We start from the raw sequence: 56,549 nt of genomic DNA on the forward strand, positions 1-56,549 counted from the left end.
GCTGATCTTCAGGCCTTGGGCGGAGGGCACGGAGAACGTGCCCAAGGAAGGCGCGGTCATCCTCGCGAGCAACCACCTGTCCTACTCCGACTGGTTGTTCATGCCGCTCGTGATCCCGCGCCGCGTCACGTTCGTGGCCAAGGCCGAGTACTTCGAGGGTTCCGGCATCAAGGGCTGGCTGCAGAAGACCTTCTTCTCCGGCGCCGGCCAGGTGCCCATCGACCGTACGAGCGGCTCGGCCGCTGCCGGTGCGATCAAGACGCAGCTGCGACTCCTCAAGGACGGCGAGGTGTGCGGCATCTATCCAGAGGGCACCCGCTCGCACGACGGCAAGCTCTACCGCGGGCGTACCGGTGTCGCCCGGCTGGCCCTGGAGGCCGGGGTGCCGGTCATTCCACTCGCCGTCATCGGGACCGACGTCGTCGCACCTCCGGGCAAGATCTTCGGCAAGTTCGCCCGTCCCGGCGTCCGCTTCGGCAAGCCGCTGGACTTCAGCCGCTACGAGGGCATGCAGGACGACCGCTACATCCTCCGAGCCATCACCGACGAGATCATGTACGAGATCATGCGGCTGTCGGGCCAGGAGTACGTCGACCTCTATGCGCAGGACTCCAAGAAGCGTGACCGCGATGCGGAGCGCGAGGCCGCCAAGGTCGTCGCCCGTGCCGAGGCCGACGAGGTCTGGGACGAGATCAAGCCTGAGTAACGCTCACCACCAACGAAGGGAAGCTCGATGCGCGTCGGCATGCTCACTGGGGGAGGCGACTGCCCCGGACTCAACGCGGTCATCCGCGGCGCAGTGCGCAAGGGAGTCTCCACGTACGGCCATGAGTTCGTCGGGTTCCGCGACGGCTGGCGTGGGCCGCTGGACAACGACACCATCACGCTGGACATCAACGCCGTGCGGGGCATCCTGCCTCGTGGTGGCACGATCCTGGGCTCGTCGCGGACCAACCCGTTCGCGATCGAGAACGGCGTCGAGCGCATCAAGGACAACCTCGCGGCCAACGGGTGCGACGCGTTGATCGCGATCGGCGGCGAGGACACCCTCGGTGTCGCCACCAAGCTCGCCGACCTCGGCGTCAACGTCGTGGGCGTCCCCAAGACGATCGACAATGACCTCTCCGGCACGGACTTCACGTTCGGCTTCGACACCGCGGTCAACATCGCCATGGAGGCGATCGACCGGCTCCACACGACGGCCGAGTCGCACCACCGGGTGCTGGTCGTCGAGGTCATGGGCCGGCACGCCGGGTGGATCGCGCTGCACGCCGGGCTCGCCGGTGGCGCCAACATCATCCTGATCCCCGAGCGCCCGTTCGACATCGACAAGGTGTGCGCGCAGGTCGAGAGCCGCTTCGCGACGCACTACTCGCCGATCATCGTGGTCTCCGAAGGCGCCGTTCCCGCCGACGGCGGATCGATGTCGCTCGTGAGCGGCCAGAAGGACGCGTTCGGCCACGTGCGCCTCGGCGGCATCGGCGACCGGCTGGCATCGGAGATCGAGGAGCGTACGGGCCAGGAGGCGCGGGCGGTCGTCCTCGGCCACATCCAGCGCGGCGGCACGCCCACGGCGTTCGACCGTTGGCTCGCCACCCGCTTCGGCCTGCACGCGATCCAGGCGGTGCACGAGGGTGACTTCGGCACGATGGTCGCCCTGCGCGGCACCGACATCGAGCGGGTCCCGCTGTCCGAGGGCACCAAGGAGCTCAAGGTCGTACGCCCCGAGCTCTACGAAGAAGCCGAGGTCCTCTTCGGGTGATCCGTCCACCGCTGGACTGGGTGGACGGAGCACGCGGCGGACCCGAGTAGAATCCTCGGGTGAGCATTCCCAGCCTTGACGACCTCCATGCGATGGGTGCTGCCCAGCAGCCCACGTATGTCGATCCGTCCGCCCGCGACGCCGCGGTGCAGACGCTGCGGAAGATGCCGCCCCTGGTCTTTGCGGGTGAGTGCGACGCGCTGCGCGACCGGCTCGCCGAGGTCGCGCGCGGTGAGGCGTTCCTGCTGCAGGGCGGCGACTGCGCCGAGACGTTCGAGGGCGTGACCGCCGAGAACGTCCGCAACAAGCTCCGTGTGCTGCTCTCGATGGCGGTCGTGCTGACGTACGCCGCGAGCGTGCCGGTCGTCAAGGTCGGCCGGCTCGCCGGGCAGTACGCCAAGCCGCGCTCCAGCGACACCGAGACCCGCGACGGCGTGACCCTGCCGGCCTACCGCGGCGATGCGGTCAACGGCTTCGACTTCAACCCCGAGTCCCGCGCGCACGACCCGCAGCGGCTCGTGGACGTCTACCACGCGTCGGCGTCGACACTGAACCTCGCGCGTGCCTTCACGACCGGTGGTTACGCCGACCTGCGCCAGATGCACGCGTGGAACACCGACTTCGTGAAGCACAGCCCCGTCGGCGAGCGCTACGAGCGCATCGGCGCCGAGATCGACCGCGCGCTCGCATTCATGGACGCGATCGGCGTCGATCCCGACGAGTTCCACACCGTCGACTTCTTCTCGTCGCACGAGGCACTGATCCTCGAGTACGAACACTCGCTGACACGCATCGACTCGCGCACCGAGCGCCCGTACGACGTCTCGAGCCACTTCGTGTGGATCGGCGAGCGCACGCGCCAGCTCGACGGCGCGCACGTCGAGCTGATGAGCAAGATCGCCAACCCGATCGGCGTCAAGCTCGGCCCCACCAGCACCGCCGACGACGCGATCGCGCTCTACGAGAAGCTCAACCCCGAGCGCACGCCCGGCAAGATCACGTTCATCACCCGCTTCGGCGCCGGCAAGATCCGCGACGGATTGCCCAACCTGGTCGAGAAGGTCACCGCTGCGGGCATCGAGGTCGCGTGGGTGTGCGACCCGATGCACGGCAACACGTTCGAGACCTCCAACGGCTACAAGACACGTGAGTTCGACGACGTCATTGACGAGGTCCGCGGCTTCTTCGAGGTGCACCGCTCGCTCGGCACGTGGCCCGGTGGTGTGCACGTCGAGCTCACGGGTGACGACGTCACCGAGTGTGTCGGTGGCGGCGCCAAGCTCTCGGCGGAGGACCTGTCGCACCGCTACGAGACGTTGTGCGACCCGCGCCTCAACCGGGCGCAGAGCCTCGAGCTGGCTTTCCTGGTCGCCGAAATGCTGTCTGGTCGTTCTTGAGTCACTCTCGCTTCGCGATGGGGTTGATCTCACGGGCGCTCGGGCGATCGTTCCGAGGTACTTGTCGACGTGGGTCGCGCCCTGGTCCAGGCGTCGCGTCGTGACGGAGCCTTCGAGTGGCCGGGTGAGGGGTGGTCGGGTCCATGAGTGAGCTCACGTATGCCGAGGTCGGGGCGACGGCTTCTGAGCCGTTGCCCGCGGGCTATCACCACGTACGTGCCACGCGTTCGCTCGGCGTGGTGGACCTCGACGAGGTCGCCGAGATCTTGTTCGGCTGGAAGGTGCAGGAGCGAGCCGGCGTGCGCCGGGTCGCCGGCCCGGACCGGGTCGCGCTGGGGGTCGACGTGACGTTCCGCTCGTTGCTCCAGACGATCCCTTGCCGCGTGGTCGAGGTCGTTGACGAGCCGGATCGCCGCGGGTTCGCGTACGGCACGCTGCCCGGCCATCCCGAGACGGGTGAGGAGCGGTTCATGGCTCAACGCGACCCGGGGACCGGCGAGGTGACGGCGACGATCACCGCGTTCTCGAACCCAGCGACCTGGGTGACCCGCCTCGGTGGCCCTGTCGCGCGGCTCGTGCAGCGACTGATGACGCGCCGCTACCTCGACGCGATGACTCCTTAGTCCTCCGGCTGCACCTTCAGGGTCAGCAGCACCGTGGCCAGCGAGTCGTACTGGCCGCACAGCAGCAGGAACTCGATGAGCTCGGGCTCGCTGAGGTGCCGGCTGAGTGCGGTCCAGGTGGCGTCGTCGATGTACTTGTCGTCGACGAACTGGTCGACCGCCGCGAAGAACGCGCGCTCCCGCTCGGTCCAGCCACTCCACGTCTCGTCGGCGAGGTGGTCGATCTGTGCGGGCGTGACCCCGGCCCTGCGTCCGATGCGTACGTGGTGACGGCGCTCGTACTCGCACTCGCGGATCGTCGCGATGCGCAGGATCACGAGCTCGCTCTCGCGGCGCGGCAGGCGGCCGCCCGGCATGAGCTTGCCGCTGTAGTAGAGCCAGCCGCGGAAGAGCTTGCGCTGCCGACCCAGCGTCGTGAAGATGTTGGGCTTGGTGCCGCCGATGACGCGGCCGGCGACGGCGCTGACACCGTAGTTGACGAGTCCGAGCTCCTTGAGCCCACCGGGCGCGATGCGGGGTTGGTCCATCGGGTCAGTCTAGGGGAACCTGTACGTGCGTCTCACTACGTCCGGAGGTCTCCGCGAGGACCATCGCGGCGAGCACGAGAGCCCCGCCGATCAGCAGGCGCCAGCCCAGTCCCTCGTCGCCGAACGTGATGGCGAACGTCGCCGCGAACACCGGCTCCATCGTCATGAGCAGCGCCGCCCGGGAGGCATCGAGCTGGCTCTGCGCCCACGTCTGCGCGAGCATCGCCAGCGCGCCGGCGGCGAGGGCCATGTAGATCGTCGCGACCCAGTCGCCGGACCGCTCCGGCAGCGTCAGCCCTCCCGGCGCGGCGGCGACGAAGCACAGGGCGGCGATGACGCCCATCTGGATCGTGGCCATCGCGTACGCGTCCTCGGCCGACGACCACCGCGACAGCACCACGATGTGTACCGCGTAGAGGATCGCGCAGACGAACGTGATCGACTCGCCGAACCCCACGCTGAAGCCGCGCAGCGACAGGATCGCGAGGCCGAGCGTCGACAGTGCGACGGCGACCCACACCGTGCGGGAGACCCGCTGGCGGAAGGCCAGGGACGCGAGCACGGGTGTCGCCACGACATAGAGGCCGGTGATGAACCCTGACACGCTCGCATCGGTGTGGCCGAGGCCCACGGTCTGCATGATCTGCGCGACGCCGTAGATGCCTCCGGCGTACGCACTGCGGCGGCGCATCTCGGGGGAGAGGCGGCCGATCGCGCGGGGTGCGAGCACGAGGAGCGTCGTGAACGCGATCGCGAAGCGTACGGCGAGGAAGTCCGGCGCCGGCACCCGGTCGAGCAGGTCCTTGATCAGGAAGAACGTGGAGCCCCAGACCGCCGTGACGCTGAGCAGCGCCGCGGCGGCGAGCCTGGTGCGCACGGGCTCAGAAGCCGACGATGGTGACGGTGGAGCCCTTGGGACGCTGCGAGCCGGCCCTGGGGGTCTGCGCCTTGACGGTGAAGTTGCCCGCACCGAACGCCATCATCTTGAGTCCGGCCTCATCGAGCACCTTGGCGGCGTACTTGCGCGAGTGGCCGACGAGGTCGGGGATCGTGACGAGCTCGGGTCCCTTGGACACCGTGAGCACGATGTTGTCGTCCTTGAACCTCTTGCCCTCGAACGGATCCTGCGTCACGACGATGCCCTTGGCGACGTCGTCGCTGAACACCTCGGTGGCCTTGACGTCGAATCCGAGCTTCTCCAGCGCCGCCTTGGCCTCGGTGAAGGGCTTCCCGCGGTAGTCGACGACCGAGATCGGCCTGGGACCCTTGCTGATCGCGAGGTCGACGGTCTGGCCGCGCTTGAGCTGGTCCTTGTAGGTGTGGTTGGTCGGCTTGACGACCCGGCCCTCGCGCACCTTCTCGTCATAGACCTGCGTCGTCTCGCCGACCTCGAGGTGGAGGTCGTCGAGAGCGGCCGTGGCCGCGGCGAGCGTCATGCCCTTGATGCTCGTCGGGATCTGGAAGCGTTCCTTGCCCAGGGAGACGACCGCCTCGATCGTCTTGCCCGGCAGGATCTTCGCGTTGGGCTCGGGGTTGGTGTCGATCACCGTGCCCGCCGGCGCCGTCTCGGAGAACGACTGCTTGACGACCTTGAACTTGAAGCCGTCGTTCTCGGCGGTCTCCTTGGCCTGCGCCGCCGCGCTGCCCTCGAGGACGGGGGTCTTGTCGTAGCGGCCGACGCTGAACCAGTAGCTGACGGCGAAGACCAGGAGCGCCGCCAGGACGGCCAGCACCAGGAGGTTGCGGCCCCGGTGGGAGCTCTGCTCGCTGCCGCGCGCCTTCTTGTAGTCCTCCGGTGACATCGGCGGATGGAGGCCGGCAGGTCGATCGGCGGCCGCGGGCAGCTCGGGTGGGGTGTCGAGGCCGGCGCGGGTGATGGGATCGACGGGCAACGGGGCCAGACCGGCGGACCACTGCACGGTGGCCTCGTTGACGTCGACCGACTCGGTCGCTTCGGAGTCCGAGGCCAGCGAACGGCGCGGCAGCGAGGTCGACAGGGGCACCGCGACGGTGGGTGCCTCGTCCGGATCGACGTGGCGTACGCCCGGCAGGAGGTCCGCGACGAGGTCGGGGTCGTCGGCAAGTCCGGCATCGAGTGCGCGCTGCACCGACCTGACCTGCTGCAGCATGACTCGCGCATCGGTGGACCGCTGGTCGCGGTCACGCACCGTCGCGCGCGCCACGAGCGCATCGACGTAGGGCGGGATGTCGGGCTGGATCGCCGACGGTGCGGCGATGTCCTCGTGCACGTGCTTGTAGGCCACCTGGATGGGCGACTCGCCGGCGTGCGGCTTGATCCCGGTGAGCATCTCGTAGAGCATCGCGCCGCACGCGTAGACGTCGGAGCGGGCGTCGGCGCCGTCGTTCGTGACGATCTCGGGGGCGAGGTAGGAGACCGTGCCGATCAGGGTGCCGCCGGTCGCCGTCGTCGCGGCACTGACGGCCCGCGCGAGGCCGAAGTCCGCGACCTTGACGTCGCCGTCGGGGGTGATGAGGACGTTCTCGGGCTTGACGTCGCGATGGATGATCTTGGCGGCGTGGGCGGCCGACAGGGCGACGAGCACCTGCTCGAGCAGCTCGAGGGCGCGGAACGGCGGCATCGGCGCCTCGTCACGCATGAGATCGCGCAACGTGCGGCCCGGGACGTACTCCATGACGAGGTAGGTGACGTCGCCGTCCCGCCCCTGGTCGAACACCGAGACGACGTTGCGGTGGTTGAGCTGGGCAGCGGACTTGGCCTCGCGGACGAAGCGGTCGGTGAACTGCTGGTCGTCGCCCAGGCCGTGGTGCATGACCTTGATCGCGACCTCGCGGTCGAGCCGGCGGTCGACAGCCCGGAACACGCTCGCCATCCCGCCGCGCGCAATGCGGTTGCCGATCAGGTAGCGGTCGTTGAGGACGCGCCCGACCAGGGCTTCGTCGCCCGTCACTGTCACGCCACCCTCCCTCGACATCGCTGGATCCCCCCGAACCCGTCCACTGATTCTAGAGACTCTTCCACACCAAGAACGTGACGGTGGGCGTGTCACGGTCTTGTCGTGACGTTCACCACGTCCCTGATGAGGGACGATGGGTGCCATGCGCCGATCCACGTGGGGCCTCTTGGTCCTCGCCGTCGTGGGGCTGGTCATCATCGGCTTCCTCCAACAGCCCCACGGTGGGGACGATCCAGGCGTACCCACGCCTTCGGCAGCGGCGTTCCCGCCCGAGGTCTTCGAGACGATCGCCCTGATCGAGGCGGATGGTCCGTTCCCCTACAGCCGCGACGGCGTCGTGTTCATGAACCGGGAAGGCCTGCTGCCCAAGCATGAGCGCGGCTACTGGCACGAATACACGGTGCCGACCCCGGGCGAGTCGGACCGTGGGGCCCGCCGGATCATCGCCGGACGGGGCGGCGAGCTCTACTACACGGCCGACCACTACCGATCATTCGTACGCGTGAAGGAGCCACGATGACCGCGACGTTCGCCTCGGTGCTGGCCGGCCTGGTGTCGCCCGGCGTCTACACGTGGCGTGGCAGTCGCGACCGAGACCTGGCGACCGAGGCGACCGCGGCGGGGTGGCGGGCCCTGACCCTGGACACTCGGGGTGCCGTGTCGTTCGAGGACTTCTACGACGAGGTGGCGGCCTCGTGGGCGCTTCCGGACTGGTTCGGCCGCAACCTGGACGCGCTGTTCGACGTGCTGGCCGAGCTCACCGAGCAGCGGACGCTGATCGTGTGGGACGGGCTGCGTGAGCTGGCCGACGTCGATCCGGTGCAGACCAGTGCCGTCGTCGAGGTGCTGCGCGACGCCACCGGTCAGGCCTCGACGCTCGTCGTCGTGGTGCGCGACGAGCTCGACGTCAGCGAGTTCGACGGGTTGCTGTGAGGGCGAGCGGCCCGAGCACCTGACGCGCCTCTGACCCGAGACGGTCGATGGCTTCGTCGGTTGCCGTCTCGAGCCTCGCGATGTCGTCCTCGACGGCCGCGAGCGCGCCCGAGGCGAGGATCAGGTCGCGCACGGCGTCGACGCCTTCGGGCGTGCCCAGCGACGTACGCAGCAGGGCGCGCCCAGCATCGTCGGTCAGCTCGGCAGCCCGGGCCACCAGCACGGTGCGCTTGCCCTCGCGGAGGTCGTCTCCGGCCGGCTTGCCGGTCAGCTCGGGATCGCCGAAGACGCCGAGGACGTCGTCGCGAAGCTGGAACGCCTCGCCCAGGGGGAGGGCAACCTCCGACAGGGCGGTGATCAGGTCAGGGTCGGCGCCGGCGAGGGCGGCGCCGATGTGGAGCGGCCGCTCCACGGTGTACTTGGCCGACTTGTAGCGGACGACCGTCATGGCCTCGGCGACCGAGAGCGACTCGCGCGTCTGCCCGGCGACGTCGAGGAACTGGCCGGCGACCACCTCGGTCTTGCAGAGGTCGAGGAAGCGGAACGCCTCGTCGGCCTGCGGCAGCCCGTTGGCGCGGAACATCTCGTCGCACCAGGACAGCAGGAGATCGCCGAGGAGGACTGCGGCCGACGTGCCGAAGCCCACCGCGTCACCGTGCCGTGCCTCGGTGCGATGGCGTGCCTCGAAGGCGCGATGCACGCTGGGCCGGCCACGGCGGGTGTCGGAGCCGTCCATCAGGTCGTCGTGGACCAGTGCGCTGGCCTGCAACCACTCCAGAGCTGCCGCTGCCGTGACGATTCCCCGCTCGTCGGGGGTGCCGCCTGCGACGAGCCAGCCGGCGTAGCAGAACTGCGGCCGCAGTCGCTTGCCGCCGGCGACGAACTCGATCGCGGCGTCGGCGAGGTCCTCGACGTCGGGACCCAGCTCAGCGAGGATCGCCCGCTGCCCCTCGACGAAGGATTCAAGAGTGTGATCAATACGCGACCGGAATTCGGGGTCATCGGCACGTGCGTTCACAGCCCGGACGATACCGTTGGACCATGCCTTCCCCAGACCAGTCCCTCGTCGACGCCCTCCGCGGGCCGTCGCCGAGCTACTCGTTCGAGTTCTTCCCGCCCAAGGACGACGAGGGCGAAGCCGTCCTGTGGCAGACCATCGCCGACCTCGAGGAGTTCGACCCGACGTTCGTCTCCGTGACCTACGGCGCGGGCGGCACGAGCCAGGAGCGCACCGTCCGCATCACGGCCCGCATCGCCGAGCAGACCCGGATGCGTCCCGTCGGCCACCTCACGCTGGTCGCCCAGACCAAGGGCGAGATCGAGTCGGTGCTGAAGCAGTACGCCGCAGCAGGGGTCGACAACGTTCTCGCGCTCCGCGGTGACCCCAAGGGTGGACCGCGGGCGCCGTGGGAGCCGCACCCCGACGGCATGGACCACGCGATCGACCTCGTCGGGCTCGCCAAGGATCTCGGCGGGTTCTGCATCGGGGTCGCGGCGTTCCCCGAAGGTCACCCCGACGCGGCGAGCATCGACCACGACGCCCAGGTGCTGGTCGACAAGGCCGAGGCGGGCGCGGAGTACGCCATCACGCAGCTGTTCTTCCGCGCGTCCGACTACTTCGCCCTCGTGGAGCGCGTCCGTGCCAAGGGCTGCGACATCCCGATCGTGCCGGGCATCATGCCGATCCTCAACTTCGCCCAGGTCGCCCGGATGGCCGAGTTGTCCGGCGCCGAGCTGCCGCGCGAGGTCCTCGACCAGGTCGAGCCGATCCAGGACGACAAGGCGGCCGTGCGGTCCAAAGGCATCGAGCTCGCGACCCAGCTGTGCCGCGACCTGCTCGCCGGCGGAGCGCCGGGGCTGCACTTCATCACGCTCAACCGTTCCAAGGCGACCCGGGAGATCTTCGAGGCCCTGCGCGCCGACGGTCTCGTCTAGCGCGGCGCCGCACCCACGGCCTCGGCGATCGAGGCGGTTGCCATGCCGATCGCCTCGAGGGTCGCGCCGGGATGCGCGTGCGCTCCGGCGAAGAACAGCAGGCCGCTCGGCGCCACCCCGGGGACGTCGAAGACGCTGCTCCAGCCACGCAGGGCCCATCCCCAGTGGCCGATCCCCACGAGGTCGGACGGGGTGAGGTCGATCTGCTCCTCGACGTACGGTCGCACGTCGATCCCGAAGCGTACGAGGGCGCGCAGCGGGTCCTCGCCGCTGCGGTGCTCGATCGTCCACAGGCCGTCGCCACCCGACCACATCCGGATCGGGGGATTGGCGTGCACGAAGACCTCGTCGGGCATCGCCGGCGCGTCGGCGGACAGCGCGATGAGGCTGCGTGACGCGGGGATGACCGGCATCAGGTCGACGGGTGGCAGGGGAGCGGGTCGGTGGGGCGCGCACCACACGACGATGTCGGCGGGGACGGTACGCAACGAGGTGACCACCCCACGGACCTGGCCCTCCTCGAGGATCAGCTCGTGGGCCGACTCGCTGAGTTCGACCGTGACACCGCGCTCGCCGAGCCTCGTCTGCAAGGCGGTCGCAAGTGCCGGCAGCCCGCCGGCGAAGCGCCACCGCCCGAAGGAGCGCTCGACGTAGTGCGCCACCGCGACGAACCCCGGTGTCACGGTCCGGTCCTGGCCGGCGAGTCGTGGGGGATTGAGCACGAGCTTGCGGAGCCTGTCGTCGTCGAGGTCCTTGTCGGCGAGCGTCGCGAGGCTGCGACGCGGACGCAGGACCTTGCGGACCGTACGGTCGACCGCGGGCTTGCCCGGGAACACCTGGTCGAGCGCCATGCGCCGGATGACGTCCCACTGCTCGGCGTACGTGTCGACCCACGGCGACCACTCGTCCTCGCCGAACGCCGTGATGAGCGCCTCGTGCTGGTCGCCGCGGTTGCCGAGCGGGAGGTCGAGGACCGACTTGTCCTTGAAGACGTGGCGACGTCCCTCGGTCTTCGTCAGGTCGAGCACCTGCTCGAGCGGACGACCGGACTTGCGGAACAGGTCGCGGAACACCCCCGGCAGCGTCACCGTGTCGAGCTGGAGCTGCCACGTGCGGCCGCCCACGGTCATCCCGTTGAGCCGTCCGCCGAGCACCTGCGTGCTCTCGAGGAGTGTCACGTGGTGACGCAGCTTGGCGAGACGCGCCGCAGCAGACATCCCCGCGAAGCCGCCACCCACGACCACGACGTTCGCCATGCGCGCAGACTAGCGGTGGGCCGACTGCGCGACGCCGCCGGACGCTGCCGAGATCCCTGGACGGCGCTGTGGCACAGTGTCCGTCATGGGTCCGGTCCGCACCGAGTTGATGTGGCAGTCCGTGGTGGACGCGGTCGACGTCGCGGGAGCCGGCGGCACGCTCGACGTGCTCGACCTCGGGGGCGGCACCGGCAGTGACGCCGTACGCCTCGCGGCACTGGGGCACCGCGTCACGGTCGTCGACCCGAGCCCCGACGCGCTCGCCTCGTTGCACCGCCGCGGGGTCGAGGCCGGCCTCACCGAAGGTGTCCACGCCGTCCAGGGCGACGCAGCCGACCTGCTCGACCACGTCGCCCCGTCGTCGTTCGACCTCGTCATCTGCCACGACGTCATCGAGCACGTGGACGATCCGGGCCAGGCGCTCGCGACGATCGCCACGGTGCTCCGCCCCGGCGGACACGTCAGCGTCGTCGTCGCTGGTCGCAACGCGGCCGTCGCGGCACGAGCCCTCGCCGGTGACTTCGTCACGGCTCAGTCGCTCGTCGGCCGTTCCGCGGGCTCCTGGGACGTCCGCTCGATGGGCCCTCGGCGGTTCGTCGTCGACGAGGTCGAAGACCTGCTGACGTCCCGCGGATTCGTCCCGGTCGCGACCACCGGCGTACGCGTCTTCGCCGATCTCGTGCCCAGCGCGATCGTCGACACCGAGCCGGGAGCGCGAGATGCTTTGTACGCCCTGGAGCGGCTGTTGAGCACTTCCGAGGACTTCACAGCGCTTTCGGCTGGTCTGCACACGATCGCGCGCCTAGACTTGTCAGTAGCAACACCCGATCCAGGAGGCAAAAGTGCCGCTCTCTGATGAAGAGGCCCGGCTGCTCCACCAGCTCGAGCAGTCATTGGCCGCCGAAGACCCTGACTTCGCGTCCACCCTCCGTGGCTCGAAGTTCATGGCCCACAACCGACGCGTGGCGATCCTTGCTGTCCTGGGATTCATCGGTGGGTTGGTCCTGCTGTTCGCCGGCGCGGTGTCGGCGATGACGTGGCTCGGGGTCCTCGGATTCGTCGCGATGCTCGGCACGGCCTATCTGTTCATGAACGCCTGGAAGCGTGGCATCGGCCGCAGCGACGAGGAGCCGGCCCGGACGTCGGGCAAGCCGTCGAAGCCCACCGGCACGTTCGTCGACCGCATGGAGGAGCGCTGGCAGCGCCGCCGGGACGGCGACGAACGCTAAAAGCTCCCCACTTCACTCCACCTTCACCACAGCCGCCCCCTCGGGGGCGGTTTTTCTTTGCCCTGACGGCGTTTTGAGGAGATTCCACGCCGAGGAGCACTCGCCCAGAAATCCGGTCAAACCTGCCTGAAATGGGTGCCGGGTGGGGGAACGTGGGGTATGGTGGAGCGAAATGGAGGAACTGGTCGGCGGCGAGGAGGAGAGAGGTGAACCCGGATGTCGCAAACTTCTTCGGCACCTACACCCCTCGTCTCGACGACAAGGGCCGGCTCTTCCTCCCGGCCAAGTTCCGCCCTCGCCTCGAGCACGGCATCGTGCTCACCCGCGGGCAGGAGAACTGCATCTACGGATGGACGACCGAGGCGTTCAACGCCTTCACCGACCGGGTCCGCGACACGCCCTTCACCAACCAGGCGGCCCGCAACTTCACCCGCATGTTCTTCTCCGGCGCCTCGTCGGAGGTTCCGGACAAGCAGGGCCGGATCTCGGTGCCGACCGTTCTCCGCGAGTGGGCGCACCTGGACCGCGACTGCACGGTCGTCGGGGCGATGGACCGCATCGAGATCTGGGACTCGGGCCGATGGACCGAGTTCTCGAACGCGCAAGAGGGTCCGTTCGCGGACATGTCAGAGGAAGTGATGCCCGGCATCTTCTGACGGTCGCGCGGCGAGATCTGCGCCCGCGTGGTTCTGACATCACTTCCCCGGTGTCAGACCCAGCGGACGCAGATCTGGCCACACGACATCAGCCGGGCACGACAACGAGCGGAGAGGACGAGGTGGCATGAGGATCGACACGGGCACGAGGCGCGTACGGCACGAGGTGGCCGACGGCGTACGGCTCATGGCCTTTTCTCTCGGCTCGTCCATCGCGCTCGCCGCCATCATCGCTCTCGTTCTGGGGTCGCTATGACCGAGGCGAGCCACGTTCCGGTCCTCCTCGAACGCGTTCTCGACCTGTTGGCTCCTTCAGTCGCCGTCGATCGTCCTGTCGTCATCGACGCGACGCTCGGTCTCGGCGGTCACACCGAGGCGATGCTCAACCGCTTCCCCGACCTGCACGTCATCGGCATCGATCGCGATCCTGAGGCGCTCGCCCGGGCCAAGACGCGGCTCGAGTCCTTCGGCGACCGGGTGACGTTCGCGCACGCGGTCTACGACGAGATCGCCGACGTCGTCGCCGAGGCCGGCTTCCGCACCGTGTCGGGCGTCCTGTTCGACCTCGGTGTCTCCTCGATGCAGCTCGACCTCGCCGAGCGCGGCTTCGCGTACGCACAGGACGCGCCGCTCGACATGCGGATGAACCCCGAGGACGAGCTCACGGCTGCCGACATCCTCAACACGTACACGTCGCGCGATCTCGCCAAGGTCCTGCGGGAGTACGGCGAGGAGAAGTTCGCCAAGCGCATCGCGGACGCCGTCGTCGCCGAACGTGCGCGTGAGCCGTTCACCGACAGCGCCCGCCTGGTCGACCTCATCCGGACGTCGATCCCGGCGGCGGCGAGGCGCACCGGTGGCAACCCCGCGAAGCGCACGTTCCAGGCCCTTCGCATCGAGGTCAACGACGAGCTCGGCGTCTATCGTCGGGCGTTGCCGGCGTCGCTCGAGGTGCTGGCTCCCGGCGGTCGCGTCGTCGTGCTGGCCTACCACTCGCTCGAGGACCGCATCACCAAGCGCGCATTCACCGAGGTCACCACGACCGACGTGCCGCGCGACCTGCCGTTCGTCCCTGAGGGACACGAGGCGCGATTCCGCCTGGTCACGCGTGGCGCCGAGATGGCGACCGACGCGGAGATCGAGGAGAACTCGCGTGCCCGGTCCGTACGCCTTCGGGTCGTCGAGCGGATCGCAGCATGAGCGAGCGTCAGCGAGTGAACCACGACGCGCTCATGCCGTCGCGTCCGTATTTTCTGCTCTCCTCGACGGAGGTGACGGCATGAGCCCCCAGCTTGCCCGCGCGGTCAACATGGGTGGGGCGGCGGCTCCGAGGTTCTCGCCCGAGGCGGCCAAGGCGGCCGGCCTGCGCCTCGTCCGTCCCGTACGCAGCAGGGCCCGCAAGGCGCCGTTCGTCGTCGTGGTGATGACGGTGCTGTCCATCGGCCTGGTCGGTCTCATCGTCATGAGCACGGTCCTGCAAGCCCAGTCGTTCGAGGCCCAGAAGCTCAACAGCCAGGCGGCCGAGCTCGAGACGCAGCAACAGCTGCTGACCCGTGAGGTCGACAAGCTGCAGAGCCCCGCCAACGTCGCTCGCCGCGCGATCGCCTACGGCATGGTGCCCAACACCAACCCGGCGTTCCTGCGACTGTCCGACGCCAAGGTCCTGGGCAAGCCGGAGGCGGCCAAGCCCGGCAACACCAACATCCGGAGCGTGACGCCATGAGCGCCAGCAAGACCGTGTCCCGTCGTCGTCTCCGCGTGTGCCTCGCGATGATCGTCGGCGTGTTCAGTGTCTTCGGCGTGCGGCTGTTCCAGATCCAGGGCCTCGACGCGAGCGCGTACGCCGCCCAGGCGATCGCGGACGGCACCAACAAGAGCACCGTCCCCGCGCCTCGCGGCGACATCCTCGACCGCAACGGCGCGGAGCTGGCCACGAGCGTCGACGGCATGACGCTGACCGCGGATCCCAAGATGACCTCGGCGGACGCGCCGCAGATCGCCCGCATCCTCCGTCAGGAGCTGGGCAGCCGCATCGACTACTTCGACACGATCGACAAGCTCCGCACTCCGGACTCCCGATTCGTGTACCTGATCCGCGACGTGCCCGCGTGGACCGGCAAGAAGGCGCTCACGGCGATCGCCAAGGCCAACCTGACCGGGGTCTTCAGCGAGAAGGAGACCCTGCGGACGTACCCCGGCGGCAAGCTCGCCGCGAACCTGCTCGGCTACGTCAACGGCACCGGCAAGGGCGTCGCCGGAATCGAGCAGGAGTACAACAAGACGCTGACCGGCACCGACGGCGCCAGCACGTACGAGGTCGACCCCAACACCGGCGTGCGCATCCCGATGGCCGACAGCACCGTGACCGCGATGGTGCCGGGCCGCGACGTGACGACCACGATCGATCGCGACCTGCAGTGGTACGCCGACCAGCGTCTCGCCGACGCCGTGCGCGAGTCGAGCTCGGACTGGGGCCTCGCGATCACGATGGACACCAAGACGTGCCAGATCGTCCAGATGTCCCAGGCGCCGACGTTCAACGCCGACGACGGCACCGGCATGGCCGACTCCAACACGGTGTCGCGGGCGGTGCAGAACGTCTACGAGCCCGGCAGCGTCATGAAGACCGTCACGATGGCGGCCCTCGCCGACCAGGGCAAGATCGCATCGGACACGCCCATCGTCGTCCCGTCAGGCATGGACATCGACGGGTTCCACATCGGTGACTACTGGGAACACGGCACGATCCACCTGACAGCCGCCGGCGTGATCGCCAAGTCGTCCAACCTCGGCACGATCGTCGCGTCCCAGCAGATGAGCAACACGACGATGTACAACTACTTCCGCAGGTTCGGCTTCGGCCAGATGTCCGGTGTCAACCTGCCGGGCGAGTCCGACGGCATCCTCAAGAACGGCAAGGACTGGACCAAGGCCAATCACGCCACGATCGCCTTCGGCCAGGGTGTCTCGGTGACCGCGCTGCAGATGGTGCGGGCGGTCGGTGCGATCGCCAACGCCGGCAAGATGTGCGAGCCGTCCGTCGTGAGCTCGACGACCGGCGCGGACGGCAAGCAGGTCAAGATCCCGGCCGCTCCCAGCAAGCGCGTCGTGTCGAAGGACGCCGCAGCCACGGTCACCCGCATGATGGAGGCCGTCACGGCTCCCGACGGCACCGCCCCCGCAGCGGCCATCAAGGGCTACCGGGTCGCCGGCAAGACCGGCACGGCCTGGCGAGTCGACCCCGCGACGGGCCGCTACATCCGCGGGCAGAACACGGTGTCGTTCATGGGCTTCGCGCCGGCCGACAACCCGCGCTTTTTGACCTACATCGTGCTCGACAAGCCGTACAGCAACGCTGGAGGTGGCTCGACCGCCGGGCCGGTGTTCCACGACATCATGTCGATGGCGCTGGAGCGCTTCGGGGTCGCGCCGACCGGCTCGAAGAGCCCGAAGGTGGCACAGACCTGGTAAGTCGGAGGGCTCCTGCGTCGCCCTTCTGAGCGGCTTCGCCGCTGCCGCCTTGTCCGGCTTCGCCGGACCTTCATCTCGCGTGATCGATGGACTGGTTCGGACATGTGGGCGGGACGTGGCCAGCGCGAGCCAGTGACCTCCAGTAGATAGGTTGGGACAGTGACTGAGGAGATGCGCGTACGGCCGCGGGAGACGCCGCGATGGACCCTCACCGAGCTGGCGGCCGAGCTCGACGCCGTGGCCACGGCGGAGGCGATCATCACCGGCATCTCGCTCAACACCAAGGACCTCGAGCCCGGCGACCTCTACGCGGCGCTGCAGGGCGCCAACTCGCACGGTGCGGCCTACGCCGGCGTCGCGCGCGACCTCGGCGCCACAGCCGTGCTCACCGACCCGGAGGGCGCCGCGATCGTCACGGGCCTGCCGATGATCGTGGTCGACGACCCGCGAAGGGTGCTGGCCAAGCTCAGCAGCACGTTCTACGAGAGTCCCAGCGAAGCGTTCACGACGATCGGCATCACCGGCACGCAGGGCAAGACCACGACGACCTACCTCGCCGAAGCGGCGCTGGGGGAGCGCCGATCGGCTGTGGTCGGCACGATCGGCACCCGGATCGGCCGGGTTCCCGCCGCCTCGACGCTGACGACGCCCGAGGCGCCGCAGCTCCAGGCGCTGTTCGCGGTGATGCGTGAAGAGAACGTCGAGCTGTGCGCGATGGAGGTCTCGAGCCACGCGCTGGTCAAGGGCCGGGTCGACGGGTTCACGTTCGACGTCGGGGTGTTCCTCAACCTCGGTCGCGACCACCTCGACTTCCACAAGGACCTCGAGGACTACTTCCTCGCCAAGGCGGCCCTGTTCACTCCGGAGCACGCCCGTCACGCAGTCATCAACATCGACGACCCGCACGGCCGCAGGCTGCGCGAGCTGACGCCCTTGCCCGTCACGACGTTCTCGACCGACGGCAACCCGGCCGACTGGCGGGCCGTCAACATCCGGCCGCACCGGCTGGGCACGGACCTCGAGGTGCTGGGACCCGACGAGCTCGCGATCGACCTGTCAGTGCCGTTGCCCGGCGTCTTCAACGTCTCCAACGCCCTCTCGGTCATCGCTGCGTTGGCGCAGGCGGGCTACGACCCCAAGGAGCTCGCCGCAGGAATCGCGGCGAGCACAGGCGTCCCGGGCCGGATGGAGCGCGTCGACGCGGGGCAGGCGTTCACGGCGATCGTCGACTACGCACACAAGCCGGACGCCGTCACCGCCGTGCTGACCGCACTCCGACCGGTCACGGCCGGACGGCTGATCATGGTGATCGGCGCGGGCGGCGACCGCGACCACGGCAAGCGCCCGCTGATGGGGGAGGCCGCAGCACGTCACGCCGACGTCGTCATCGTCACCGACGACAACCCGCGCACGGAGCGCGCGGCGTCGATCCGTGCCGCCCTGATGGAGGGTGCGGGTGGCGGGCCGGGCCTCGCGATCGAGGTCCCGGGACGGCGTGAGGCCATCGCGCACGCCGTCCACATGGCGCACCTGGGCGACACGGTCGTGATCGCCGGCAAGGGCCACGAACGCGGTCAGGAGATCCAGGGCGTGGTCCACCCGTTCGACGACCGGGAGGTCCTGCTGGAGCTGATCGGAGAGTCTGCGTGATCCCGCTGACGCTGCGCCAGATCGCGGAGATCACGGGTGGCACGGTCCACGGCAACGACGGCATCGTGGTCGATGCGCCGGCGACCCTCGACTCACGTGCCGCCGAGCCCGGGGGCCTGTTCGTCGCAATCGCGGGGGAACGCGCGGACGGTCACGAGTTCGCGGCCCGGGCCGTGGCGGCCGGCGCGGCAGCCGTGCTGGGCTCCCGCGAGGTCGATGCCCCTGCGGTGATCGTGGACGACGTGGTGACGGCTCTCGGGCGGCTCGCCCGCCACGTGATCGACGAGCTCGAGGATGTCACGGTCGTGGCGATCACCGGCTCGAGCGGCAAGACCAGCGCCAAGGACCTCATCGCCCAGCTGCTCGAGCCCGACGGTTCCACGATCGCGACGGCAGGCAACTTCAACAACGAGCTCGGCGTGCCGCTGACGGTGCTGCGCGCAGACGAGCTGACTCGCTTCCTCGTCGTCGAGATGGGCGCCCGAGCTCTCGGCAACATCGCCGACCTGTGCCGGATCGTCCCGCCGGATGTCGGCGTCGTGCTCAACGTCGGACACGCTCACATCGGCGAGTTCGGCTCCGCCGAGGTGATCGCCCAGACCAAGGGCGAGCTCGCCGAGGCGGTCGAGGGTGACGGCGTGGTCGTGCTCAACGCCGACGACCCGCTCGTGTCGGCCATGGCAGCGCGCACGGATGCCGCGATCGTGACGTTCGGGCAGGCGGGCGACGTGCGCGTCAGCGACCTCGAGATCGACGAGCAGGGGAGCCCGAGGTTCACCTTGACCAGCTCGGGCCGGAGCGTGCCGGCGTACGTCCCGCTGATCGGTGAGTACCACGCGTGGAACGCCGCGGCCGCGGCCGCGACGGCGATCGTGCTCGGCGTCGACCTCGCGACGGCGGCCGAACGGCTCGCGCGCGTCGAACCGCGGTCCGCGATGCGGATGGAGCGCCACGTACGTCCTGACGGCGTCGTCGTGGTCAACGACGCCTACAACGCCAACCCCGAGTCGATGGCGGCGGCGCTGCGCGCCATTGCGGCTGTCGGGGGCGACCGCGCTGTCGCGGTGCTCGGCGAGATGCTCGAGCTGGGCGACGAGAGCCACGAGGCACATGTCGAGGTCGGTCGCCTCGCCGCGGAGCTCGGCTACTCCCGCGTGATCGTGGTGGGCGACGGCGCCCGCGGGATCGCTGAAGGAGCCGGTGGGATCGCCGTCAGTGTCGACGACGTCGATGTGGCCGTTCGCACACTGTCCGCGAGCCTGTCAGGGCGCGAGGTGGTTCTTGTGAAAGCATCGAGGGGCGGCCGCCTCGAAAGGGTCGTGGACGCCCTCCTGCAGAGCTGACGGCATACTCGACCGAGCATGCCCAACCGTCCGGTGAAAGGACCAGCCACCCGATGAAGGCCATCCTGATCGCAGGAGCACTGTCCCTCTTGGGGACCCTCATCGGCACTCGCTTCGCGATCTCGGTCCTCGTCAAGAAGGGCTACGGCCAGCTGATCCGCGACGACGGTCCCACGTCGCACCACACCAAGCGCGGCACGCCGACGATGGGTGGCCTCGTCATCATCGCCTCGGTCCTGATCGCCTACTTCGCTGCCAAGCTGGCGACCCAGACCGAGCCCAGCGCATCGGCGCTGCTCCTGTTGTTCCTGTTCACGGGTCTGGGGGCGATCGGATTCCTCGACGACTTCATCAAGGTCTTCAAGCAGCGCAACCTCGGTCTGCGCAGCAAGGCGAAGTTCATCGGCCAGGTCGTCATCGGCCTCGTCTTCGCGTGGGCCGCGATCGGCTGGGAGGACGACACGGGGGAGACGCCGATCACCCATGCCATCTCGTTCACCCGCGACTTCAACGGTCCTCAGCTGCCGACGATCCTGCTCGTGATCTGGGTGCTGCTGATGATCGCCGGCACCAGCAACGGGGTGAACCTCACCGACGGGCTAGACGGTCTCGCCACAGGCGCCTCGGTGATGGTGTTCGGCGCGTTCGTCATCATCAACATCTGGCAGTTCAACCAGAGCTGCTCGGCGCTCAACGCCGGGACGAAGTGCTACGAGGTACGCGACCCGCTCGACCTCGCGGTCGTGGCGTCCGCCCTCACGGGAGCGTGTTTCGGCTTCCTCTGGTGGAACGCGTCGCCGGCCAAGATCTTCATGGGTGACACGGGCTCGTTGTCGCTCGGCGGCGCCATGGCCGGATTCGCCCTCATGACCCGCACCGAGCTGCTGCTCGTGGTCATCGGCGGCCTGTTCGTCGCCATCACGGCGTCGGTGATCCTGCAGGTCGGGTTCTTCAAGCTCAGCGGCGGCAGACGCATCTTCCGCATGGCGCCGCTCCAGCACCACTTCGAGCTGCTGGGCTGGGCCGAGATCACGATCGTGGTCAGGTTCTGGATCATCAGCGGCCTGTGCGTCGCCGCCGGCCTCGGCATCTTCTACGCCGAGTGGGTCACTGGCGCATGACGAGTGTCGACGTCCTCGGTCGCGAGTCGTCGTGGGAAGGCGTACGAGCGGTCATCGGAGGGCTGGGCGTCAGCGGGTTCGCCGCGGCCGACACCTTGCAGCACCTCGGCGCGAGCGTCGTGGCGCTCGACGACGGTGACGACGACACCCTGCGCGAGAAGGCGACGCTCCTGGAGATCCTCGGCGTCGACGTACGCCTCGGCGCCGGGTCGACCGCGCGGCTGCCCGAAGGCGACATCGACCTGATCGTCACCTCGCCGGGCTGGCGTCCCACCACGGCGATCCTGCTGGAGGCGGCGGGCCGCGGCATCCCGGTGTGGGGCGAGGTCGAGCTTGCCTGGCGCCTGCGCGGCGAAGACGCGGCGCCCTGGCTGGCGGTGACCGGCACCAACGGCAAGACCACCACCGTCCAGATGCTCGAGGCGATCCTGCGCGCAGAGGGTCTCAACGCCCTCGCAGTCGGCAACGTCGGCACGCCGGTGCTCGAGGCGGTCATGAACCCCGAGCCGTTCGACGTCCTGGCCGTCGAGCTCTCCAGCTATCAGCTGCACTGGAGCTCGTCGATCTCCGCCGAGGCGAGCGCCGTGCTCAACCTCGCGCCGGACCACCTCGACTGGCACGGCGGCCTCGACGCCTACGCCGCCGACAAGGGCCGCATCTACGACCGTACGCAGCTGGCGTGCGTCTACAACGTGCAGGACACGGAGACCGAGCGGCTCGTCGAGGAGGCCGACGTCGTCGAGGGTTGCCGGGCGATCGGCTTCACCCTCGGCATCCCCGCGCCGGGCATGATCGGCCTCGTCGACGACGCGATCGCCGATCGGGCCTACATCACCGGCCGGCTGTCGAGCGCGGCCGAGCTGGGCAGCGTCCACGACCTGGCACCCGCCGACGGCGAGCTGCCGGCACCTCACAACGTCGCCAACGCGCTGGCGGCCGCGGCGCTCGCGCGCGCCCACGGCGTCGCGCCGCGAGCCGTGCGCGACGGGCTCCGCTCGTTCAAGCCCGACGCCCATCGCATCGCCGAGGTCGCCCGCTTCGGCGGCGTCCGCTGGGTCGACGACTCCAAGGCCACCAACACGCATGCCGCTCAAGCGTCCCTGCAGAGCTTCGAGCACGTCGTGTGGGTCGCCGGAGGACTGGCCAAGGGCGCGAGCTTCGACGAGCTCGTGATCGCGACCCGTGACCGCCTCCGAGCCGCGATCCTGGTCGGCCGCGACCGCGCACTGGTCGCCGAGGCGCTCGCGCGACACGCGCCTGATGTGCCCGTCGTCGAGGTCGACACCGGGGAGACTGATCCCATGGATCGCGTCGTCGAGGTCGCGGCATCACTCGCCCGTGAGGGCGACACCGTGCTGCTGGCCCCTGGCGCCGCCTCCATGGACCAGTTCCGCAACTACTCCGCCCGAGGCGACAGCTTCGCCGCGGCGGTGCACCGGTTGCGTGACAGGCCCTGACCTTCCTTCCCCGAGGCAGAGGAACCACGACATGAGCGAGCGCCAGCGAGCGAATTGTGAGACAGGGCTCATGTCGTGGTTTCNNNCGCGGAGCCGTGGCCGATGACCACGACCGCTGAGCGCCGGTCACCGGCGATCGTCGAGGCCGCCCGTCGTACGCTCGAGCGTCCGCTCGCGTCCTACCAGCTCGTCCTCGGCTCGACGGCCCTGCTGCTCGGGCTCGGCCTGATCATGGTGCTCAGCGCGAGCTCGGTGTATGCCCTGCGCAACTACGGCAACTCGTTCGCGATCGTCGAGCGCCAGCTGATCTTCGCGGTCCTGGGTCTCGTCGGAGCCGTCATCGCCGCCCGCATCCCGTTGCGACTGATGCGCAAGCTGATCCTGCCGTTCCTGCTCGTCTCGGTCGTGCTGATCCTCGCGACGTTCGTCCCCGGTGTGGGTGTCGAGGTGCACGGCAACCGCAACTGGCTGCCCCTGGCCGGTGGCTTCCAGCTGCAGCCGTCGGAGTTCGCCAAGCTCGCGCTCGTCCTGTGGATCGCCGACCTCTACGCGCGCCGGCAGAAGTACCTCAGCACGCCGCGCTACGTGCTGACGCCCATGGTGCCGATCGCCGGCTTCGTGTCCCTGCTGGTCGTCGGGCAGCACGACCTCGGCACGGCCCTGGTCCTGTTCGCCCTGATCGTCGGCATGCTGTGGGTCGCCGGCCTCCCGGCCCGCCACATGGGCGGCATCCTCGCAGGACTGTTCGTGCTGCTCGTCATCGCCGTCGCGACCTCGCCGCACCGCGTCGCCCGCCTGCTCAACTTCACCAATCCCCAGTCCGATCCCGAGAGTGCCGGGTTCCAGGCGATCCACGGCATGATGGCGCTGGCCCGCGGCGGGTTCTGGGGCGTCGGCCTCGGCGGCAGCCGGCAGAAGTGGGGCTCGCTGCCCGAGGCGCACACCGACTTCATCCTCGCGGTCATCGGCGAGGAGCTCGGCCTGCTCGGCACGTTCGTCGTGCTGGTGCTGTTCATCGTGCTGGCCTTCGCGGGCATCCGCATCGCGAGTCGTACGACCGACCCGTTCGTGCGCTATGCCGCCTCCGGCATCATGATCTGGATCATGGTGCAGGCCGTCATCAACATCGGCATGGTGCTGGGCCTGCTCCCGGTCATCGGCATTCCACTGCCGTTGATCTCCTACGGCGGTTCGAGCCTCCTCGTGACGCTCGTCGCCATGGGCGTTCTGCTTAACTGTGCCAAGACCGAGCCCGGGGCCCGGCGAGCCCTCGCCGCAGGCCGTGCCAACCGTGCACGGGACCGCGTCTCACGGAGGAGCTGAACCAGTGCGTGCGTTGCTAGCCGGCGGAGGAACCGCCGGTCACACGTCGCCGCTCCTGGCCACCGCTGCGGTCCTGAGCGAGGCCGGCGTCGACATCACCTGCCTCGGGACCCCGCGCGGCCTCGAGGTCACGTTGATCCCTGAGGCGGGTTATCCGCTCGAGCTCGTCCCGCCCGTCCCGCTGCCGCGCAAGCCAGGCAAGGCGATGGTCCAGGTCCCCGGCAAGCTGCGCGCGGCGGTCAAGGCGACCGGTGAGGTCATTGACCGCGTACGCCCGGACGTCATCGTCGGCTTCGGTGGCTACGTGTCGGTGCCGGCCTACCTCGTGGCTCGTCGCCGGCGCATCCCGCTGGTCGTGCACGAGGGCAACGCGATCCCCGGCATCGCCAACAAGATGGGCGCGCGGTTCACCGAGCACGTCGCGACGAGCTTCCCCGACACCGACCTGCCGCACGCGCACTACATCGGACTGCCGATCCGGCGGGAGATCTCGCGCCTCGACCGCGGTGCCGTACGCGCTGAGGGCCGGGCCCACTTCGGCCTGGATCCCGACCGGCCGACCTTGCTGGTCACCGGCGGGTCGCAGGGCGCGCGACGCATCAACCAGACGATTGCGGCAGCCGCACGCGACCTGGCCGACGCCGGCGTCCAGGTGCTTCACAGCGCTGGCCGTCCAGATGAAGTTCGCATAGACAGGCGCCCAGACTCGCCGCCATATGTCGTAACCGCGTACATCGACCGCATCGACCTCGCTTACGCCGCCGCCGACCTCATCGTGTGCCGCGCGGGGGCCAACACCGTGACGGAGGTTGCCGCCGTCGGGCTGCCGGCGGCGTTCGTCCCCCTGCCGATCGGCAACGGCGAGCAGGCGCACAACGCGCACCCGGTCGTCCAGGCCGGGGGAGCGCTGTTGATCGACGACGCGGCACTGACCCCCGCGTGGATCGACAACGTCGTGATCCCACTCGTGTCGCACCCAGGACGGCTCGCCGCGATGTCGGCGGCCGCATCCGGCATCGTCCCCCGCGACGCAGACCGCAAGCTGGCCGACCTGATCCAGAAGGCTGCAGGACTGTGAAGATCCCGTTCCCCGCCGAGGTCCCGGCCGCCGGGGACCTCGGTGCCGTGCACCTCGTGGGCATCGGCGGAGCCGGGCTGTCCGCGATCGCACGCCTGATGGCGCAGCAGGGCGTACGTGTCAGCGGCAGCGACGCCAACGAGTCGCCGGTCGTCGATGCCCTGCGCGAGGAGGGAATCACCTGCTTCGTCGGCCACGACGCAGCGCACCTCGAGGGCATTGACACCGTCATCGCCTCGACCGCGGTGCGCGAGGACAACCCCGAGATCGTCGAGGCGCAGCGCCGGAGCCTGCGCCTGTGGCCGAGGTCGGCGGGCATGCGTTCGCTGATGGCGGGGCGTCGCACGGTCGCCGTCGCCGGCACGCACGGCAAGACCACGACGACCGGCATGCTGACGTGCGCCCTGATCGCCGCCGGCGCGGAGCCGTCGTTCGCGATCGGCGCCGAGGTCGCCAGCCTGGGCGCCAACGCACGGCTCGGCCGCAGCGACCTGTTCGTCGCGGAGGCCGATGAGAGCGACGGCGCGTTCCTGCACTACGCACCCGAGGGCGCGATCGTCACCAACGTCGACGCCGACCATCTAGACAACTACGGCACGGTCGAGGCCTATGCGGCCGCGTTCGACGAGTTCGTCACCACGGTCGGCGGGTTCGTGGTGCTCAACGCCGACGACCCCGGCGCCCGCGCGCTCGTCGAGCCGGCGCGCAGCCGTGGGCTCGAGGTCCTGCTGGCGGGATTCGCCGACGACGCCGACTTGCGGGGCCGCGACCTCGTCGTCGACGGCGCGTCGTCGACCTTCACCGCCGCGCTCCACGGCGTCGACCTCGGTCCCGTACGCCTGTCGGTGCCCGGCGCGCACTACGCCCAGGACGCGATGCTCGCCCTCGGCGCGGGCCTGCTGCTCGGCGAGCACGTCGACCTGCTCGCCGCCGGCCTGACCGCCTACACCGGAGCCAACCGCCGCATGCAGCTGCTCGGCGCCGCGGGCGGCGTCCGCGTCTACGACTCCTACGCGCACCATCCGACCGAGATCCGGGCCGACCTCGCCGCGGCACGGTCGATCGCCGGCGGCGACCGGCTCGTCGTCGCCTACCAACCGCACCTGGTGAGCCGCACGCGGCTCTACGGCGCCGAGATGGGTGAGGCGTTGTCGGCAGCCGACCGGGTGTTCGTCGCCGACATCTACCTGGCGCGCGAGGACCCCGACCCGGCTGTCACGTCGGCCCTGATCGTCGACGCGATCCGGGGCGCGGAGGCCACGCTCGGCGGGCCGGTCGGTGAGCTTGCCGATCTCGTGGTGTCCGAGCTGCGACCCGGCGACCTGCTGCTGACCCTCGGCGCCGGTGACATCACCACCGTCGGCCCGGCTGTCCTGGCAGCCCTGGAAGCATGACCCTCACGACGGACGAGCGGTTCGAGGCGCGGGCAGCCTACGAGCGCCGGCGTCGGCTCAAGCGAGCCGGGATCGCCGTGGTCGCGGTCATCGTCGTCGCGACCCTCGTCTGGCTCGTGATGTTCTCGAGCGTGCTTGCGGTCCGCCGCGTCGCGGTGGACGGCGAGACGACCCTCAAGGAGTCGCAGATCCGCCAGGTCGCCGATGTCCGCATCGGCCAGCCGCTGGCCCGTGTCGACGTCTCGGCGATCGAGGCCCGTGTGGCGTCGATGGAACGCGTCCAGAGCGTCACGGTCTCACGCTCGTGGCTCCACACGGTCCGCATCGAGGTGGTCGAACGCACGCCCGTCGCGTGGCTGACGGTGGGTGGCACGATCCGGGGGCTCGACCGCTACGGGATCGACTTCCGGTCGTACGAGCAGCCGCCCAAGAAGCTGCTCGAGGCCGACGTGACCGAGACCAACCCCAGGCGTCGCCAGCAGACCCTTGCCGCGGTCGCCGCGGTCGTGCAGCTCATCGAGGACGAGGACCCCGCGCTGCGCAAGCAGGTGCAGGCGATCGACGCGGCCAGCAAGGACTCGATCGAGCTCAACCTGACGCATGGGCGCACGGTCGTGTGGGGGAGCAGGGCCGACTCGTCGCACAAGCTGACGGTGCTGCGGGCGCTGCTGCGCATCGATGCGAAGCGCTACGACGTGAGCGCGCCGGACCAACCCACGACGAGCCAGTAGGCCCGGCGTGTCGGACCGGCTTGCCGGGTCCACGCGCGTACCGTTTCACATGAGTCAGAGGTTGACATAACTATAAACCTCCACCTCAGGGTTAGAGTTCCACACATTCCGGAAGGACACACGATGGCGGTACAGAACTACCTCGCCGTGATCAAGGTCGTCGGCATCGGCGGAGGCGGCGTCAACGCCGTCAACCGCATGATCGAGGTGGGACTCAAGGGAGTCGAGTTCATCGCGATCAACACCGACGCCCAGGCACTGCTGATGAGCGACGCGGACGTCAAGCTCGACGTCGGGCGTGACTCGACCCGCGGGCTCGGAGCCGGCGCCAACCCCGAGATCGGCAAGCGCGCCGCCGAGGACCACGCCGAAGAGATCGAGGCGGCCATCAAGGGCGCCGACATGGTCTTCGTGACGGCCGGCGAGGGCGGCGGCACCGGCACCGGTGGTGCACCCGTCGTGGCACGCATCGCGAGGTCGCTCGGCGCCCTCACGATCGGTGTCGTCACCCGGCCGTTCAAGTTCGAGGGTCGCAACCGCTCGGGCCAGGCTGACGCCGGCATCCAGGCGCTGCGTGACGAGGTCGACACCCTCATCGTGATCCCCAACGACCGGCTCCTGTCGATCAGCGATCCCAACGTCAGCCTGCTCGACTCGTTCCGCCAGGCCGACCAGGTCCTGCACCAGGGCGTCTCCGGCATCACCGACCTCATCACGACGCCCGGCCTGATCAACCTCGACTTCGCCGACGTCAAGTCGGTCATGTCCGACGCCGGCTCGGCCCTGATGGGCATCGGCTCGGCCCGCGGTGAGCACCGTGCCGCCGTCGCGGCCGAGAGCGCCGTCTCGAGCCCGCTGCTCGAGGCGTCGATCGAGGGCGCCCGCGGCGTGCTGCTGTCGATCGCCGGTGGCTCCGACCTCGGCCTGTTCGAGATCAACGAAGCGGCTGGCCTGGTGGCGGACGCGGTCCACCCTGACGCCAACATCATCTTCGGCGCCGTGATCGACGACGCCCTCGGCGACGAGGTGCGCGTCACGGTCATCGCCGCAGGCTTCGACGGCGGCGAGCCGATGCCGCGCGACGCGACCAAGCCCGCGCTGCTCAAGGAGACCGCCAAGCCCGAGCCGGCCAGCACGGTCGCGACGCCGCCGACGGCGCAGAGCTTCCTCGATCCCGACCCCTACCTCGACGGTCCCAAGTCCCCCGAGGACGGTGCCGGCAACGTCACGGTCCCGCCGGACCCCGTACCCACCGAGTACGGCGACGACCTCGACGTGCCCGACTTCCTTCGCTGAGTTGCTCTGGCACGCCGGAGAGCGCGGACGGGTCGCATTCGTCTTCACCGACCGTCTCGGCGGCTCGAGTGACGGTCCGTGGGCGGCGCTCAACCTCGGCACGTCCAACGGCGACGATCCCGAGCGGGTGGCGGACAACCTCGAACGTCTGAGGACCGAGCTCGGTCTGGTCCGGCTCGCCAAAATGACCCAGGTCCACGGCGCGGACGTCACGTGGACCGACGAGCTCATCGACGACGAGATCCCGGTCGCCGACGCGTTGTTGACCGACGCCCCAGGCGTGGGCGTGCTCGTCCGCGTCGCCGACTGCACGCCGATCGTCCTGGCCGCTCCGCACGAGGTGCTCGCCGGCGTCGTGCATTGCGGGCGCGAAGGTCTCGTCAAGGGCGTCGTCCGGTCCGCCGTCGAGGCGTTGCGGCAGCGCGGTGCCACGACCATCGAGGCGTGGGTGGGGCCGCGCGCGTGCGGCCGCTGCTACGAGCTCCCCGCGGAGATGGCCGACGCCGTCGCGGCGGTCGTGCTCGAGGCCCGATCGACCACGTCGTGGGGCACACCCGCGGTCGACGTCGGCGCCGGCGTCGCGGCGCAGCTGCAAAGTCTCGGTGTCGCCGTCACGGACCTCGGCGCCCACGAGTGCACGATCGAGGACGAGCAGTGGTACTCCTACCGTCGACAGGGGCAGGACTCCGGCCGTTTCGGCGCTGTTGCGATGATCAAGCCATGACCCGCCTCGATGAGCTGCGTGACGGTCTCTCGGCGACCGAGGAACGTATCGCGGACGCCTGTGCGTCGGCCGGGCGTGACCGCGACGAGATCACCCTGATCGTCGTCACCAAGACCTATCCGGCGTCCGACGTGGAGCTCCTGGCCGGGCTCGGGGTGCAGGACGTGGGGGAGAACCGTCACCCGGAGGCCGGCGACAAGGCCGACGAGGTCGAGGCAGCAGTCCGCTGGCACTTTCTCGGCGGGTTGCAGACCAACAAGGCCGGCGCCGTGGCGCGCTACGCCGACATGGTCCACAGCGTCGACCGGGTCAAGCTCGTCAATGCGCTGTCCCGCGGCGCCGAGGCTGCCGGTCGTACGCTGCCGTGCCTCGTGCAGGTCGACTTCGACGCGACCAACCCGGGACGCTCGGGCGTCGTGCCGTCGGGCGTGCCAGAGCTCGCCGCCTCGATCGCCGCAGCGGACCACCTCGCACTGGCGGGGCTCATGACGGTGGCGCCGCTCGGGGAGGACCCGGCTCCGCACTTCGACCACCTCGTACGCCTCTCGCACGACCTCCGCGCGGAGCACCCGGACGCCGTCATCGTCTCCGCAGGAATGAGCGGAGACTTCGAGGCCGCGATCGCCGCCGGCGCGACACACCTGCGCATCGGGCGCTCGGTGCTCGGTGAGCGCCCTCCCGCGGGGTAATCTCAGTGATGTCATTTCCGATCGCACACACGGAGTTCTCATGGCTGGCGCAATGCGTAAGGTCGGCGAATATCTCGGCCTCGTGGAACAAGCTGACTTCGACGACGAGTTCGAGGATGACATCGACGACCCCGCGCCCGTGAGCCGGCAGCCTGCTGTCGTGCGCCCGGCGCCAGTCTCGAGCATCGACGACCACCGCCGTCCCGAGCGTCGCCCGGAGCGTCGTGCGTCCCAGGCGTCCGACCTCGCGCGCATCGAGACCGTGACGCCGCGCACCTACAACGACGCCCGCACGGTCGGCGAGCACTACCGCTCCGGCGTTCCGGTCATCATGAACCTCTCGGAGATCGATGACGACGACGCCAAGCGGCTCGTCGACTTCGCCGCGGGCCTGGTGTTCGCCGTGCACGGCTCGATCAACCGCGTCACCGCCAAGGTCTTCCTCCTGTCGCCCGAGAACATCACGGTGACGGACGAGGACAAGCAGCGCATCGCTGCCGGCGGCTTCTACAACCAGAGCTGACGCATGGAGCTTGTCGGCGAAATCCTCCTGCTGCTCCTCTATGTTGCATTCGTCGTCCTGATCGCCCGGTTCGTCCTGGACTGGGTGCAGATGTTGGCGCGGCACTGGCGCCCACGAGGCCTCGTCCTGGTGCTCTGCGAGGGGCTCTACTCGATCACCGACCCGCCGTTGCGTGCCGTGCGCCGGTTGCTTCCGCCGTTGCGTCTCGGCGCTGTCATGCTCGACCTGTCGCCGGTCCTGCTGCTGATCGGGATCTGGATCCTGCAGCAGATCGTTCGCGCCGTCTTCTTCTGAGAGGTTCCCAAGAGTCCGTCGTGCGACCCGCTGAGTTTGGGACTCCTGTGGAGGAAGTGAACTTCGGCAGAGTACGGTGGAGGCTCAGAGTCCCCAGGACTAACCCCAACCCCGAGGTGTACTCATGCCATTGACGCCAGAGGACGTGCGTAACAAGCGCTTTACGCCTGTCCGTCTTCGCGAGGGCTATGACATGGGCGAAGTGGATCAGTTTCTCGACGAGGTCGAGGCCGAGCTCGAGCGACTCACGGTCGAGAACGAAGAACTTCGCGCCAAGGTAGCCGCCGCATCAACCGGCGAACCCACCGGTCTCATCCCCGCAGTCCAGCCGGCGACCCCGGCTCCGCAGGCTGCGCCGACGCCGGCCGTCCAGGAGCCCGTGCAGCAGTACACGCCGCCTCCGCCGGCGCCCGAGCCGATCCAGCAGGCGCCTGTCGCCGCGCCGGAGCCGACTCGCAGTGCGCCGTCGATGGGTGACGCGTCGTCCGCTGCCGCCCGACTGCTGGAGATCGCGTCGTCCAACGCCGACCAGCTGATGGAGGCCGCCAAGGAAGAGGCTGACCGCATCGTCGGTGAGGCTCGCGCCAAGGCCGAGCGACTGGTCAACGAGGCGCGTGGCAAGGCTGACCGACTCGAGACCGACGCCCGCATCCGCGCGCAGAAGCTCGACGACGAGACCAACGAGCGCCGCCAGCAGGCCGTCGCCACGATCGAGCGGGATCGCTACGAGATCCAGCGCGAGGTGGAGCACCTGCGGGCGTACGAGCGTGAGTACCGTGCCCGGCTCAAGAACTACTTCCAGAGCCAGCTCGACCAGCTCGCGGCCAACGAGAGCTCCAACAGCTCGCAGCCTGTCCAGGCCCCGGCCGAGGCCGGTCCCCGCCGGCTCCGGTCGCTGCTGGGCGACGACGAGAGCTTCTGAGCAGCACCTGATCAACGAAGGGGCCCGTCACCGTGAGGTGACGGGCCCTTCGTCATGCGCGAGTCCCTCCGCGTCAGGCCTTGGCGAGGGTGAAGCCGAAGCCGAGCTCCTCGTCGGAGAACGCCGACGCGTCGGCGGTCTCGCTGATCGAGGTCGCCAGCACCTCGTCGGCGATCAGGGTCTCGTGGGTCCGGAGCGCTTCGGCCATCTGACCGGTCGCCGTCCACGCCAGCGTGATGCGGTCGCTGATGTCGAGCCCGGAGGACTTGCGAGCCTCCTGGATGACGCGGATCGCCTCCCGGGCGAAGCCGGCCAGCCGCAGCTCGTCGTCGAGCTCGAGGTCGAGCGCGACCGTCTCGCCCTGGTCGTTGACGACGGACCAGCCCTCGCGCGGACGCTCGGAGATGATGACGTCATCGGGTCCGACCTCGACCGCGGAGCCGTCGACCTCGATCGTCGCGGTGCCGGTCGAACCGAGCGACGCGGCGACCGCCGCCGCGTCCGCCGCGTCGATCGCGGCTGCGACCTGGGGGGTCTGCTTGCCGAAACGCTTGCCGAGGTTGCGGAAGTTGCCCTTGGCCGAGTGGTCGACGAGGTCGCCGCCGGCATCGGCCAGCGACTCCAGCGAGCCCACGTTGAGCTCCTCGCACACCTGGCCGCGCAGGTCGTCGCCGAGCTGCTGCCAAGCACCCGACGCGACGAGGGCGCGACGCAGCGGCTGGCGCGTACGCACCTTGGCCTCAGCGCGCGCCGCACGACCCAGCTCGGTGACGCGACGCGCCAGGTCGACGCGGGCACCGAGGCCCTCGACGATCAGCGACTCGTCAGCGACCGGCCAGGTGGCCAGGTGCACCGACTGAGGAGCATCAGGCGTGACCGGCAGGATGACGTCCTGCCACACGCGCTCGGCGATGAACGGGGTCAGGGGCGCCATGAGCCGGGTCAGCACGTCGAGCGTCTCGTGGAGGGTCGCGAACGCGGCAGCGTCGCCGCGCCAGAACCGGCGGCGCGACCGGCGGACGTACCAGTTGGACATGTCGTCGACGAACGTCGCGATGCGGGCGCCGGCAGCCTGCGTGTCGAACGTCTCGAGCGAGGCGGTGACGTCGCGGGTCAGGGTGTGCAGCTCGGACAGCAGCCACTGGTCGAGCACCTCGCGCTCGGCGACCGGCGGCACCTCGCCGTCAGCCGGCGTCCATCCCTCCGTGCGGGCGTACAGCACGTGGAAGGCCGCGGTGTTCCAGTACGTCAGCAACACCTTGCGGACGATCTCGGACAATGCGGTGTGACCGATGCGGCGCGGCGACCACGGCGAGCCCGAGCAGGCCATGAACCAGCGCAGGGCGTCCGCGCCGTGCTCGTCCATGAGCGGCATCGGCAGGAGGATGTTGCCGAGGTGCTTGCTCATCTTCTTGCCGTCCTCGGCCAGGATGTGGCCCAGGCAGACGACGTTCTCGTAGGAGCTCTGGTCGAACACCAGTGTGCCGACGGCCATGAGGGAGTAGAACCATCCGCGTGTCTGGTCGATCGCCTCGCAGATGTACTGCGCGGGATAGGCCTGCTCGAACTTCTCCTTGGAGCCCTCGACGTGCGGGTAGCCCCATTGAGCGAACGGCATCGAGCCGGAGTCGAACCATGCGTCGATGACGTCCGGCACGCGGCGGTAGGTGCCGGCCTGGCCCTCGATCTCGAACGTCACCTCGTCGATGAACGGGCGGTGCGGGTCGAGATCCGTCAGGTCGCGACCGGTCAGCTCTGACAGCTCACGCAGCGAGTCGACGCACACGAGCTTGCTGGGGTCCTCGTCGTTGCGCCAGATCGGCAGGGGAGTGCCCCAGAAGCGGCTGCGCGACAGCGACCAGTCGATGTTGTTGGTCAGCCAGTCGCCGTAGCGGCCGTTCTTGATCGTCTCGGGGAACCAGTTGGTGCCGGCATTCTCGGCGAGCAGCTTGTCCTTGATCGTCGTCGTGCGGATGTACCACGCGGGAAGCGCGTAGTACATCAGCGGCGTGTGGCACCGCCAGCAGTGCGGGTAGGAGTGCTCGTAGGCCAGCTCGTTGAACATGAGACCGCGCGAGGCGAGATCGTCGGCCAGCGCCCGGTCGGCGGTCTTGAAGAACTGCCCGCCGACGAGGGGCACGTCGGCCTCGAAGTGGCCGTCGGGGGTGATCGGGTTGACGACCGGCAGGTCGTACGCCTTGCAGACCGCCATGTCGTCGGCGCCGAACGCGGGGGACTGGTGCACCAGGCCGGTGCCGTCCTCGGTCGTGACGTAGTCGCCCAGCACCACGAAGTGCGCCGGTGCCGGGAACTCGACGAGGTCGAACGGCCGCTCGTACGTCCAGCGCTCCATGTCGGTGCCGCTGAACGACTCGCCGGTCGGCTTCCAGCCCTCACCGAGCGCCTTGGCCAGCAGCGGCTCGGCGACGACCAGCGTCTCCTCGCCGTTGGACGCGGCGACGTACGTGACCCCGGGGTTGACCGCGACGGCGGTGTTGGACACCAGGGTCCACGGCGTCGTGGTCCAGACCAGCATCGAGGCCTTGCCGGCGAGTGGGCCGGAGGTCAGCGGGAAGCGTACGTAGACCGACGGATCGGTGATGGTCTCGTAGCCCTGTGCGAGCTCGTGGTCCGAGAGCGTCGTGCCGCAGCGTGGGCAGTAGGGCGCGACGCGGAAGTCCTCGGTCAGCAGGCCCTTGTCGAAGATCGTCGACAGGGCCCACCAGACGCTCTCGACGTACGACGACTCCATCGTGCGGTAGGGGTTGGCCATGTCGACCCAGTAGCCCATGCGGTCCGTCATCTCCTCGAAGAGATCGACGTTGCGGACCACGGCCTCTCGGCACTTGGCGTTGAACTCGGCGATGCCGTAGGCCTCGATGTCGGGCTTGCCGTTGAAGCCCAGCTCCTTCTCGACCGCGATCTCGACCGGCAGGCCGTGGCAGTCCCAGCCGGCCTTGCGGTCGACGTGATAGCCCTGCATGGTCTTGAAGCGCGGGAAGACGTCCTTGAAGACACGAGCCTCGACGTGGTGCGTGCCGGGTGTGCCGTTGGCGGTCGGAGGACCCTCGTAGAACGTCCAGCGAGGGGCGTCGTCAGGGGTGTCGAGACTTGCTGCGAAGGTGCCCTGATCGGCCCACAGCTGGAGGATGTCGCGCTCCAGCGCCGGCAGATCGACGTGGGCGGGGACGGGGCGATAGGACGCGTGCTGGGTCACACGTTCAATTCTACGGGTGACCAGCGGCGACACGGCGGCGGTGCGAGTTGGCTTTGCCCCAGTGGGGGTCTAATCTTCGTGCATGCCAAACACCAAGCTCGCCGTCCGAGCCGACGAGAAGCCCTGGACCGCCGCCGAGACCAAGGCCGTCCGCGCCGAGCTCGAGGCTGACCTCGTGAGGTTGCGCGGTGAGCTCGACCAGTCGGCTCGCGAGCTGCAGGACCTGCTGCGCGACGGCGTCGACGGTGCCGGCAACGACCAGGCCGACGTCGGGTCCAAGGGGCTCGAGCGTGACGCCGAGATGTCCCTGGCCGCCAACCAGCGCGAGCTGCTGCTGCAGACCGAGAAGGCCCTCGACCGCCTCGAGAAGGGCACCTACGGCCAGTGCGAGGTCTGCGGTGAGCCGATCGGCAAGAATCGTTTGATGGCGTTCCCGCGTGCGACACTGTGCATGACATGCAAGCAGCGCGAGGAGCGTCGCTGAGCCCTGGCGACGACCACGGCCCGACCGCCACACACACGTACGTACGCCTTTTCGTGGTGGTTGCTGCCCTGACGCTCGTCGTGGACCAGGTGACCAAGGTGATCGCGGTCGACAAGCTGCAGGGGCGTGAGTCGATCGAGCTGATCCCGCACGTCCTGTCGCTGTCGTTCCTGCGCAACGGGGGAGCCGCGCTCGGCACCGGTGCCGGCTTCACGCTGGTGCTCAGCGTCGTCGCAGTGGCCGTGTCGGTCGCCGTCGCGCGCATGGCCACGCGCCTGCGCGACCGGTGGTGGGCGGTCGGCCTCGGCCTGCTGTTCGCCGGCGCCGTCGGCAACCTGTGCGACCGGATCTTCCGTGAGCCCGCCCCGCTCAAGGGCCACGTCGTCGACTTCATCGACTACGGCGTCTTCGTCGGCAACGTCGCAGACATCGCCCTCACCGTGGCCGCCGTCGTGATCGTGTGGCGCACGTGGCGCGGCATCGGCCTCGACGGCACCCGGCAGGTGAAGGCATGACCGCCGAGGAGCTCGAGCACAAGGTCATCCAGGTCCCCGAGGGGCTCGCCGGCGAGCGCGTCGACAGCGCCCTCGCGCGACTGCTGGGTCTGTCCCGCACGCGCGCGAGTGAGCTCGTCGCCGACGGGCACGTGACGCTCGACGGCTTCGCGCCGGCCAAGTCCGACCGGGTGACGCCCGGCTCGATCCTCGAGGCGTCGATCCCGGCGCCTCGTCGCATCGCGGTCGTGGCGGCCGAGGTCGAGGGCATGCGCCTCGTGTTCCAGGACGACGACTTCGTCGTGGTCGACAAGCCCGTCGGCGTCGCTGCGCACCCGAGCGTCGGCTGGTACGGCCCGACGGTGCTCGACCACCTCGCCGGAGCCGGCATCCGGATCTCCACGTCAGGAGCACCGGAGCGCCGAGGCATCGTGCACCGCCTCGACGTCGGCACGAGTGGCCTGATGGCGGTCGCGAAGTCCGAGCACGCCTACACCGTGCTCAAACAGGCGTTCCGTGACCGTACGGTCGACAAGACCTATCACGCGCTCGTGCAGGGCCACCCCGATCCGCACATGGGCACGATCGACGCGCCGATCGCCCGGCACCCCAAGCACGACTTCAAGTTCACGGTCAAGGACGGTGGGCGCGAGAGCGTCACGCACTACGACACGCTCGAGGCGCACCGTTACGCCAGCCTGCTGACGATCAAGCTCGAGACCGGCCGCACCCACCAGATCCGGGTTCACATGAGCGCGCTGCACCACCCGTGCGTCGGCGACCTGATGTACGGCGCCGATCCGACGCTGGCCAAGAAGGTCGGGCTAGACCGCCAGTGGCTGCACGCCAAGAAGCTCGGCTTCCTGCACCCGCGCACGGGGGACTACGTCGAGTTCGACTCCGACTACCCCGACGACCTCAACGAGGCCCTGGCAGTCGTACGCGACCTCGACTGAACCAGACGCACGACGGCCCGGCTCGATCCACGAGCCGGGCCGTCGTCATGCGTGGCGTACCTGGCGGGTCAGCCGACGTGGACGCCCTCGGGACCGTCGGTCGCCAGCTCGGTGTGCTTGACGTCGAGGAACACCCAGATGATGGCCGACGCGACCAGCATCAGCCCCGCCGCGACCAGGAAGGCGTGCGTCGCGCCGTCGTGGAAGGACACGAAGAACAGGGCCCGCTCGGCGAGGCCCGGATCGGTCGCGGCCTTCGACACGGGCCCAGCGGCCTGCTCGAGGGAGTTGCCGGAGAAGTGCAGCGCCACGGTGCTGAGCACGGCGAGCCCGAGTGCGCCACCCACCTGTTGCATCGTGTTGAGCACGCCCGAGCCGATGCCTGAGTCGTCGGCCTGCACGTGGTGCACAGCGGTGAGCGTGAGTGGCACGAACACCATGCCCATGCCGATCGCCATCACGAGCACGTACGGGAAGATGTGGCCCCAGTAGGAGACGTTCGCCGACCCGCGGGCCGCGGACGCGAGCGCCCCCGCCGTGGAGTCGTCGATCGGGATCCGCGAGAACATGAACAGGCTGGCCGCAGCCAGCAGCGTGCCGATCCCGGCGAGGTAGCGCGGAGCCACCCGGCTGACCAGGTTGGAGACGAGGCCGGCGCCGATCACGATGCCGAACGAGAACGGCAGGAAGGCGAAGCCGGCCTTGAGCGACGAGTAGCCCATGACCTGCTGGATGAACAGGCTCAGGTAGAAGAACATCGCGAACATCGCCGCCGGAGCGATCATCATCGCGACGAAGCTGGTCGCCCGTGTGCGGTTGGCGAAGATGCGCGTCGGCAGCAGCGGGTGCTCGACCCGCGACTCGATGATCACGAAGCTCACGAGCAGGACGATGCCGGCAGTCAGCGAGGCGATGGTCTGGACGTGGTCCCAGCCGTACGCCTTCTCGCCGGCGCGCGACAGTCCGAAGACGATCCCGAGCAGGCCCAGGGTTCCGGTGACGGCACCCGGGATGTCGAGCCAGCCCGGGTGCTTCTCCGACTCGCGGAGGACGCGCGGGGCGGCCAGGGCGGCCAACAGGCCGATCGGGACGTTGATGAGGAACGTGAGGCGCCATCCGTCGACGCCCAACGGCTGGTCGAGACCGGTCAGCCAGCCGCCGAGGATCAGCCCGATGGCGGCACCGATGCCGGACATCGTGGCGTATGCCGCCATGGCGCGGTTGCGCTGCGGGCCGGCCGGGAACGTGGTGGTGATCAGCGCGAGAGCGGCGGGGGCAGCCATGGCCGCGCCCACGCCCTGCAGGGCCCGCGAGCCGAGCAGCAGGCCCTCGTTCTGGGCGAGACCGCCCAGCAGGGAGGCGACCGCGAAGAGGGTCAGGCCGCTCATGAAGAGCAGGCGGCGTCCGTAGAGATCACCGAGACGACCACCGAGGAGCAGCAGGCCGCCGAAGGCCAACGCGTAGCCGGTGACGATCCACGTCAGGTTGGCCTGCGAGATGTCCAGGTCCGTGCCGATGTAGGGCAGGGCGATGTTGGCGATGGTGCCGTCCAGCACGACCATGAGCTGAGCCATGAGGATCAGCACCAGGGCGAGCCCAGCATGCGGGGGCGGCGCGGTTGCGGCTTCGGGGGAGCCCGGCTCCGCAGGATCGAGTGATTCGACGTCGGTCATGGGATTCCTTCGGTGTGGGTGGTGGCGAATGCGCTCAGCCGCAGGTGACGGCCGGCAGGATGACCTGGTCGATGACCCGGGTGATCAGGTCCTCGGTGGGTGTCTCACCGAGGAAGAACAGGCGGTGCAGGACGATGCCGGGCAGGCACGGGCTGATCAGCGCAAGGTCGACGTCGGCGGAGATCTCGCCGCGTGCCTTGGCTCGCTCGAAGATCGCGTCGTTCACGGCGATCTTGGGCGCGATGACGTCGCGGCGGTAGACCTCCGCGAACTCCGGGTCCCGGCTGACGGCCGTGATGAGGCTCCCGACGAGCGCCATCTGCTGGCGGTCGGTGACTCCACCCATCCCGCAGTAGGTCGCGATCAGGTCACCGCGCAGGGTGCCCGTGTCGGTGCTGACGGGCTCGCCCATGTGGGAGATCAGGGCGTCGATGACCAGTTGGGCCTTGCCGTTCCAGCGGCGATAGAGCGTCGCCTTGGAGGCCTTCGCCTCGGCGGCGACCGCATCCAGCGTCAGCCGGTCGTATCCCACCTCGGCGAGGACGTGGAGCGTGGCATCGAGGATCTCCTGCTCGCGCCCCCCTTCGACGCGAGGACGCGTGAGGGTGCCGGCGGACGCCTGCTGAGCTGCTGGGGACACGGAACCTCGGTTGACGGATGAAACGGTACGGTTTCGTTTCAAGAACGTACGGCAACGCCCGCCTCGGGCACAAGTCGGTCACCGGGTCGTGGACAATGAGTCCATGAGCATCGTGCGCCAGTCCGAGAAGCTGAGGGATGTCCTCTACGACATCCGTGGACCCGTCGCGTCGCGAGCCGCCGCCCTGGAGGCCGAGGGCCACCGGATCATGAAGCTCAACATCGGCAACCCGCAGCCGTTCGGCTTCGACGCCCCGGCGGAGATCCTGCAGGACGTCATCGCGGCTCTGCCGAGCTCGGCCGGCTACTCCGACTCGCGCGGCATCCAGTCGGCCCGGCGCGCCGTCGTGCACCACTACCAGCTGCAAGAGGGCTTCCCGACGATCGACATCGACGACGTCTGGATCGGCAACGGCGTCTCCGAGCTGATCCAGATGGCGCTGCAGGCGTTGCTCGACAACGGCGACGAGGTGCTCGTGCCGGTGCCCGACTACCCGTTGTGGACCGCCGTCACCAACCTCGCCGGCGGCGTGCCGGTGCACTACCGCTGCGACGAGGACAACGACTGGAACCCCGACCTGGAGGACCTCGAGTCCAAGATCACGGACCGCACCAAGGTCATCGTCGTGATCAACCCCAACAACCCCACCGGAGCGGTCTACTCGCGGGAGACCCTCGACGCGATCGCCGACCTCGCCCGCAAGCACGATCTCGTCCTCATGGCCGACGAGATCTACGACAAGATCCTCTACGACGACGCGGTCCACATCCCGCTGGCGAGCGTCGCCCCTGACGTGCTGACGCTGACCTTCAACGGGCTGTCCAAGGCGTACCGGGTGTGCGGCTACCGGGCCGGCTGGCTCGTCGTCACGGGTCCGCTGGAGCGGGCCGGCGACTACCTCGAGGGCATCACGCTGCTCGCCTCGATGCGACTGTGCCCCAACGTGCCCGCGCAGAACGCGATCCAGGTCGCGCTCGGCGGCTATCAGTCGATCAAGGAGCTCATCCTGCCCGGCGGGCGGCTGCTGGAGCAGCGTGACACCGCGGTCAACGAGCTGCGCAAGATCCCCGGAGTCAGCGTCGTCACGCCCAAGGGCGCGTTGTACGCCTTCCCGAAGCTCGACCCCGAGGTGCACCCCATCAAGGACGACCAGCAGCTCGTGCTCGACCTGTTGCTGCAGGAGAAGATCCTGCTGACCCAGGGGACCGGCTTCAACTGGCCGGACACGGACCATCTGCGTATCGTGACGTTGCCGTGGGCCCGCGACCTCGCCGAGGCGATCCAGCGGCTCGGCAACTTCCTCAGCAGCTATCGGCAGGGCTGAGCCGGGCCCGGTCAGTCGGCGGCGCGGAGCGCCTGGCGCACTTCCGCTGCGCCATGGTCGTCGGCGTCCCGCAGGCGGTCGGCGGCGAGGTCGCCGGCCCGGCGGGCAGCGTTGAGCATGTGCCGCACCTGGTCGAAGTGGTTGGTCCAGTCGCGCTTGAAGCCGTCGTTGCTGCCGACCCGCTCGTCGTCCGGGATCATGCGGCCGGCCCGGATCGCGAGCCGGATGTCCTCGAGGCGGTGCTCCGCCTGGTCGAGCGTGCGCGCGGCCTCCTGGATGGCGTCGCCCACCGCGCGTACGGCAGCCGGTCCCGAGATCGTGTGCTGTGCCGCGCTCTCGTCGTGGTCACCGGCCTCCTCGAAGGCCACATTGGTGTGGCGCGGGAGCTTCTCGTCGACCTGGTCGTCGGCGGTCTTGGCCTTCTGGACGAGCTCGGCGTACTCGTCGACGAGCCCACGGACGGTGTGCCGGTAGGCCGTGATCGCCTGCTCGACCGCGCTGCCGTCCTCGAGGAGCATGGCCTGGGCGTGTGCGCCGCCCGAGCCGTCGGCGAACGTGACGCCGGCCTGTCGCTTGAGCTGCGTCAGGTGTGAGCCCGCTGCGTCGGAGTCGATGTGGTGGATGAGCGCCTCGACGTTGGCGGGTGCGTTCTTGTGGCCGTGCAGCGCGTCTCGGAACGTGTCCCGTGCCTGGCGCCACCTGCGGCTGAGGTCGTCGACGCCGTCCTGTGCGTGCGTCAGCACGTCCGCGGCGTGATCGATCGCGTCAGCCAGCGCATCGAGCTGCTGCGAGTCGGCGTCGAGCGTACGGCCGGTGCGTTGGGCCGCGTGGGACAGCGCAAGGACGATGCGTCCGCGCTCGCCGTCCGGCGGGTTGGCCTGCTTGAGCTGATGACTCGCCTGGTCGACCTGGCGGCAGAGGCCACGCAGACCCTGCACCGCGGTGCGGAGCTGGGCGGGCTGACCCGGGACGCGGACGGTGTCGGGCCCGATCGGCCCGGCGACGAACTCGGCGTGCAGCGTCATGATTCCCCCTGAAGTCTGACGAGTGCTGCCTGATTATTACCGAGGGCTGCGCTGCTCCGCCACTCCGAGGGCGATCAGAGCCCGGACTGCTTGCGGGCGACGAACGCCGCGACCTCGTCGCGGCGGAACCGGGCGATGGCGTCGATGAGCTCGGCCGGCAACGCCTGGTCGAGCGGCAGCTGGATCGCCGACTTGCTGGTGCGGTAGGGCGCCAGCTCGTCGGCGAACCGGGCGTACGTCGCCGCCGTCGGGAACAGGTTGAGCGACGTGTGCTCGGTGTGGCCCGCGAACTGGATCACGACGACGCCCTCGTGCTTGTAGGCCGGGATGTTGTAACTGATCGTCTCCTCGGCGTCGGGCAGCGCGGCACGGATGATGCGGCGGGTCTCGACGAGCCGGGGCACGACGTCGTACGTCGCCGCCTCGATGTACTCGTCGACCGTCGTGAACTTCTGCTTGTCGTCAGTCACCACTCAGGTGTAGTCGACCAGCGGCCAGAAGGACAATTCGAGCGTGATGACGGGACGACACGGTCTGCGTTGGTCAGGAGCGTCAGGGCCCTCGACTAGGCTGAAGCCCTTCCCCCACGATCGCGCCGAGGAGGCCATTTTTCGATGTCGAGCGACTCGCCATTCGTGCATCTGCACGTGCACACGGAGTACTCGATGCTCGACGGCCACGCCCTGCTCGACCCGTTGTTCGACCGCACCGCCGAGCTCGAGATGCCGGCCATCGCGATGACCGATCACGGCAACCTGCACGGCGCCTACGACTTCTACAGCAAGGCCAAGGCACGCGGGATCAAGCCGATCATCGGCATGGAGGCCTACCTCACGCCCAACATCCCGCGCACCGAGAAGAAGGCCGTGCAGTGGAACAAGGGCGGCGACGACGACGTCTCGGGGCGCGGCGCCTACACGCACATGACGCTGCTGTCCGAGACCACGGAGGGCATGCACAACCTGTTCCGCATCGGGTCCTACGCCAGCCTCGAGGGGCAGTACCGCAAGCCGCGCGCCGACCGCGAGCTGCTGCAGCGCTATGGCAAGGGCCTCATCGCGACGACGGGTTGCCCGTCGGGCGAGATCCAGACCTGGCTGCGCATCGGCAACTACGAGAAGGCACGTGCCTCCGCCGCGGAGTTCCAGGACATCTTCGGCAAGGAGAGCTTCTTCCTCGAGCTCATGGAGCACGGTCTCGAGATCGAGGCCCGCGTACGCGAGGGGTTGCTGCGGCTCAAGGCCGACCTCAACCTCCCGGTCATCGCGACCAACGACTCGCACTACGTCGCGCCCGAGGACGCCGAGGCCCACGACGCGCTGCTGTGCATCGGCACCGGCACGACGCTGGCCGACCCCAAGCGGTTCCGGCTCGACGGCGGTGGCTACTACATCAAGTCCGCCAAGGAGATGCGAGACCTCTGGGAGGACCGGTTCGACCTCAAGGAGGCCTGCGACAACACCCTGCTGATCGCCGAGCGGTGCGAGGTCGAGTTCACCGAGTCCAACGGTGGCTACATGGCACGGGCCGACATCCCCGCCGGCGAGACCGAGGAGAGCTGGTTCGTCAAGGAGGTGTGGCGCGGCATCGAGTCGCGCTACCCCGGCGACAAGCTGACCCCCGAGGTTCGCGCCCGCACCGAGATGGAGCTCGAGGTCGTCCGCGACAAGGGCTACTGCGGCTACTACCTCGTGGTCGCCGACTTCATCAACTGGGCCAAGGACAACGGCATCCGCGTCGGCCCCGGTCGTGGCTCCGGCGCCGGCTCGATCGCCGCCTACGCGCTGCGGATCACCGACCTGTGCCCGCTGACCCACGGCCTGATCTTCGAGCGCTTCCTCAACCCCGAACGCCCCTCGATGCCCGACTTCGACATCGACTTCGACGAGCGCCGTCGCGGCGAGGTCATCCGCTACGTCAGCAACAAGTACGGCGAGGAGCGCGTCGCGATGATCGCGACGTTCGGGCGGCTCAAGTCCAAGGCCGCGATCAAGGACGCCGCGCGCGTCATGGACTACCCGTTCGGTCACGGCGAGCGCATCACCAAGGCGCTGCCGCCCGACATCATGGGCAAGGGCGTCGCCCTGCGCGACATCTTCGACAAGGACCACAAGCGCTACGGCGATGGCGCCGACTTCCGCCGGATGTACGAGGACGACGCCGACGTCCGCAAGATCTATGACACCGCGCTGGGGCTCGAGGGTCAGGTCCGCCAGTGGGGCGTCCACGCGGCCGGCGTCATCATGTCGAGCGACCCCTTGATCGACATCGTCCCGATCATGAAGCGCGAGCAGGACGGCGCGATCATCACCCAGTTCGACTACCCGATGTGCGAGGCGCTCGGGCTGGTCAAGATGGATTTCCTGGGCCTGCGCAACCTCACGGTGCTCGACGACGCGCTCGAGAACATCAAGCGCAACCGCGACATCGACCTGGTCCTCGAGGACCTCACGTTCGACGACCCCGCGACGTACGACCTGCTGGCCCGCGGCGACACGCTCGGCGTCTTCCAGCTCGACGGCGGGCCCATGCGGGCGCTCCTGCGCAGCATGAAGCCCGACAAGTTCGAGGACATCTCGGCAGTCGGCGCGCTCTACCGGCCCGGCCCGATGGGTGCGGACTCGCACAACAAGTACGCCCGCCGCAAGAACGGCCGCGAGCCGATCGACCCGATCCACCCTGAGCTCGAGGAGCCGCTCGCCAAGGTGCTCGGCGAGACCTACGGCTTGATCGTCTATCAAGAGCAGGTCATGGAGATCGCGCAGGTCCTGGCCGGGTTCTCGCTCGGACAAGCCGACAACCTGCGGCGCGCGATGGGCAAGAAGAAGAAGTCCGAGCTCGACAAGCAGTACGCAGGGTTCCAGGCCGGCATGCTCGAGCGCGGCTACTCCCAGAAGGCGATCACGACGCTGTGGGACATCCTGCTGCCGTTCTCGGACTACGCCTTCAACAAGGCACACTCCGCCGCCTACGGCGTCATCTCCTACTGGACGGCCTACCTCAAGGCCAACTATCCGGCCGAGTACATGGCGGCCCTCCTCACCAGCACCCGCGGTGACAAGGACAAGTCGGCGATCTACCTCAACGAGTGCCGTCGCATGGGCATCAAGGTGCTGCCGCCCGACGTCAACGAGTCGGTCTCCAACTTCGCCTCGGTCGGCGCCGACATCCGGTTCGGCCTCGGCGCGATCCGCAACATCGGCGAGAACGTGGTCGCCGGCATCGTCGAGGGCCGCACCACGAACGGTCCCTACACCGACTTCAACGACTTCCTCGGCAAGGTCCCGACCCTCGTCTGCAACAAGCGGGTCCTCGACTCGCTGATCAAGGCCGGGGCGTTCGACTCACTGGGCCACCGTCGCCGTGCCCTGACGACCGTTGCCGAAGAGGGGGTCGACCTCTACATCGACCTCAAGCGCCAGGCTGCCATCGGCCAGGACTCACTGTTCGGTGGCGAGGACGACGCGTTCACCGGCGGCACGGTCGAGGTGCCCGACACGATGCCGGAGTGGGAGAAGACCCAGCTGCTGGCGTTCGAGCGCGACATGCTCGGCCTCTACGTCTCCGACCACCCGTTGCAGGGGCTCGAGCACGTGCTGCGAGCCAGCAGCGACTGCACGGTCGGCGAGCTGCTCACCGATCTCGACCGGCCAGACGGCAGCACCGTACGCATCTGCGGCCTCATCACGGGTGTGCAGCGCCGCATGAGCAAGAAGGGGGACTCGTGGGCCTCGGTCACGATCGAGGATCTCGAGGGTGGCATCGAGGTCATGGTGTTCCCGGGCGCCTACCAGCTGGCGATGCCGGTGCTGATCCCCGACACGATCGTCGTGGTCAAGGGTCGCGTGCGCCGCAAGGACGAGGGTGTGGAGCTCAACGCCCTCGAGGTGACCCTGCCGGCGATGAACACCGGCGGCCCCGATCGCCCGCTCGTCGTGAGCCTGCCGGTCGCCCGCTGCACGACCGACACGATCGGCACGTTCAAGCAGGTGCTCGCCGCGCACCCGGGCGTCTCCGAGGTGCACCTGCGGCTGATCGGCAACGGCTCGACCAAGGTCATGCGACTCGACGACAGCCTGCGTGTGGCACAGTCGTCGTCGTTGATCGCCGACCTCAAAGAGCTGCTGGGCCCCCATTGCCTTTCCTGAGAAGACTTCTGTTCTCTGTCGCCGCGACGCTCGTCCTGGGTGTCGCGGCAGCTTTCGTGTGGGAACGGATCGCCGACCCGGCCGACTGGGAGGTGACCCGGACGGGCCTCTCGATGGGCGAGGCGGCGTCCGAGGGCCAGTTCGGGGTCGTCGCGATGTTCGTCCTGGTGGGTGTGGTCGCGTCCCTCGCTCTCGGTGCTTTCGCGGCTCTGGCACTCCGGTCCCTCGAGTGGGTCGCGGTCCCGGTCATCGTCGTGCTGACGTCGATCGCAGCGGTGATCGCGTGGCGCCTCGGCATCGTGCTGGGTCCGCCCGACCCGTCGACGGTCAAGGACGTGTCCGTCGGCGACCAGGTCCCGGCCCGGCTGGCGATCGACAGCATCGTGCCGTTCCTGGTATGGCCGGTCTTCGGGCTCGTCGGATTCATCGTCACGACACTGCTCGGCACCCGTCTGGATGAGTCCGAGCAGCTCTACAGCTAGCGTGCGATCCGCGCCACCACCGCGTCCGTCAGCAGGATGAGGTCGCTGGGCTGCACCTCGGCCTCGAGCCCCCGACGGCCACCGGACACGAAGATCGTGGGCCACTGTGCTGAGGTCTTGTCGATGACGGTGCGGTGCTTGCGTTTCTGACCGAGCGGCGAGATCCCGCCGATGACGTAGCCCGTGGCCCGCTGCGCCTGGGCGGCATCAGCCATCTGTGCGCGCTTGCCGCCCAGCGCGTCAGCGAGCGCCTTGAGGTCGAGCGAGCCCATGACCGGCACCACGCCGACGCACAGCTCGCCGTCGACCTCGGCCATCAACGTCTTGAACACCCGACCCGGCTCGACGCCGAGCGCGGCCGCCGCTTCCATGCCGAACGAGTCGGCGCGCGGATCGTGAACGTACGTGTGGGGGGTGAACGGGATGTTGGCGCGGTGCAGCGCGACGAACGCAGGTGTTGCGTCGGTGGGCTTCTTGTTGGCGGCCACCAGTCCACGGTAGCCCGTCCGTAGACTTGCCGTCGTGATGCGACGTCTCGACCTGAGAAATCTCGAGCCCGCTGCCGAGGAGTGGCAGAGGGTCTACAGCGCTGCCGTGCCGCGCGCCGAGGTGGACGTCGAGCACGCCATGGCCGCGGTGCGGCCGATCTGCGAGGACGTGAAGTCGCGTGGCGCCGATGCGGTGCTCGATGCGGGGGAGCGCTTCGACGGCGTACGTCCTGCGCAGCTCCGGGTCCCGGTCACTGCGATCAGCCGTGCCCTCGAGCTTCTCGCGCCCGACATCCGTGCCGGCCTGGAGGAGTCGATCCGCCGGCTGCGGCAGACCTGCGAGGCCGAGCTCGAGCACACGCTGGTCACCGACGTCGCGCCCGGCGCCACGGTCGAGCGCCGGATCGTCCCCATGCAGCGCGTCGGTCTCTATGTCCCCGGTGGCCTTGCGCCCCTGGTCAGCACCGTCATCATGAATGCCGTCCCGGCGCAGGTCGCGGGCGTGCCGGGGATCGCGCTGGCGAGCCCGCCCAACGCCGAGTTCGACGGACTGCCGCACCCCACGATCCTCGCCGCATGCGGACTGCTGGGCATCGACGAGGTCTACTCCGCCGGTGGCGCCCAAGCGCTTGCGATGTTCGCCTACGGTGCGGGGGAGTGCCGACCGGTCAACCTGATCACGGGGCCGGGCAACATCTACGTCGCAGCGGCCAAGCGCTACCTGCAGGGCACCGTCAGCATCGACGCCGAGGCCGGCCCGACGGAGATCGCGATCATCGCCGACGACACCGCCGACGCGGCGTACGTCGCGGCCGACCTGATCAGCCAGGCCGAGCATGACCCGATGGCAGCCAGCGTGCTGATCACGGACAGTGACCAGCTGGCCGATGCGGTCGACTCGGCGCTGCTCGACCAACTCGGCTCGGCGAAGCACGCCGACCGCATCCGCACGGCACTCGAGGGTCAGCAGTCGGCGACCGTGCTCGTGCGCGACATCGACCAGGCCGTCCAGGTCGCCAACGGTTATGCCGCCGAGCACCTCGAGATCCAGACGGCCGGCGCGGCCGGCGTCGCCGCCCGCATCGTCAATGCCGGGGCGGTGTTCGTCGGCTCCCACACGCCGGTGTCGCTCGGCGACTACGCCGCAGGTTCCAACCACGTGCTTCCGACCGCCGGCTGCGCGTGCCACTCCTCGGGACTGTCTGTGCGCGCGTTCTGCAAGAACATGCACGTCGTGACCTACGACGAGACCGCGCTGCGCGAGGTCGGCGACCACGTCGTGACGCTCGCCGAGGCGGAGAACCTGCCGTCGCACGGCGCCGCCGTGTCGATCCGGATGTCGCGCTGATGCCGTTGCCGGCCTGGGTGCCGATCCGCGAGGAGCTGCGCGACGACGAGCCCTACGGTGCGCCGCAGCTCGACGTCCCGGTGCAGCTCAACACCAACGAGAATCCCTACGGTCCGAGCGAGATCGTGGCGCAGGACATCGGCGACTCGGTGCGTGATGCGGCGCTGTCCCTCAATCGCTACCCCGACCGCGAGGCGATCGGGCTCCGCACGGCTCTCGCGGCGTACCTGGGGCACGGGCTGACGCCCGACCGCGTCTGGGCGGCCAACGGCTCCAACGAGATCATGCAGCAGGTGCTGCAGGCTTTCGGCGGTCCGGGGCGCACTGCGGTGTCGTTCGCACCCACGTACTCGATGTATCCCGAGTACGCCCGCAACACGCACACCCGCTGGGTCGCGGGCCGTCGGCTCGACGACTTCGGACTCGACGTGGACGGAGCGCTCGAGCTGATCGCGGCCGAACAGCCCGACGTCGTCATCCTCACCTCGCCCAACAACCCGACAGGGACGGCGCTCGATCCCGCGCACACCCGTGCGATCGCCGAGGCGGCGCCCGGCATCGTCGTCGTGGACGAGGCGTACGCGGAGTTCCGGCGTGATGGCACGCCGAGCGCGCTGGAGCTGCTCGATGAGTTCCCCCGGCTGCTGGTCACCCGCACGATGAGCAAGGCGTTCGCGCTCGCCGGCGGCCGACTCGGCTATGTCGCGGCGAACGCCGGCATCATCGACGCCCTGCGCATCGTCCGGCTGCCCTACCATCTGTCCGCCGTGAGCCAGGCCGCTGCGACCGCCGCGCTGCGCCATGAGGACGAGCTGCTGGCCCAGGTCGACGCACTCAGGGGCACCCGCGACGAGACCGCCGCGTGGCTGCGTGAGCAGGGATTCGACGTTGCGGAGTCCGATGCCAACTTCATCCTGTTCGGCCGGTTCGACGACCGCCACGCGGTCTGGCAGGGCCTGCTCGACCTGGGAGTCCTGATCCGCGAGGTCGGACCCCTAGAATGGCTGCGCGTGTCGATCGGCACGCCGGACGAAATGACCGCGTTCCGCCACGCACTCCTGGAGGTGACCCGATGACCCGCACTGCGCGCATCGAGCGGAAGACCTCGGAGTCGCATGTCGTCGTCGAGATCGATCTCGACGGGTCCGGCATCAACGACATCTCCACTGGTGTCGGCTTCTACGACCACATGCTGACCGCCTTCTCGCGGCACTCGCTGATCGACCTGACGGTCAAGTCCGAGGGCGATCTGCACATCGACGCGCACCACACGGTCGAGGACACCGCGATCTGCCTCGGCGAGGCGATCCGCGAGGCACTCGGCGACAAGGTCGGCATCCGCCGCTACGGCGACGCGCTCGTGCCCCTCGACGAGTCGATCGCACAGGCCGTCGTCGACGTCTCCGGGCGGCCCTACTTCGTGCACTCCGGCGAGCCCGACCGGCAGATCACGGCGATCATCGGTGGCCAGTACACCGGCGCGCTGACCGCGCATGTCCTCGAGTCGATCGCGCACCACGCCGGGATCACGATGCACGTACGCCTGCTCGATGGCCGCGACCCGCACCACATCGCCGAGGCGCAGTTCAAGGCAGTCGCACGTGCGCTGCGTGACGCCGTCGCGATCGACCCGCGCGAATCGGGGATCCCGAGCACGAAGGGTGCTCTGTGACCCGACCGCGCGTTGCGGTGCTCGACTACGGCTCAGGCAATCTGCGATCGGCAGTACGTGCGATCGAACGCGCCGGCGCCGAGGCCATTCTCACCAGCGACGCGACCACGGCCGTCGAGGCCGACGGACTGCTCGTGCCCGGTGTCGGCGCGTTCGAGGCGTGCATGCGTGGGCTCGTCGGTGTCGACGGTGTGCGCATCGTCGAGCGCCGGCTGATCGCCAACCGGCCGGTGCTGGGCATCTGCGTCGGCATGCAGATCCTGTTCGCCGAGGGCATCGAGCACGGCGTGCGCACCGAGGGCTGCGGCGAGCTGCCCGGCATCGTCGAGCGACTCCAGGCGCCGATCGTGCCGCACATGGGCTGGAACACCGTCGAGCCCGGTGACGGCTCACGGATGTTCGCCGGCATCGAGGACGAGCGGTTCTACTTCGTGCACTCCTACGGCGTACGCGACTGGGTGCTCGACCAGCCGCCGGCGATGCCGGATCCGGCCGTGACCTGGACCGAGTACGCGGGCGATCGCTTCGTCGCGGCCGCCGAGCACGGGCCGCTGTGGGCGACGCAGTTCCATCCCGAGAAGTCGGGCGACGCCGGGTCCCAGCTGCTGAAGAACTGGCTCGCGACCCTCTAGGTCACTCAGATCGCGTCGCGGAGGACCTCTGCGAGCTGCTCGGGCTTGGTGAACTGTGGCCAGTGGCTGGTCGGCAGCTCGACGATCGTGACGTCCGCGATCTTGGGCAGCTCGGCGAAGTAGGCCTCACCGGCGGCCGTGTAGGTGTCGATCTGTTCGCGGGTGAACGTCGTCGTGATCAACGTGACCGGCACGGCATAGCGCGCCTCGTTCGACAGCACCTGGGGGTCCTGGGCGGCCGCCGCCGGATGCGGCACCGCACGCTCGCGGAAGTCGGCCAGCTGGGCGTCGGTGAAGTCGTCGAGGTCGTGCGACCCGTCGGCGCGGAAGACGTCCCACTCCGGGAGCGGCAGGTCCGGCCCGTCCGACGGCAGGTGCGGGTTGGTCGGCGTGCCGTGGGGGAGCGGTCCGCTGTCGACGTAGACCGCTCGCGCGACGCGGTCAGGGCGCTGGTCGACGGCAGCGTGCACGACCGTGCCACCGCCGCTGTGCCCGACGAGGACGACCGGCTCGTCCGACCGGTCGATCTCGGCCACGACCGCCGCCACGTGCTCGGCGAGGCCGATGCCTGCGCGATCCGTGTCGACCGACTCGAGGCCGGGAAGCGTGAGGGCGACGACCTCGTGGCCGGCGGCCCCGAGGGCCGGGGCGATGCGGTCCCACGACCACGCGCCGAGCCAGAATCCGGGAACCATGATGATCTTCATACCGACCACCGTAGGGGCCGACTCCGACAGATACGATCGCCTGCGTGACCCTCGAACTCCTCCCCGCCGTCGACGTCGCCGATGGACAGGCCGTGCGTCTCGTCCAAGGTGAGCTCGGCAGCGAGACGACCTACGGATCCCCCCTCGACGCCGCCCTGCAGTGGCAGTCCGACGGCGCCGAGTGGATCCACCTGGTCGACCTCGATGCCGCGTTCGGCAAGGGCTCCAACCGTGAGCTCCTCGCCGACGTCGTCACCCGGCTCGACGTCAAGGTCGAGTTGTCCGGGGGCATCCGCGACGATGCCTCGCTCGAGGCTGCGCTGGCCACCGGCTGCACCCGGGTCAACCTCGGCACCGCCGCTCTGGAGAACCCGGAGTGGTGCCGCAAGGTCGTCGGCCAGTACGGCGACCAGATCGCAGTCGGTCTCGACGTGCGTGGCACGACGCTCGCGGCACGCGGCTGGACGCAGGAGGGCGGCGACCTGTTCGAGGTGCTGGAGCGCCTTGAGCGCGACGGCTGCGCCCGTTACGTCCTGACCGACGTCACCAAGGACGGCACGCTCACCGGACCCAACCTGGACCTGCTGCGCCAGGTGTGCGAGATCACCGACAAGCCCGTCGTCGCCTCGGGCGGCGTGTCGAGCCTCGACGACCTCCGCGCGATCGCCTCCCTGAGCGGCGCCGGCGTCGAGGGCGCGATCGTCGGCAAGGCGCTCTACGCGGGCGCGTTCACGCTGCCCGAGGCCCTCACGGCGGTCGCTGAGGTCTGAGGTTTAGCTCAGCAGCCGCTGCGCATGAGCTCCGGCCGCTTGCCGTGCGTGACCTCGATGAACGAGACCTTCGAGGAGTCCTTGATCGTCGCCACAGTCGTGTCGCCGAACAGGAAGCCGATGTGGTCGTCACCAGCGGTGACGAATGCGCCGGCCTGGTCGAAGCCGGCCTCGGACACGGGAGACAGCTCGGGGTACGCCTCCTTGACGTCTGCGAGCGTGCTGCCGACACCGATCCCCTCCTCGGTCTTGGGCCCGCCCGCCGTGACACCCAGCGCCGCGACGCTGCCGTCCTCGCGGGTCAGCACGTCGACTCCGGTGAACTGCTTCTTCCATTGCAGCGCGAACGTACAGCCCTCGACACCCTTGACATCGGCGTCGAAGAGCCCTGTTGCGAGCGCCTCGTCCTTGGTGATGCCGGCCTTCACAGGTCCGATGGCTCCTGGCTTGACCACCAGGTCGCTCGCGCCGGCCGGCGGGGCGGGCGTCTCCTGGGTGGCCGTGGGTGTGGGGGTGGTCTGCTCGACCGTGAAGTCAGTGTCACCGTTCGTCGGCTCGCTGCCACAGGCAGATGTGAACAGGACGAGCACCGCGACGGTGCCGAGCATGCGTTTCATGGGGGGTCCTCCGACAGGCCAGGTTGTCTCGACCGTAGTGGCTACGGTCACCGGTTCGCGGGATTTCCCCGAGGGATGAGGCGTCCGTGCCGAGGGATAGGCTCATCCGGTGAGCCTCGCCGTACGCGTCATCCCCTGTCTGGACGTCGACAACGGCAGGGTCGTCAAGGGCGTCAACTTCGTCAACCTGCGCGATGCAGGCGATCCCGTCGAGATGGCCAAGGTCTACGACGCCGAGGGCGCCGACGAGCTCACGTTCCTCGACATCACGGCGTCGTCCGACAGCCGCGAGACGACGTTCGACGTCGTCGGCCGCACCGCCGACCAGGTCTTCATCCCTCTGACGGTCGGCGGCGGCGTCCGTACGCCCGAGGATGTCGACCGGCTCCTGCGCGCCGGAGCGGACAAGGTCGGCATCAACACCGCCGCGATCGCCCGGCCCGAGGTCATCGCCGAGATCGCCCACCGATTCGGCAACCAGGTCCTGGTCCTGAGCGTCGACGCGCGGCGCAGCAGCGAGCAGCCGAGCGGCTTCGAGGTGACCACGCACGGCGGCCGTACGTCTGCCGGCCTCGACGCCGTCGAGTGGGCGCGCACCGCCACCGAGCTGGGTGCCGGAGAGATCCTGCTCAACTCGATGGACGCCGACGGCACCAAGGACGGCTTCGACCTGGAAATGATTCGGGCGGTCCGTGGCGTTACACAAGTGCCACTCATCGCGAGTGGCGGCGCCGGCCGGCTCGAGCACTTCCCAGCGGCCATCGAGGCCGGCGCCGACGCAGTGCTCGCCGCGAGCGTGTTCCACTTCGGCGACTTGACCATCGGACAGGTGAAAGAGACGTTGCGAGCAGCAGGACACAGTGTCCGATAGGACGGCGGCCGAGCCCACCTCGGCAGCGCCACCCGATCCGGACGAGCGTGACCTCGGGACGACCGACCACACCCATGTGACCGGCCGCGGGTTCGCCCTGCTCGGCCAGGGCATCCGTGAGCAGCGCTTCCTGTTCTCCCTCTCGGTGATCGGCAGCGTCCTCTACGGCGCCATGACCGTCGCCGATGCGTGGGTCCTCGGCTGGGCCACGGACCACGTGATCCGTCCGTCGTTCGCCCGGGGCGAGATCGCCAAGGGCGCGCTGGCCGGTGCGATCGCCCTGTTTCTGGCCGTGGCGATCCTGCGCGGTCTCGGCGTCATCGGCCGCCGGCTGATCGGCGGCGTCGTCTTCTACCGCCTGATCGCCGACTACCGCCGCCGGGTGACCCGCAAGTACCTCTCCCTGCCGATGGCGTGGCACCACCGTCATCCCACAGGACAGCTGCTCTCCAACGCCAATGCCGACGTCGAGGCGACCTGGTCGGTCTTCATGCCGTTGCCGATGGCCGTGGGTGTCATCGCGATGCTGGTCGCCGCGATCGTCGCGATGCTGGCTGCCGACGTCGTGCTGACGATCGTCGGGCTCATCGTCTTCCCGGCGTTGTTCGCCATCAACGTGTTCTATCAGCGCTGGTTGTCGCCCAAGGTGTCGTACGCCCAGTCGTTGCGCGGTGACGTGAGCTCGGTCGCGCACGAGTCGTTCGACGGTGCGCTGGTCGTCAAGTCCCTCGGCCGTGAAGCCGACGAGACCGAGCGATTCACCAAGGTCACCCACGAGCTGCGCGATGCCAACATCGCCGTGGGTCGCATCCGCAGCATGTTCGACCCGCTGCTCGAAGCCCTGCCCAACCTCGGCATCCTCCTCGTGATCGTGCTCGGCGTCGGGCGAGTGGCCAGCGGTGCGGCCGACCCCGGAGACGTCGTCCAGGTGGCCTACCTCTTCACGGTCGTCGCCTTCCCCGTACGAGCGATCGGCTGGGTCCTCGGTGAGCTGCCGCGCAGCGTCGTCGGTTGGGAGCGGGTGTCGTCCGTGCTGGATGCCGAGGGTTCGATGGCCTACGGCTCGCGAGCGCTGCCCGGCGGCGGACCCGTGGCGCTGGACATCGACGGCCTGACGTTCGGCTACGCCGACGGCGACCGGGACGTCCTGCGGGGCATCGACGTCGAGGTCGAGCCCGGCAAGGTCGTGGCGGTCGTGGGCGCGACCGGCAGCGGCAAGAGCACGCTGACGTCGTTGCTGACCCGCCTCGTCGACCCGCAGCACGGCGCGATCCGCGTCGACGGGCACGACATTCGCGAGCTCAGCCATGCCGAGCTCGCCAAGGCGATCGCAGTCGTCCCGCAGGCCACGTTCCTGTTCGACGACAGCGTCCGCGAGAACGTCACCCTCGGCGGCGACTTCTCCGACGAGGACGTCTGGGCCGCTCTGCGTACGGTCCAGGCCGACGGGTTCGTCGCACGTCTCCCCGCCGGTCTCGACGCCGAGCTCGGCGAGCGCGGCACGACGTTGTCCGGCGGCCAGCGGCAGCGTCTGTCGCTGGCGCGGGCACTCGTACGTCGGCCACGCCTGCTGGTGATGGACGACGCCACGAGCGCCGTCGACCCCGAGGTCGAGCAGCGCATCCTCAAGGCGTTGGCGGCACACACGGCCGACGACGACGGGCCAACCGTGCTCGTGGTTGCCTACCGCAAGGCCACGATCGCGCTCGCCGACGAGGTGGTGTTCCTCGAGGACGGCGTCATCGCCGATCGGGGCAGCCACGACGAGCTGGTGGCCCGCTCGGCCGACTACCGCAACCTCGTCAACGCCTACGACCACGCCCGGGGGGTGGAGTCATGAGCGAGCGCCAGGCCGAAGAAGGCCGGCTGACCGGGATCGCGATCCTGCGTCGCGGTCTCGCCCTGTCGCCGGCGATCAAGGAGGGCCTCGGCCTCACGTTGCTGCTGGCGATCCTCAGCACGATCGGCGGCTCGGTCATCCCGATCGTCATCAAGCAGACGGTCGACTCCGGTCTCGGCAAGGGCAACGGCACCGAGCTGAGCGATGTCGCCGGCTACCTGCTCGCCGCGCTCGGCATCATCGTCGTCTCAGGTCTGCTGGCCTACTGGATGCGCGTACGCCTGTTCGTCGCGAGCGAGCGCGGCCTGGCCCAGCTGCGCGTCGACGCGTTCCGTCACGTCCACGACCTGTCGATGCTGACCCAGAACGCCGAGCGGCGCGGTGTCCTGGTCTCGCGGGTCACGTCCGACATCGACCAGGTGTCCCAGTTCCTGCAGTTCACCGGCATCATGATGGTCGTCAGCCTCGGCCAGATCGTCGTGGCCACCGCGATCATGGCGTGGTTCTCGTGGCAGCTGACGATCGTCGTCTGGGTGTGCTTCCTCCCGCTGGCGATCAGCCTCAAGTACTTCGCCGAGCGGCTCAGCCGCGCCTACGACATCGTGCGTGGCACCGTGGGCGAGATGCTGGCGGTCATCGCCGAGCCGGTGGTCGGCGCCTCGGTCGTGCGCGCCTACGCGATCGAGCGTCGCACGCAGCAACGGGTCGATGCCGGCATCGGCCGCAACCTCGACGCCAACGTCCGGGCCCAGAAGCTCGTCGCCGTCACGTTCGCCTCCGCGGGCGTCGCGGGTGGGCTCGCCAACGCGGCGGTCATCGCGTTCGGTGTGGCGATCGGGCTGTCCGGCCAGCTGTCGATGGGCACCGTGATCGCGTTCGCGTTCCTCGTCGGCCTGTTCGTCGGGCCGGTCCAGATGGCCACGCAGGTTCTCACCGACGCCCAGAACGCGATCGCGTCGTGGCGGCGCGTGATCGAGCTGCTCGACACTCCCGCCGATGTGGTCGACCCCGGCGCGGCCGGCACGACACTGCCCGGTGGTGTGCTCGGCGCGCGGTTCGAGGGCGTGACCTTCGCCTATCCCGGCGGCCCCGACGTGCTCAAGGACATCGACGTCGAGATCGCGCCGCGCCAGCGGGTCGCGATCGTCGGCGAGACCGGGTCCGGCAAGACGACGTTCGCCAAGCTGCTGACCCGGCTCATGGACCCGACTGTCGGCGTGGTGCGGCTGGGGGAGACCGACATCAGTCGGGTGTCCTTCGACGACCTTCGCCGGCACGTCCTCATGGTGCCCCAAGAGGGCTTCCTGTTCGACGCGACGCTGCGCGACAACCTGCTCTACGGCAAGAAGGACGCGACCGAGACCGAGCTCCTCGAGGTCTTCGACCGCCTGGGGCTGTCCGACTGGTACGCCTCGCTGCCACGCGGGCTCGACTCGCAGGTCGGCCAGCGTGGTGAGTCGCTGTCGGCGGGGGAGCGGCAGCTCGTCGCCCTCGTACGCTCGGCGCTCGCCGACCCGGAGTTCATCGTGCTCGACGAGGCGACCAGCGCGGTCGACCCCCAGACGGAGCTCCGGGCGACTCGTGCCCTCGACCGGCTCCTCGACGGTCGCTCCAGCGTGACGATCGCGCACCGGCTGTCGACCGCCGAGAACGCCGACCGGGTCCTGGTGTTCGATGCCGGCCGGCTCGTCGAGGACGGGACCCACGCCGAGCTGGTCGGGCTCGGTGGCGTCTACGCCCGGCTGCACGCGAGCTGGGTCGCCCAGGCATCGCTCTCGACGCACCAGCCGGCCGTCGACCCCGTGTGAGGCGGCCTGAGACACTGGTGGGCGTGAGCTCCCTCGACCCCGCCATCGCCGAGCGCCTCAAGCGCGACGCGCAAGGCCTCGTG

The 56,549-nt window shown here is 69.2% G+C and carries 55 protein-coding genes and 1 pseudogene (2 of these 56 running past the window's edge); 43 read left to right on the forward strand and 13 right to left on the reverse strand.

The window, feature by feature from the left end:
• From ASC61_RS15220 to ASC61_RS15235, 4 genes are all read left to right on the forward strand, one after another.
• Positions 1 to 706, forward strand: the 3' portion of a protein-coding gene (locus ASC61_RS15220; protein WP_056213288.1) for a lysophospholipid acyltransferase family protein. The gene continues 47 nt to the left of window position 1, outside the view; the window shows 706 of its 753 coding nt (coding positions 48–753); its start codon lies beyond the left edge, outside the window; its stop codon occupies positions 704 to 706.
• 27 nt (positions 707 to 733) lie between these two features.
• The gene (locus ASC61_RS15225) at positions 734 to 1,762 is read left to right on the forward strand and encodes a 6-phosphofructokinase (RefSeq protein ID WP_056213290.1); all 1,029 of its coding nucleotides are present in this window, start codon (positions 734 to 736) and stop codon (positions 1,760 to 1,762) included.
• A gap of 59 nt (positions 1,763 to 1,821) precedes the next feature.
• Entirely contained in the window at positions 1,822 to 3,159 is a 1,338-nt protein-coding gene (locus ASC61_RS15230) for a class II 3-deoxy-7-phosphoheptulonate synthase (protein WP_327019496.1), read from the forward strand.
• Positions 3,160 to 3,302: 143 nt separating this feature from the next.
• Entirely contained in the window at positions 3,303 to 3,782 is a 480-nt protein-coding gene (locus ASC61_RS15235) for a DUF1990 family protein (RefSeq protein WP_056213293.1), read from the forward strand.
• On the opposite strand, the gene ASC61_RS15240 is transcribed toward ASC61_RS15235, so the two are convergent.
• From ASC61_RS15240 to pknB, 3 genes are read right to left on the reverse strand one after another with little or no spacing between them, the layout of a single operon-like run.
• A complete protein-coding gene (locus tag ASC61_RS15240) occupies positions 3,779 to 4,309 on the reverse strand; it encodes a carboxymuconolactone decarboxylase family protein (protein WP_056213294.1) in 531 nt (176 codons plus the stop codon). The genes ASC61_RS15235 and ASC61_RS15240 overlap by 4 nt on opposite strands.
• 4 nt (positions 4,310 to 4,313) lie before the next feature.
• Positions 4,314 to 5,186 carry a DMT family transporter gene (locus ASC61_RS15245; protein WP_056213296.1) on the reverse strand — a complete coding sequence of 291 codons (873 nt, stop codon included), beginning with the start codon at positions 5,184 to 5,186 and terminating at the stop codon, positions 4,314 to 4,316.
• Between the two features lie 4 nt (positions 5,187 to 5,190).
• Positions 5,191 to 7,245: a Stk1 family PASTA domain-containing Ser/Thr kinase gene (pknB, locus tag ASC61_RS15250; protein ID WP_235503568.1), complete on the reverse strand. Its 2,055-nt coding sequence runs from the start codon at positions 7,243 to 7,245 to the stop codon at positions 5,191 to 5,193.
• 142 nt (positions 7,246 to 7,387) lie between these two features.
• Between pknB and ASC61_RS15255 the strand changes: the two genes are divergently transcribed.
• A complete protein-coding gene (locus ASC61_RS15255) occupies positions 7,388 to 7,765 on the forward strand; it encodes a ribonuclease domain-containing protein (RefSeq protein WP_082530857.1) in 378 nt (125 codons plus the stop codon).
• Positions 7,762 to 8,178 carry a barstar family protein gene (locus ASC61_RS15260; protein ID WP_056213302.1) on the forward strand — a complete coding sequence of 139 codons (417 nt, stop codon included), beginning with the start codon at positions 7,762 to 7,764 and terminating at the stop codon, positions 8,176 to 8,178. Before ASC61_RS15255 ends, ASC61_RS15260 begins: the two co-directional genes overlap by 4 nt.
• Here the strand turns inward: ASC61_RS15260 and ASC61_RS15265 are convergent.
• A complete protein-coding gene (locus ASC61_RS15265) occupies positions 8,153 to 9,196 on the reverse strand; it encodes a polyprenyl synthetase family protein (protein ID WP_200935467.1) in 1,044 nt (347 codons plus the stop codon). The genes ASC61_RS15260 and ASC61_RS15265 overlap by 26 nt on opposite strands.
• Positions 9,197 to 9,219: 23 nt before the next feature.
• On the opposite strand from ASC61_RS15265, the gene metF reads away from it, so the two are divergent.
• The gene (metF, locus tag ASC61_RS15270; RefSeq protein WP_056213305.1) at positions 9,220 to 10,113 is read left to right on the forward strand and encodes a methylenetetrahydrofolate reductase [NAD(P)H]; all 894 of its coding nucleotides are present in this window, start codon (positions 9,220 to 9,222) and stop codon (positions 10,111 to 10,113) included.
• On the opposite strand, the gene ASC61_RS15275 is transcribed toward metF, so the two are convergent.
• Positions 10,110 to 11,369: a phytoene desaturase family protein gene (locus ASC61_RS15275; RefSeq protein WP_056213307.1), complete on the reverse strand. Its 1,260-nt coding sequence runs from the start codon at positions 11,367 to 11,369 to the stop codon at positions 10,110 to 10,112. The genes metF and ASC61_RS15275 overlap by 4 nt on opposite strands.
• 85 nt (positions 11,370 to 11,454) lie before the next feature.
• Here ASC61_RS15275 and ASC61_RS15280 point away from each other — a divergent pair, with 85 nt between their 5' ends.
• From ASC61_RS15280 to ASC61_RS15375, 21 genes and pseudogenes are all read left to right on the forward strand, one after another.
• Entirely contained in the window at positions 11,455 to 12,225 is a 771-nt protein-coding gene (locus ASC61_RS15280; protein ID WP_056213309.1) for a class I SAM-dependent methyltransferase, read from the forward strand.
• Positions 12,212 to 12,598, forward strand: coding sequence for a DUF3040 domain-containing protein (locus ASC61_RS15285; RefSeq protein WP_056213310.1), 387 nt, complete (start codon positions 12,212 to 12,214; stop codon positions 12,596 to 12,598). The genes ASC61_RS15280 and ASC61_RS15285 overlap by 14 nt, the downstream gene beginning before the upstream one ends.
• 206 nt (positions 12,599 to 12,804) lie before the next feature.
• Complete coding sequence (mraZ, locus tag ASC61_RS15290) at positions 12,805 to 13,254, forward strand: division/cell wall cluster transcriptional repressor MraZ (RefSeq protein WP_056213312.1); 450 nt, start codon at positions 12,805 to 12,807, stop codon at positions 13,252 to 13,254.
• A 127-nt stretch (positions 13,255 to 13,381) separates the two neighbouring features.
• Positions 13,382 to 13,510, forward strand: a complete 129-nt coding sequence (locus ASC61_RS20390) for a hypothetical protein (RefSeq protein WP_268750617.1) — start codon at positions 13,382 to 13,384, stop codon at positions 13,508 to 13,510.
• Positions 13,507 to 14,454: a 16S rRNA (cytosine(1402)-N(4))-methyltransferase RsmH gene (gene rsmH / locus ASC61_RS15295; RefSeq protein ID WP_056213314.1), complete on the forward strand. Its 948-nt coding sequence runs from the start codon at positions 13,507 to 13,509 to the stop codon at positions 14,452 to 14,454. Before ASC61_RS20390 ends, rsmH begins: the two co-directional genes overlap by 4 nt.
• A gap of 79 nt (positions 14,455 to 14,533) precedes the next feature.
• Positions 14,534 to 14,977, forward strand: a complete 444-nt coding sequence (locus ASC61_RS15300) for a hypothetical protein (protein ID WP_056213316.1) — start codon at positions 14,534 to 14,536, stop codon at positions 14,975 to 14,977.
• The gene (locus tag ASC61_RS15305) at positions 14,974 to 16,725 is read left to right on the forward strand and encodes a peptidoglycan D,D-transpeptidase FtsI family protein (protein WP_056213318.1); all 1,752 of its coding nucleotides are present in this window, start codon (positions 14,974 to 14,976) and stop codon (positions 16,723 to 16,725) included. Before ASC61_RS15300 ends, ASC61_RS15305 begins: the two co-directional genes overlap by 4 nt.
• A gap of 171 nt (positions 16,726 to 16,896) precedes the next feature.
• A complete protein-coding gene (locus ASC61_RS15310) occupies positions 16,897 to 18,375 on the forward strand; it encodes a UDP-N-acetylmuramoyl-L-alanyl-D-glutamate--2,6-diaminopimelate ligase (RefSeq protein ID WP_056213319.1) in 1,479 nt (492 codons plus the stop codon).
• Entirely contained in the window at positions 18,372 to 19,718 is a 1,347-nt protein-coding gene (locus ASC61_RS15315) for a UDP-N-acetylmuramoyl-tripeptide--D-alanyl-D-alanine ligase (RefSeq protein ID WP_056213321.1), read from the forward strand. Before ASC61_RS15310 ends, ASC61_RS15315 begins: the two co-directional genes overlap by 4 nt.
• Positions 19,719 to 19,771: 53 nt before the next feature.
• Entirely contained in the window at positions 19,772 to 20,839 is a 1,068-nt protein-coding gene (gene mraY / locus ASC61_RS15320) for a phospho-N-acetylmuramoyl-pentapeptide-transferase (protein ID WP_056213323.1), read from the forward strand.
• Positions 20,836 to 22,296, forward strand: a complete 1,461-nt coding sequence (murD, locus tag ASC61_RS15325) for a UDP-N-acetylmuramoyl-L-alanine--D-glutamate ligase (protein ID WP_056213325.1) — start codon at positions 20,836 to 20,838, stop codon at positions 22,294 to 22,296. Before mraY ends, murD begins: the two co-directional genes overlap by 4 nt.
• A gap of 102 nt (positions 22,297 to 22,398) precedes the next feature.
• Positions 22,399 to 23,619, forward strand: a complete 1,221-nt coding sequence (ftsW, locus tag ASC61_RS15330) for a putative lipid II flippase FtsW (protein ID WP_056213327.1) — start codon at positions 22,399 to 22,401, stop codon at positions 23,617 to 23,619.
• A gap of 4 nt (positions 23,620 to 23,623) precedes the next feature.
• Positions 23,624 to 24,697: an undecaprenyldiphospho-muramoylpentapeptide beta-N-acetylglucosaminyltransferase gene (gene murG / locus ASC61_RS15335; protein ID WP_056213329.1), complete on the forward strand. Its 1,074-nt coding sequence runs from the start codon at positions 23,624 to 23,626 to the stop codon at positions 24,695 to 24,697.
• On the forward strand, positions 24,694 to 26,091 hold the full coding sequence (gene murC, locus ASC61_RS15340) for a UDP-N-acetylmuramate--L-alanine ligase (protein ID WP_056213330.1): 1,398 nt from the start codon (positions 24,694 to 24,696) through the stop codon (positions 26,089 to 26,091). Before murG ends, murC begins: the two co-directional genes overlap by 4 nt.
• Positions 26,088 to 26,822, forward strand: a complete 735-nt coding sequence (locus tag ASC61_RS15345) for a cell division protein FtsQ/DivIB (RefSeq protein ID WP_056213331.1) — start codon at positions 26,088 to 26,090, stop codon at positions 26,820 to 26,822. The genes murC and ASC61_RS15345 overlap by 4 nt, the downstream gene beginning before the upstream one ends.
• 123 nt (positions 26,823 to 26,945) lie before the next feature.
• Positions 26,946 to 27,887, forward strand: a pseudogene (gene ftsZ, locus ASC61_RS15350) (cell division protein FtsZ); the annotation flags it as partial.
• A gap of 232 nt (positions 27,888 to 28,119) precedes the next feature.
• Positions 28,120 to 28,842 (forward strand): polyphenol oxidase family protein, encoded by a 723-nt coding sequence (locus ASC61_RS15355; protein WP_056213335.1) that lies wholly within the window; start codon positions 28,120 to 28,122, stop codon positions 28,840 to 28,842.
• Positions 28,839 to 29,531: a YggS family pyridoxal phosphate-dependent enzyme gene (locus ASC61_RS15360; protein WP_056213337.1), complete on the forward strand. Its 693-nt coding sequence runs from the start codon at positions 28,839 to 28,841 to the stop codon at positions 29,529 to 29,531. Before ASC61_RS15355 ends, ASC61_RS15360 begins: the two co-directional genes overlap by 4 nt.
• 40 nt (positions 29,532 to 29,571) lie before the next feature.
• Positions 29,572 to 30,054 carry a cell division protein SepF gene (locus ASC61_RS15365; RefSeq protein WP_056213340.1) on the forward strand — a complete coding sequence of 161 codons (483 nt, stop codon included), beginning with the start codon at positions 29,572 to 29,574 and terminating at the stop codon, positions 30,052 to 30,054.
• A 3-nt stretch (positions 30,055 to 30,057) separates the two neighbouring features.
• Positions 30,058 to 30,348, forward strand: a complete 291-nt coding sequence (locus ASC61_RS15370; protein WP_056213341.1) for a YggT family protein — start codon at positions 30,058 to 30,060, stop codon at positions 30,346 to 30,348.
• A gap of 124 nt (positions 30,349 to 30,472) precedes the next feature.
• On the forward strand, positions 30,473 to 31,270 hold the full coding sequence (locus tag ASC61_RS15375) for a DivIVA domain-containing protein (protein WP_056213343.1): 798 nt from the start codon (positions 30,473 to 30,475) through the stop codon (positions 31,268 to 31,270).
• A gap of 73 nt (positions 31,271 to 31,343) precedes the next feature.
• Here the strand turns inward: ASC61_RS15375 and ileS are convergent, their stop codons facing one another.
• Positions 31,344 to 34,487: an isoleucine--tRNA ligase gene (gene ileS, locus ASC61_RS15380; protein WP_056213345.1), complete on the reverse strand. Its 3,144-nt coding sequence runs from the start codon at positions 34,485 to 34,487 to the stop codon at positions 31,344 to 31,346.
• An 82-nt stretch (positions 34,488 to 34,569) separates the two neighbouring features.
• On the opposite strand from ileS, the gene ASC61_RS15385 reads away from it, so the two are divergent.
• The 3 genes from ASC61_RS15385 to ASC61_RS15395 are packed head-to-tail and all read left to right on the forward strand — an operon-like array spanning position 34,570 to position 36,421.
• Positions 34,570 to 34,971 (forward strand): TraR/DksA family transcriptional regulator, encoded by a 402-nt coding sequence (locus ASC61_RS15385; RefSeq protein ID WP_056213346.1) that lies wholly within the window; start codon positions 34,570 to 34,572, stop codon positions 34,969 to 34,971.
• A complete protein-coding gene (locus ASC61_RS15390) occupies positions 34,944 to 35,486 on the forward strand; it encodes a signal peptidase II (RefSeq protein ID WP_082530702.1) in 543 nt (180 codons plus the stop codon). Before ASC61_RS15385 ends, ASC61_RS15390 begins: the two co-directional genes overlap by 28 nt.
• Entirely contained in the window at positions 35,483 to 36,421 is a 939-nt protein-coding gene (locus ASC61_RS15395; RefSeq protein ID WP_056213348.1) for an RluA family pseudouridine synthase, read from the forward strand. The genes ASC61_RS15390 and ASC61_RS15395 overlap by 4 nt, the downstream gene beginning before the upstream one ends.
• A gap of 68 nt (positions 36,422 to 36,489) precedes the next feature.
• Here the strand turns inward: ASC61_RS15395 and ASC61_RS15400 are convergent, their stop codons facing one another.
• Both ASC61_RS15400 and ASC61_RS15405 read right to left on the reverse strand, forming a co-directional pair.
• A complete protein-coding gene (locus ASC61_RS15400) occupies positions 36,490 to 38,094 on the reverse strand; it encodes an MFS transporter (protein ID WP_056213350.1) in 1,605 nt (534 codons plus the stop codon).
• 34 nt (positions 38,095 to 38,128) lie between these two features.
• Positions 38,129 to 38,734, reverse strand: coding sequence for a TetR/AcrR family transcriptional regulator (locus ASC61_RS15405; protein ID WP_056213351.1), 606 nt, complete (start codon positions 38,732 to 38,734; stop codon positions 38,129 to 38,131).
• A gap of 103 nt (positions 38,735 to 38,837) precedes the next feature.
• On the opposite strand from ASC61_RS15405, the gene ASC61_RS15410 reads away from it, so the two are divergent.
• Positions 38,838 to 40,058 (forward strand): pyridoxal phosphate-dependent aminotransferase, encoded by a 1,221-nt coding sequence (locus ASC61_RS15410; protein ID WP_082530703.1) that lies wholly within the window; start codon positions 38,838 to 38,840, stop codon positions 40,056 to 40,058.
• A gap of 11 nt (positions 40,059 to 40,069) precedes the next feature.
• Here ASC61_RS15410 and ASC61_RS15415 read toward each other — a convergent pair whose 3' ends face one another.
• Positions 40,070 to 41,083, reverse strand: coding sequence for a hypothetical protein (locus tag ASC61_RS15415; protein WP_056213354.1), 1,014 nt, complete (start codon positions 41,081 to 41,083; stop codon positions 40,070 to 40,072).
• A 74-nt stretch (positions 41,084 to 41,157) separates the two neighbouring features.
• Positions 41,158 to 41,553 carry an iron chaperone gene (locus ASC61_RS15420; RefSeq protein WP_162243679.1) on the reverse strand — a complete coding sequence of 132 codons (396 nt, stop codon included), beginning with the start codon at positions 41,551 to 41,553 and terminating at the stop codon, positions 41,158 to 41,160.
• Positions 41,554 to 41,697: 144 nt separating this feature from the next.
• Here ASC61_RS15420 and dnaE point away from each other — a divergent pair, with 144 nt between their 5' ends.
• Both dnaE and ASC61_RS15430 read left to right on the forward strand, forming a co-directional pair.
• The gene (gene dnaE, locus ASC61_RS15425) at positions 41,698 to 45,231 is read left to right on the forward strand and encodes a DNA polymerase III subunit alpha (RefSeq protein WP_056213358.1); all 3,534 of its coding nucleotides are present in this window, start codon (positions 41,698 to 41,700) and stop codon (positions 45,229 to 45,231) included.
• 56 nt (positions 45,232 to 45,287) lie between these two features.
• Positions 45,288 to 45,713 carry a hypothetical protein gene (locus ASC61_RS15430; protein WP_056213360.1) on the forward strand — a complete coding sequence of 142 codons (426 nt, stop codon included), beginning with the start codon at positions 45,288 to 45,290 and terminating at the stop codon, positions 45,711 to 45,713.
• Here the strand turns inward: ASC61_RS15430 and ybaK are convergent.
• On the reverse strand, positions 45,710 to 46,201 hold the full coding sequence (ybaK, locus tag ASC61_RS15435) for a Cys-tRNA(Pro) deacylase (RefSeq protein ID WP_056213363.1): 492 nt from the start codon (positions 46,199 to 46,201) through the stop codon (positions 45,710 to 45,712). The genes ASC61_RS15430 and ybaK overlap by 4 nt on opposite strands.
• Positions 46,202 to 46,235: 34 nt before the next feature.
• Between ybaK and hisD the strand changes: the two genes are divergently transcribed.
• The 4 genes from hisD to hisH are packed head-to-tail and all read left to right on the forward strand — an operon-like array spanning position 46,236 to position 49,853.
• Complete coding sequence (gene hisD, locus ASC61_RS15440) at positions 46,236 to 47,549, forward strand: histidinol dehydrogenase (protein WP_056213365.1); 1,314 nt, start codon at positions 46,236 to 46,238, stop codon at positions 47,547 to 47,549.
• Positions 47,549 to 48,625, forward strand: a complete 1,077-nt coding sequence (locus ASC61_RS15445) for a histidinol-phosphate transaminase (protein WP_056213367.1) — start codon at positions 47,549 to 47,551, stop codon at positions 48,623 to 48,625. Before hisD ends, ASC61_RS15445 begins: the two co-directional genes overlap by 1 nt.
• A complete protein-coding gene (gene hisB / locus ASC61_RS15450; RefSeq protein WP_056213368.1) occupies positions 48,622 to 49,221 on the forward strand; it encodes an imidazoleglycerol-phosphate dehydratase HisB in 600 nt (199 codons plus the stop codon). Before ASC61_RS15445 ends, hisB begins: the two co-directional genes overlap by 4 nt.
• Entirely contained in the window at positions 49,218 to 49,853 is a 636-nt protein-coding gene (gene hisH / locus ASC61_RS15455; RefSeq protein WP_056213370.1) for an imidazole glycerol phosphate synthase subunit HisH, read from the forward strand. The genes hisB and hisH overlap by 4 nt, the downstream gene beginning before the upstream one ends.
• A 5-nt stretch (positions 49,854 to 49,858) precedes the next feature.
• On the opposite strand, the gene ASC61_RS15460 is transcribed toward hisH, so the two are convergent.
• On the reverse strand, positions 49,859 to 50,560 hold the full coding sequence (locus ASC61_RS15460) for an alpha/beta fold hydrolase (RefSeq protein ID WP_056213372.1): 702 nt from the start codon (positions 50,558 to 50,560) through the stop codon (positions 49,859 to 49,861).
• A 44-nt stretch (positions 50,561 to 50,604) separates the two neighbouring features.
• On the opposite strand from ASC61_RS15460, the gene priA reads away from it, so the two are divergent.
• Positions 50,605 to 51,330 (forward strand): bifunctional 1-(5-phosphoribosyl)-5-((5-phosphoribosylamino)methylideneamino)imidazole-4-carboxamide isomerase/phosphoribosylanthranilate isomerase PriA, encoded by a 726-nt coding sequence (priA, locus tag ASC61_RS15465; protein ID WP_056213374.1) that lies wholly within the window; start codon positions 50,605 to 50,607, stop codon positions 51,328 to 51,330.
• Between the two features lie 8 nt (positions 51,331 to 51,338).
• On the opposite strand, the gene ASC61_RS15470 is transcribed toward priA, so the two are convergent.
• Positions 51,339 to 51,947, reverse strand: coding sequence for a hypothetical protein (locus ASC61_RS15470; RefSeq protein ID WP_056213375.1), 609 nt, complete (start codon positions 51,945 to 51,947; stop codon positions 51,339 to 51,341).
• Between the two features lie 109 nt (positions 51,948 to 52,056).
• On the opposite strand from ASC61_RS15470, the gene hisF reads away from it, so the two are divergent.
• The 4 genes in view from hisF to hisI are tightly spaced (at most 23 nt apart) and all read left to right on the forward strand, a layout consistent with a single transcriptional unit that may run on beyond the window.
• Complete coding sequence (gene hisF, locus ASC61_RS15475; protein WP_056213377.1) at positions 52,057 to 52,818, forward strand: imidazole glycerol phosphate synthase subunit HisF; 762 nt, start codon at positions 52,057 to 52,059, stop codon at positions 52,816 to 52,818.
• On the forward strand, positions 52,808 to 54,658 hold the full coding sequence (locus ASC61_RS15480; protein ID WP_082530704.1) for an ABC transporter ATP-binding protein: 1,851 nt from the start codon (positions 52,808 to 52,810) through the stop codon (positions 54,656 to 54,658). The genes hisF and ASC61_RS15480 overlap by 11 nt, the downstream gene beginning before the upstream one ends.
• Positions 54,655 to 56,466, forward strand: a complete 1,812-nt coding sequence (locus ASC61_RS15485) for an ABC transporter ATP-binding protein (protein WP_056213382.1) — start codon at positions 54,655 to 54,657, stop codon at positions 56,464 to 56,466. Before ASC61_RS15480 ends, ASC61_RS15485 begins: the two co-directional genes overlap by 4 nt.
• 23 nt (positions 56,467 to 56,489) lie before the next feature.
• On the forward strand, positions 56,490 to 56,549 hold the 5' end (the start) of the coding sequence (gene hisI, locus ASC61_RS15490) for a phosphoribosyl-AMP cyclohydrolase (RefSeq protein ID WP_200935468.1). 279 nt of this gene lie beyond the right edge of the window; only the first 60 of its 339 coding nucleotides appear in the window; it begins with the start codon at positions 56,490 to 56,492; the stop codon falls past the right edge of the window.

Source organism: Aeromicrobium sp. Root344 (assembly GCF_001425755.1).
Lineage (GTDB): Bacteria > Actinomycetota > Actinomycetes > Propionibacteriales > Nocardioidaceae > Aeromicrobium.

What these genes read in the sequence shown, in the direction of transcription:
- ASC61_RS15470 (WP_056213375.1), bottom strand. Translation starts at nt 51,947, where the DNA reads ATGAAACGCATGCTCGGCACCGTCGCGGTGCTCGTCCTGTTCACATCT.
- ASC61_RS15460 (WP_056213372.1), bottom strand. Translation starts at nt 50,560, where the DNA reads ATGAAGATCATCATGGTTCCCGGATTCTGGCTCGGCGCGTGGTCGTGG.
- ASC61_RS15275 (WP_056213307.1), bottom strand. Translation starts at nt 11,369, where the DNA reads ATGGCGAACGTCGTGGTCGTGGGTGGCGGCTTCGCGGGGATGTCTGCT.
- ASC61_RS15280 (WP_056213309.1), top strand. Translation starts at nt 11,455, where the DNA reads ATGGGTCCGGTCCGCACCGAGTTGATGTGGCAGTCCGTGGTGGACGCG.
- ASC61_RS15310 (WP_056213319.1), top strand. Translation starts at nt 16,897, where the DNA reads ATGCGCGTACGGCCGCGGGAGACGCCGCGATGGACCCTCACCGAGCTG.
- ASC61_RS15260 (WP_056213302.1), top strand. Translation starts at nt 7,762, where the DNA reads ATGACCGCGACGTTCGCCTCGGTGCTGGCCGGCCTGGTGTCGCCCGGC.
- ASC61_RS15370 (WP_056213341.1), top strand. Translation starts at nt 30,058, where the DNA reads ATGGAGCTTGTCGGCGAAATCCTCCTGCTGCTCCTCTATGTTGCATTC.
- ASC61_RS15395 (WP_056213348.1), top strand. Translation starts at nt 35,483, where the DNA reads ATGACCGCCGAGGAGCTCGAGCACAAGGTCATCCAGGTCCCCGAGGGG.
- ASC61_RS20390 (WP_268750617.1), top strand. Translation starts at nt 13,382, where the DNA reads ATGAGGATCGACACGGGCACGAGGCGCGTACGGCACGAGGTGGCCGAC.
- rsmH (WP_056213314.1), top strand. Translation starts at nt 13,507, where the DNA reads ATGACCGAGGCGAGCCACGTTCCGGTCCTCCTCGAACGCGTTCTCGAC.
- ASC61_RS15445 (WP_056213367.1), top strand. Translation starts at nt 47,549, where the DNA reads ATGCCGTTGCCGGCCTGGGTGCCGATCCGCGAGGAGCTGCGCGACGAC.
- ASC61_RS15410 (WP_082530703.1), top strand. Translation starts at nt 38,838, where the DNA reads ATGAGCATCGTGCGCCAGTCCGAGAAGCTGAGGGATGTCCTCTACGAC.
- ASC61_RS15400 (WP_056213350.1), bottom strand. Translation starts at nt 38,094, where the DNA reads ATGACCGACGTCGAATCACTCGATCCTGCGGAGCCGGGCTCCCCCGAA.
- murD (WP_056213325.1), top strand. Translation starts at nt 20,836, where the DNA reads ATGACGAGTGTCGACGTCCTCGGTCGCGAGTCGTCGTGGGAAGGCGTA.
- ASC61_RS15375 (WP_056213343.1), top strand. Translation starts at nt 30,473, where the DNA reads ATGCCATTGACGCCAGAGGACGTGCGTAACAAGCGCTTTACGCCTGTC.
- dnaE (WP_056213358.1), top strand. Translation starts at nt 41,698, where the DNA reads ATGTCGAGCGACTCGCCATTCGTGCATCTGCACGTGCACACGGAGTAC.
- ASC61_RS15390 (WP_082530702.1), top strand. Translation starts at nt 34,944, where the DNA reads ATGCAAGCAGCGCGAGGAGCGTCGCTGAGCCCTGGCGACGACCACGGC.
- ASC61_RS15305 (WP_056213318.1), top strand. Translation starts at nt 14,974, where the DNA reads ATGAGCGCCAGCAAGACCGTGTCCCGTCGTCGTCTCCGCGTGTGCCTC.
- ASC61_RS15415 (WP_056213354.1), bottom strand. Translation starts at nt 41,083, where the DNA reads ATGACGCTGCACGCCGAGTTCGTCGCCGGGCCGATCGGGCCCGACACC.
- mraY (WP_056213323.1), top strand. Translation starts at nt 19,772, where the DNA reads ATGAAGGCCATCCTGATCGCAGGAGCACTGTCCCTCTTGGGGACCCTC.
- ASC61_RS15365 (WP_056213340.1), top strand. Translation starts at nt 29,572, where the DNA reads ATGGCTGGCGCAATGCGTAAGGTCGGCGAATATCTCGGCCTCGTGGAA.
- hisB (WP_056213368.1), top strand. Translation starts at nt 48,622, where the DNA reads ATGACCCGCACTGCGCGCATCGAGCGGAAGACCTCGGAGTCGCATGTC.
- metF (WP_056213305.1), top strand. Translation starts at nt 9,220, where the DNA reads ATGCCTTCCCCAGACCAGTCCCTCGTCGACGCCCTCCGCGGGCCGTCG.
- ASC61_RS15485 (WP_056213382.1), top strand. Translation starts at nt 54,655, where the DNA reads ATGAGCGAGCGCCAGGCCGAAGAAGGCCGGCTGACCGGGATCGCGATC.
- ASC61_RS15235 (WP_056213293.1), top strand. Translation starts at nt 3,303, where the DNA reads ATGAGTGAGCTCACGTATGCCGAGGTCGGGGCGACGGCTTCTGAGCCG.
- ASC61_RS15360 (WP_056213337.1), top strand. Translation starts at nt 28,839, where the DNA reads ATGACCCGCCTCGATGAGCTGCGTGACGGTCTCTCGGCGACCGAGGAA.
- ASC61_RS15345 (WP_056213331.1), top strand. Translation starts at nt 26,088, where the DNA reads ATGACCCTCACGACGGACGAGCGGTTCGAGGCGCGGGCAGCCTACGAG.
- ASC61_RS15385 (WP_056213346.1), top strand. Translation starts at nt 34,570, where the DNA reads ATGCCAAACACCAAGCTCGCCGTCCGAGCCGACGAGAAGCCCTGGACC.
- ASC61_RS15300 (WP_056213316.1), top strand. Translation starts at nt 14,534, where the DNA reads ATGAGCCCCCAGCTTGCCCGCGCGGTCAACATGGGTGGGGCGGCGGCT.
- ASC61_RS15255 (WP_082530857.1), top strand. Translation starts at nt 7,388, where the DNA reads ATGCGCCGATCCACGTGGGGCCTCTTGGTCCTCGCCGTCGTGGGGCTG.
- ASC61_RS15225 (WP_056213290.1), top strand. Translation starts at nt 734, where the DNA reads ATGCGCGTCGGCATGCTCACTGGGGGAGGCGACTGCCCCGGACTCAAC.
- ASC61_RS15240 (WP_056213294.1), bottom strand. Translation starts at nt 4,309, where the DNA reads ATGGACCAACCCCGCATCGCGCCCGGTGGGCTCAAGGAGCTCGGACTC.
- ftsW (WP_056213327.1), top strand. Translation starts at nt 22,399, where the DNA reads ATGACCACGACCGCTGAGCGCCGGTCACCGGCGATCGTCGAGGCCGCC.